Consider the following 57,671-nt stretch of genomic DNA (forward strand, 5'->3'; position numbering starts at 1 on the left):
AGTGATAGGGTCGATGGTGATCTCGGCTTCGGGAGGTGTTGTGTCTACATCGTAAGGACGGTCAGTCGTAACTGTAGTGCTGTTGCCAGCCTCGTCCGTCGTCGTGACTTTAGCGTCAACCTTGTCGTTGTTGACCAGTTCGGAACCAGGAACGTCCACGTTCCAGGTCTTGCCGTCTGGGTTAACGGTGGTTTCGTACTCTTTGCCGCCAACCGTAACCGTGACTTTGTCGCCAGGTTTGACGTCTTTACCAACGGTACCCGTGATGGTCACGTCGCCGTCAGACTCACCCTTGTTGATCACATCGTCGCCCGTGATGGGGTTGATGGTGATTTCAGCTTCGGGAGGTGTCGTGTCTACGTCGTAAGGCTTCTCGGCTGTAGCGGTCGTGCTGTTGCCAGCCTCATCCGTCGTGGTGACTTTCGCGTCAACCTTGTCGTTATTCACCAGTTCGGAGCCTGGGACGTTCACGCTCCAGGTCTTGCCGTCTGGGTTAACGGTGGTTTCATATTCTTTACCGCCGACGGTAACCGTGACCTTGTCACCAGGTTTGACGTCTTTACCCACCGTACCGGTGATCGTGACGTCGCCTTCGGACTCTTCCTTATTGATGACACCGTCTTCGGTAATGGTGTCGATGGTGATTTCGGCCTCTGGAGGCAGAGTGTCAACCGTCGTCGTGTCTTCGCCACCGGTACCGGGTGTGCCAACTTCGTTGGTGTAGGTGCCGTCAGGTACGGTGACAGTGATGTCGCCTTCGTAGTTCGGTGGGGGAACCAGCGTACCCGTCCAGGTCTTGGGATCTTTATTGTCGGGCGTCAGGCCCTCGATACGACCACCGCCGCTAATCACGATGTCTTCGATGTCGAAGCCAAAGGGCACTTCAGTGAAGGTGAAGGTAACGGTGCCGTCGTCGTTGATTTTGACGGTAACGGATGGAGGAACCAGAGGACCGGCCTCTTCTTCGCCTGTACCGCTGTAGCCACCCAAACGCACGTTTTCAACGTTAGGTACGCCAGGACGCGGGTATTCCAGCGCCAATGGGCGAGTGGTTTCCACAATGCTGACCAGACGGGTGAAGCTACTGCCACCGCCTTCGCCACCGCCGGTCAATACGGCAGCGGTTGGGTCCAGTTGGGAGAATGGGTCATTGCCGGCTTCCAAAGCGGCCAACACAGCAGTAATAGCTGGGTCATTGGGATTGGCCAGGGCGGCTGCCACTGGATCCACATCCGTTTCTGCGATATCGCCGCTAACCAGGAAGGTCCGGTTATCGGAAATCGTCATGGATGGGCTGCCTGGGATTTCGAGTTCGACGCTGGCGCCGGTCTCGGTGATGATCTCGGCATTAACAGGGACGCGCATCCCTTCTTGTACAGCTACTTTTGAACCATCGCTGGTACGAATCCATGCCGTACCTTCAACTCGGGTCACTAAAACAGTATCCAGTGCCATGACTGTCTGATTCCTAAAAAAAGACTGCTGCCGCGCAGCAGTCAGAAATTGGCTTTCTTTGATCAGAGAATAGCGAGTTGCCCCGCCAATCGATATTGGCGTCGCCGCCAGTTCGCTGTTTTATTTATTATTATTGACCTAACTTAACAATACGAACGAGACGGCGAACACGGCCTTAAGCTATGCCGTGTACTTTTAGCGCCAACATCAAACGATCTGTTACATCCAGCTTCTCAAAAACAGCTTGAAGATGGGCGCGGACCGTTCTTTCGGTAATTCCAAGGTCAGTTGCAATCAGCTGATTGGAGTGACCCAGCGAGGCGCGTTGCGCAACCTCGGCTTCACGGCTGGTCAAGGTGCTTTCCCAACCGGCTTTAGGTTCCAGGCGACGGGTAACATCGCTAAGCAGTCGGCTCAGCAAAGATTCTCCGACCCAAACCTGGCCGCTGGCCACATGATCCAGCGCCTGAACCAACAAGGCCGAGGAGCTATAGGCGTGAATATAGCCACGGGCTCCCAAAGCCAGCACCGCTTGACCCTCAGTGTCCAAAGGACGTGGGCTGGCAATAATGACTTTCATACCCTGTACCGCCTGGGCCCACTGAGGGTGGGTCCACAAAGCCAGGGCACTATCAATGACCACCAGTTCGCGCTGCTGTTGTTTCCAACGCAATAAATCGTCCATGCCCTGTCCTCTGGCAGGCAGCCAGGTCACGGAATCCAGATGACGCCAATGCTGCCACAACGCCTCATCGGCAGTCAGAAATAAAACCGAATTTACTTGTCGCATACCGCTTTTCCCTTACTGGTAACACGAGCTATAAGCCATCAGCTCTTGGTCTGACTCGGGTGTTACACCTCTATCGTCAGCGCTACTCCCCCAACGGACCGATCGACCTTAACGCTCCCTGAAGGCGTTGGATCTGGCCCTGAGAATAGGTTTTAGCAAGTACTGCATCACCGTTCTCTTACCCGTCATGATGTGCACGTCGGCCACCATACCGGGCAAGATAGGACGATTGTCGTCACCGACATACACCGTATCAGTACGTACTTTAGCTATATAGAATGAATTGCCTTTTTCATCGGTAATGGTGTCGGCACTGGTCTGTTCCAACACGCCGGGCAAGCCGCCATAGACCGCAAAGTCGTAGGCTGTGAACTTGACCTCAGCAGCCTGTCCCGAGTGCAGAAAGCCAATATCGCGTGGGTTGATGCGCACTTCCAGCAACAAGGTGTCGTCGGTAGGCACAATTTCCAAAATATCTTTGCCGGGCTGCAGCACACCCCCCACCGTATTGGCGGCCAGAGTTTTGATGGTGCCGCGCACGGGCGAGCGTACTTCTGCCAGTCGTACTCGATCGGCCAGGGCGCGTTGGCCCTGTTCCAGAGAGGCCAACTTGGCACTTGTTTCAGCCAACTCAGTACGGGCCTGGTTGCGGAAGATAATTTCCACTTCACCAATACGGTTCTGGGCTTCCTGGATGGAGGCCTGAATACGGCTGATCTGCGCGGTGGCGGCTTTTTGCTCACCACAATAACGCGCGACATCGCGTTGCAAACGCAACAGATCCACTTCCGACACCGCTCCGCTCTTGAGCAAAGGACGAGTCATCTGCAATTCTTGCGAGGTCAGCCCGCAACTGGAGGCTGCCTGATCCCGATTAGCCTGCGTTTCACGCAGTTCCTGCTGACGCTGATTCAACTGCTCTTGAGCCACCGAGATATTGGTGCGCAGCTCTTCAGTCCGAGCCAACCAGACACGACGCTCCATTTCAGCCAGATCAGGGGCTTTTTCCAAAACCTCATTGGGCATATCAAAAGGCTGATTCGCTGCAATAGCTTCCAGACGGGCAGCCTTGGCCTTCAAGGACAAGGACTCCGCTTCGTTTTCGCCCAGAGAGGACGAAGCACGCGTGGGATCAATCCGCAGCAGCACTTCACCCACCTCGACAGACTGGCCTGGTCGCACAAGAATCTCTTCGACAGCCCCACCATCCAGACTTTGCACAATCTGCACCTGGCGCGAAGGCACCACTTTGCCCTCTCCCCGCACAACTTCATCAATGCTGGCCAAGCTGGCCCAGACAATCAGCAAGCTAATTGCCAACAGGGTTAACCAGATCAATAAAGTGGAACCACGCACTTCCTGGTAACGCGCCGTCCAGGAGGCATTTTTGACCATATTGCTGCCAGGAGGCGGCGCACTGGAATCGTCGAGCTGAGCACGTACCCAAGCGATCAGGTTTTTTATCTTCATGCTGCACTCCGGGCTTTACCAATCTGCCCACTACGCAAGGCGGTAATAACTTGGTCTTTAGGACCATCGGCCACAATGCGGCCCATATCCATCACGATCAAGCGATCCACCAGTTCCAGCAAGGCTGTGCGGTGTGTCACCAGCACGACTGTTTTGCCCTCACACTCTTTTTGCAGACTGCGACGCAATGCGGATTCGCTTTGGTTATCCATATTGCTGCTGGGTTCATCCAACAATAAGATAGATGGGTTCCCGATCAAGGCCCGAGCAACAGCAATGGCCTGGCGCTGGCCGCCCGACAGGGACTCGCCGCGCTCACCGATCATCATGTCGTAGCCATCAGGATGGCGCCGTGCGAAATCGTCCACACCCGCCTGGCGGGCTGCTGCCAACATTTGCTCATCGGTGGCATAGGGTGTACCCATGAGCAAATTGTGTTTCAACGTGCCGTAAAACAGCATGGGATCTTGCGAGACATAGCCCATGGAACGGCGCACGTCCGCCGGGTCAATCTGCAAGCTATCGATACCGTCGAGCACCACTGTGCCGCCAGTCGGTTTGTACAGGCCCAGGATCAACTTGGACAGGGTAGTTTTACCGGAACCGATGCGGCCAATAATGCCGATCTTCTCGCCCGCCTTTAAGGAAAAACTGACCTTGTCGAGCACGTTCTGAGTAGCACCAGGATAGGTAAAGCTGACGCTGCGAAACTCGATGGAGCCTTCCAGATAAGGGCGCGGCACAAAGTGACGCTCTTCGGGATGCTCAACGGGCATCTGCATATAGCTATCGACCGAACCCAACGATGTACGTGCATTCTGGTATTGCATCATCAGGCCTGCCACTTGCCCCAAAGGAGCCAGACAACGGCCAGCAATCATGGAGGAAGCAATAATCCCACCCATGGACAGCTTGGTTTCCTGAACCAGATACACCCCGATAATGACCACGCTGATGGTGACCATCTGCTGGAGCATTTGCACCGTGTTGACGGTAAGCGTTGAGGTCATCTTGATCTTGGCACCCTGACGAGCCAGATACTCCGTGGACTGCTCCCAATCCCGCTGAGCATTGCTTTGAGCATTCAAGACTTTCAGTGTTTCCAGACCCGCCAGAGACTCGACCAAACCTGCATTACGCTGGGCAGCCGCCTGGAAAGTTTGTTTGGTCAAACGTTCCATACGTGCCTGGGCAAACCAGGAAATACCCAAAATAATGAAAATAGCCACGACTGGCGGGATCAGCATCCAAGGCGAGATCCACGCCAAAACGGCCAGAAACAGAAGCACAAATGGCAAATCGACCAGCGTAGTCAAACTGGCCGAAGCGATGAAATCACGCACGGATTCAAACGAGCGCAAATTGGCAGCAAAAGAGCCCACCGACGGCGGTCGGTTCTCCATGCGCAAGTCCAGTACTCGCTCCATAATTCGGGCTGATAACTGGATATCCACGCGTTTGCTGGCGGCATCGACCACATAGGCTCGAACGCTGCTCAGCACCATATTCATGATTAAAACCAGCCCAATCCCAATTGAGAGCACCCACAGGGTTTCAATTGCTTTATTGGGCACCACCCGGTCATACACGTTCATGGTGTAGAGCGGAATGGCCAAGGCAAACACGTTGATCAGGAAGGCAGCGCCAATGGCATCGCGGTACAAACGCCAGTTTTGCACCACAGCGGCCCAAAACCAGTGCTTACCTTTAATAGGCGCCACACCATCTTTAGCACGCGCTTCCACACGAAAATCGGGCTGTATAACGGCCAACAAGCCTGAATATTGAGCTTGCAGCGCATCCAGGCTGATTTCACTAGGACTGCCACTTTCCGGAAAATGTACTCGCGCCTGCTGATCCTCCAGACCCAACAAGACACATGCCCGATTATTGTTCAGCAACAAAATAACCGGGAACAGATTGGTATCCAGTTCGGTGAAGGCACGACGCCAGACCCGCGCCGTGCAGTGGCCACGCGCTGCCGCCCGGCTCAGTAGAGCAGGTGTCAGGCGTCCCCGCTGCAGGGGAAGACCGGCAGACAAGTGCTGCGGCGTGCAGGGATTACCGTGAATACGGGTAATCTCTGCCAGGCAGGTCAGAAGCGGATCATCATGAGTCAGATGAGGCGGGATACTGAATTCCCCGCTTGTTGGTGTCGTGTTATCAGATGAGTGGTTCATCGTCATTAATCAAATCCAGCGAATCTCGCAGGCGCTGGCGAGTCAGCTTACGCTCGTTTAACTTAGCCAAAGCCTGGGGAGGCAGATCAGTCATGCGAAGAACACCGTTTGCAACCAGTGCATCAATCAAATCCTCCAGCACACGGATAAAACTAGCATCCGAGACGGAAAGCTCTTGTTTGTAGCTATCTTCGTTCTGACTCATGCTTGCCTCCCTTCACAATCAAATACGCCAAGAAGCAGGTGCTTAAAGCCCAGCTGCTTTTTCGCGCAGAACTGGCGGAGCCATACCGTCACGGTAATCAACCGCAACAGGCGTCAAGTTCGACGTATCTGGAACAGGCATCATGCATGCCTTGAAAGCTTCTTCGGGGAAATCCAGCTTAGAAGCTTCTTCGGGCTGTTCCGAGTACGGCTGGGACAGGCCAACCGCCGACACCAGACGGTGCGACAGAGTCAACCAACGGTATTCCGCTTGCTGCAAATCGTAGGTGGCGTTAGCCAGTGAACGACGGGCATCAAACAATTCGTTTTCAGTATCCAACAAGTCCAGCAAGGAGCGCTGACCAATCTGGAACTGCTGCATGTAAGCAACGCGAACCTTGGAGGTAGCCAGTTCGTGCTGTTTCAGGAACGGCAGCTGAGCACGCAGGCGCTCGATGTTGTTCCAGGCGACAGCCAGATCCTGCTGCACATTACGGCAGGTGTAATCGCGGACATCACGAGCAGCATATTGCTGAGCGGTGGTCTGACGGATACGGGCAGCATCAGCACCACCACGGAACAGGTTGTACGACAGCATCAGCTGTACGTTGCTGCTTTGCGAATCGCGGTAAGCGGAACCGGGAGGATCGGTCTTGTCTTTGCCCGTAGCAGCACGAAATTCCAGCGTAGGCGACATGCGGCCTTGGGCCACGTGTTTGCCGGACTCAGCAGCTTGGTACAAGGCTTGCTTGGCCAGAATCATTGGGCTGGTGCGCAAGGATGGCAAGAAATCCGTGGTGCTGGCGGGAATGGACTCGCTCAGGCTAGGAGCGACTTGCATCACTTCAGGAGCGGCCACGCCAACAATGCGGCGGTAGCGCTGCAGCACGTCGTTCAGGTTGCCGGACTCGGTCATCATGTTGCTTTGAGCCAGAGACTGGCGACCATACGCCTGTTCCAGATCCACGCCACGACCCACGCCTGATGCAGAACGCTCCTGAATTTGGCCCAGGATGTTCATGTGCATGCCGTAGTTTTCACGTGCCAGCTTTTCCATTTCGCGGTAACGCAGCACATCGATGTGCGCATTGGCCGCTTCCAGCGCCAAGGAGTCTACCGAAGCCAGCAACTCGTAGTAGGTAGCCAGTTTTTCGTAACCCAGCTGACGAACCTGGTTGATCGAGGAGAAACCATCAAAAATCAACTGACGCAATTGCAGGCTGTAGCCATTGCGCGACCAGTTTGTGGACGGCGCACCCGAGGTGCTGCCACGCCATTCTTTACCCACCCAACCTTGGGCATTAATTTCTGGCATCAAAGCGCCACGGCCAACATTTTGGCCTTCAAGCGCAGATTGGAAGTCCTGGAAGCGAGCGCCAAGTTCAGGATTGGACATGATTGCCCGCTCAATACTGTCCTTGAAGCTCAAGCTATTTTCCTGGGCAAGCGCTGGTTGCGCCAGTAGTAACGCTGTCAGCAGCGAACTTACCGTTAAAGTTTTCTTACCACGCACGTCGGCCTCCGTAAGATCCTTGCAACGTTCCACGACAGACGTCATTACGCCATCGTTGCAACGCATTGCCAGATCAAATTTAAGTACAAAAATGAAAAAAGAATGGGTTCGGTGTGCCGCTTAAACCAAGCAAAAAGAACACCTCCCGAGGGCCCAACACCTAGGTATTGCACATAGGCTTTACATCTAAGGTTGGCAAGCACATCGCCAACCGCAGCAGTATGTTCATAATGGACCGGGGCAAGACAAGGCGGAGCTACAGGCTTCTGGCCTGTATTCTTGGAGCATAACCTTGTGTCTGATTGTGACCTTTGACGTGGTGTAGAGTGCAACTCTTCACGTGGATCACGGAACAAATTGTATCTTAGATCACAAGGGTTCTCGTCGATCACAATGTTAAAAATGATAAATAGCCTGTGACAAAAACAGCAACAATGCTCTGAAATTAAACGGTTTTGGGAAGTTAGCCCCTTAACTACAGATTATTGTGTCACACCTCCATTTTAAAACCGTTGGTAATAATCTACAAAAAAGTTTCACCTTAACAAGCATTTAGGTTACATCCGTTAAAAATCAAGTTACCACCAAGTGATAAAAACAATCTCTTTGCTATGAACATAACAATCGTTCGCATCAAGAATGATGCACTTGTAACGTTTCCTTATTGTTCCTTGATGTCTCTTTCCGTTTCTTTGTGATGTTTTCAAAAAGAGATTTGAAATCAAAAACTTATAACGATCGAGCAAATTTCTGTTTTCCTGATACTGGTTTATTACTTCTCTGAACAATCCGTTGCTGCAATAACAGCCACCCACACTTGTCCCGCTTTCGCTCGCCCGATACCATCGAGAGGGTACGTATTTAGCAACACAGACAACTTGGAGGCCGCACATGTATCAACACTTGGCCCTGTATATCAATGGTCAATTTCTGGATGGGCAAAGTCGCCAGACCCAGCCAGTCATTAACCCTGCCAACGGCAGCACCATAGGCCAGTTGCCCCTGGCATCGCAGGCAGACCTGGACGCCGCCTTGCAGGCCGCCCACACCGCCTTCCAAAGCTGGCGTCACAGCTCGCCCATGGACCGCAGCGCCATCTTGCGCAAGGTCGCAGAACTGTCCCGCGAGCGCGCCCAGGAAATTGGCCGCAATCTGACGCTTGACCAAGGCAAACCGCTGGCTGAGGCAGTAGGCGAAATTTTGTCCTGCGCCGACCATGCGGATTGGCATGCCGAGGAATGCCGCCGTATTTATGGGCGCGTTATCCCCGCCCGTAATCCCAAGGTGCAGCAGTTGGTATTGCGCGAGCCCATTGGGGTCTGCGCCGCCTTTACGCCCTGGAACTTCCCGTATAACCAGGCCATTCGTAAGATCTGTGCGGCTATCGGAGCAGGCTGCACGATTATTCTGAAAGGCCCTGAGGACTCCCCCAGCGCCGTAATGGCGATCGCACAAGCATTCCATGACGCAGGTCTGCCTCCCGGCGTACTGAATATTGTTTGGGGTGTACCGCAAGAGGTCTCCGACTACCTGATTCGCTCGCCTATCGTTCGTAAAGTTTCCTTTACTGGATCTGTCCCGGTGGGCAAACAGTTGGCGGCTCTGGCCGGTGCGCATATGAAACGCATCACCATGGAGTTGGGGGGACACTCTCCCGTCTTGGTACTGCCAGATGCGGATGTCGCACGTGCTGCCCGTCAACTAGCCCGATTCAAGATTCGTAATGCCGGACAGGTTTGCATCTCGCCCACCCGCTTTTATATCCACGATGATATTTACACCGCCTTTGTGGATCGCTTCACCGAAGAGCTGGCCAATGTGAAGGTAGGTGACGGTCTGGACCCCGATACCCAAATGGGGCCATTGGCGCACGAACGCCGTATCCCCATGATGCAAAAGTTCGTGGATAACGCCCGCTCACTGGGTGGCAAAGTCGTGCTGGGCGGTGAGCAGATCAAGCGCGACGGTTTCTTTTTCTCGCCCACGGTGCTGACAGATATCCCTGACGATGCCCTGGTCATGACCGAAGAGCCTTTCGGCCCCATCGCTCCCTTGACCCGTTACAACAATCTGGACGATGCCATCGCCCGGGCCAACAGCCTGCCTTTTGGCTTGTCAGCCTATGCCTTCACGCAATCCTTACAAGATGCGCATCGACTGGGCACAGAGCTGGAATCAGGTATGGTCAATATCAACCACTTTGGCAGCTCCCTGCCTGAGACCCCATTTGGCGGTGTCAAAGACAGCGGCATTGGCAGCGAAGGCGGTGCAGAAACCTTTGATGGATACTTAGTCACCAAATTTGTGACGCAGATCTAAGACTGGCTCCTAGCCCCGCTTTGCGGGGCTAGGGTGAACCCCTACTGTACTAACTACGCATTACCGTTACATTATTCAAACACTCGTTTGAAATTAGGAATTAACGGTGAAACGCTCTGATCGGACACAGTCCTCTATCCTCGATGCAGCCGAACATTTATTCGCGCTGTACGGTCACGAAAACACCTCCATGCGCCAGATTACGGCGCAAGCCAAGGTAAACCTGTCAGCTGTCAATTATCACTTTGGCAGTAAAGACGGACTGACGCAGGCCGTGTTCCAGCGCCGCCTGAACAGCATCAATCAAGAGCGTCTGGAAAAGCTGGCCTGTTATCGTCAACAAGCCGGTGATGGTGCCCTGAAAGCCTCCCAAGTGGTGGACGCTTTTTTTGGACCACTGATCCGCCTGGCGGGTTCGGGAAACGGCGCGCCCCGCTCCTTTATTCCTTTGCCTGGGCAAGACCGCCCAGCGCCACAAGACTTCATCCAGTCCATCTGTTGGGATGAGCAAGTCGCCATCTTCCTGCCCTTCAAGCAGGCTTTGCACGAAGCCCTGCCCACGGTGCCCGAAGAAGAAATCATCTGGCGATTCCATTTCATGCTGGGTGCCACGTCCTACGCATTAATGGGCACCCAATCACTGCGTCGGGCCTTGCAATTACCCCTTAGCGACAGCCCTGAAAGTGAACAACAACTGCAACACCGTTTGATGAGTTTCTTGTTGGGTGGATTACGAGCCCCTTTACCAGCGAGCGCCTGAGCTGAGTGGTCCCAACCGCCGAGCCGCACCAAGGTGAACCGTGCCCCCGGCAAGCCAAAAGTCAGCGTGGGGATATTTTCACCGCCGGGCCGCTCCCAAGGTAAAAAGCGCCCCCTTTAGGGGCAGCAAGCCGAAGGCGCAGCGTGGGGGTATTTTTTACCGCCGGGCCGCCCCAAGGTAAAAAGCGCCCCCTCGGGGGGCAGCAAGCCGAAGGCGCAGCGTGGGGGTATTTTTTACCGCCGGGCCGCCCCAAGGTAAAAAGCGCCCCCTCGGGGGGCAGCAAGCCGAAGGCGCAGCGTGGGGGCCTTCTTTTCTTTTTCTTGAGCTAGTCCGGAGTTTCTATGTTTGTGACCTTGCTATTAATAGTGCTGGTGCTTGGCTGCGTCTACGTTCTCAAAAACCGGAGTCTGCGCAGCAAGTGGCTAAGCCGCCCAATTTACCGTGCCTTTTCGCGCGTTTTACCCGCCATGTCCCAAACTGAGCGCGATGCGCTGGAAGCGGGCACAGTTTGGTGGGAAAGCGAACTGTTTCGCGGCAAACCCAACTGGAACACCCTGGCCTCGTACCCCGCTTACCGACTGAGCGATGAAGAGCGTCAGTTTATGGACAATGAAGTCAACGTGGCCTGCGCCATGATTGACGACTGGCAAGTCAGCCAGGAGGACTTCGACATGCCTGTCGAGGTCTGGAATTACCTGAAAGAAAACCGCTTCTTTAGCCTGATCATTCCCAAGGAATACGGAGGTCGTGGTTTCTCTGCACAAGCTCACTCGGCAGTGGTCGCTAAACTGTCTACCCGCAACTCGGCATTGTCCGTGTCTGTCATGGTGCCCAACTCTTTGGGTCCGGCGGAATTGCTGCTGCACTACGGCACCGACGAACAAAAGCAACATTACCTGCCCCGTCTGGCCGATGGACGTGACATCCCCGCTTTCGCCCTGACCAGCCCGTGGGCCGGTTCCGACGCCGCCTCTATCCCAGACATCGGTATTGTGTGCAAAGGCGAATGGGAAGGCCAGGAAGTACTGGGCATGCGCGTCACCTGGGACAAGCGTTACATCACACTGGCTCCGGTTTGCACCTTGCTGGGCTTGGCCTTCCGCCTGTATGACCCGGACGGTTTACTGGGCGGTGAAAAAGACATTGGCATTACCTGCGCCCTGGTCCCTAGCGATCACCCCGGCGTGGACACTGGCCGCCGCCACTTCCCCTTGAACGCCATGTTCATGAACGGCCCCACCCGCGGCAACGATGTGTTTATGCCGCTGGAATTCATTATTGGTGGCCCGGACATGGCCGGCCAAGGTTGGCGCATGTTGATGGAATGTCTGGCTGCCGGCCGCTCCATCTCCTTGCCCTCCTCGTTTACCGGTATGGCCAAGCTGACCAGCCGCGCTGTCGGGGGTTACTCCGCTGTTCGTACACAGTTCCGCAGTGCTATCAGCAAGTTTGAAGGTGTGGAAGAAGCTCTGGCTCGTATCGCTGGTCACACCTACGCCATGGATGCCGCCCGCACCATGACGGCAGCAGCAGTTGATCTGGGCGAAAAGCCTTCCGTGGTGTCGGCCATCGTTAAGTATCACGTAACCGAGCGTGGCCGTATTGTGGTCAATGACGGCATGGACGTGATTGGCGGTAAAGGTATTTGCCTTGGCCCGTCAAACTTCCTGGGCCGTGCTTATCAGCAAATTCCCGTCGGTATCACAGTAGAAGGCGCCAACATTCTGACGCGCAGCCTGATCATCTTTGGGCAAGGTGCCATCCGTTGCCATCCCTTCATTCTGGAAGAGATGACCGCCGCCCTGAATCCCGACCGCGAAGCTGGTCTGCGTAAATTCGATGAGTCCTTCTGGGCGCACATTCGTTATACCCTGGCCAATACCGGCCGATCTTTCTGGCTGGGTCTGGGTGGCTGGCGCTTGCTTAGTGGCCCCACCGGCACCTCCAAGGCCATGCACACCTACTACAGTCAGGCCAGCCGTTACAGCGCCGCTTTCTCGCTATTGGCCGATGCCTCCATGCTGGTCTTGGGCGGTTCCCTGAAAATGCGTGAACGCCTGTCCTCGCGCCTGGGTGATGTGCTGTCTGAGCTCTATATGCTTAGTGCCGTCATGAAGCGCTATCAAGATGAAGGTCGCCAGCAAGAAGACGCTCCTTTGGCTCATTGGGCTGCTCAAGATGCCTTGATGCGTGCTCAACACGCCCTGGACAAGGTACTGGAAAACTTCCCCAATCGTCCTTTGGCTGCTGTGCTGCGTTTCCTGGTCTTCCCAATCGGGCAACGTCGTCTGGGCCCCAATGACCAACTGGACCACACCGTCGCGAAACTGCTGACCAAGCCCGGCCCCACTCGTGATCGCCTGACTTATGACACTTACCTGCCTGAAGACGATCAAGAGCCCGTCGGTGCAATTGAAGCCGCTTTACTGGCTTCGCTGAGCACCCGCGACATTGACGCCAAAATCCGTCAGTTCGAGAAAAGCGGTCAGTTGCAGGACAACCCCAAAGCCAACGTGCGCGATCTGGCCGAAGCCGTCTTCCAGGCTGGCGGCATCACCGCTCAGGAATACGAGCAAATCCAGGCACGCGACATTGTGCGCGACCGGGTTATTGCGGTGGATGATTTCCCCTTCGATCTGCGTCGGGAAAAGCCTGCCGCTGAAACCGCCAGCGGGAGCCAAGCATGAGTTTTCAACCGGTCTATATTATTGACGGCGCGCGCAGCCCGTTTCTGAAAGCGCGTAATGCGCCCGGCCCTTTCTCGGCCGGAGATCTGGCCGTGCAAACGGGCCGCGAGCTGCTGCTGCGTCAACCCTTTGACGCCCCGCAGCTTAGCGAGGTGATTCTGGGTTGCGCCGCCCCCTCGCCCGATGAAACCAATATCGGCCGGGTTTTGGGTCTGCGTCTGGGCACAGGCCACAAAGTGCCCGGCTGGACGGTGATGCGCAACTGCGCCTCGGGCATGCAAGCCCTGGACTCCGGCATTCAGGCCATTCAAACCGGACGCTCGGATTTAGTGCTGGCCGGTGGCGTCGATGCCCTGTCCCACGCCCCCATTTTATTTAGCGATGAGATGGTGCGCTGGCTGGCAGTGTGGGGCAAAGCCCGCAGCGTGGGAGCACGTATCAAAGCCCTGCGTGGCCTGCGCCTGTCCTATCTAAAACCTGTCATTGGCCTGCTCAAAGGGCTGACTGATCCGGTAGTGGGTTTGTCCATGGGACAGACCGCTGAAAACCTGGCGCATGAGTTCGGTATTACTCGCCAGGATATGGACGAGTTCGCAGCCCGCAGCCACCGTCTGACTCTGCGTGCTCAACAAGAAAATGCTTTTGAGGAAATTGTGCCGCTTAGCGATCAGCGCGGTAACAGCTACCCCCAAGATGACGGCGTACGCGAGGACTCAACCCCTGACAAACTCGCCAAGCTACGCCCGGTCTTTGACCCTCCGTGGGGCAACGTCACGGCCGGCAATAGCTCCCAGGTCACCGATGGCGCTGCCTTACTGATTCTGGCCAGTGAAGCAGCTGTCCAAGAACACAAACTTACCCCTATTGGCCGCATTGTGGATGCGCAATGGGCAGGCTTGGACCCGGCCACCATGGGCCTAGGCCCCGTGTTTGCCGCCACCCCTATTTTGGAACGCAACCGACTGAGCCTAAATGGCCTGGACTTGTGGGAAATCAACGAAGCCTTTGCAGCGCAAGTGCTGGCATGTCGCGCTGCATGGGACGATCAGGAGTGGTGCCAGAAGCATCTGGGTCGTGATGCCTTGGGACTGCTGGAGATGGACAAGCTCAATGTGGACGGCGGTGCCATTGCAATCGGCCATCCGGTGGGTGCTTCCGGTGCCCGGATTGTGCTGCATTGCCTGAACGCCCTGCGTCGTCGCAATTTACGCCTGGGTATGGCCGCCATTTGTATTGGCGGCGGTCAAGGTGGCGCCATGCTGATCGAATCGCTGCAAGGAACAGAATCATGATGCCCGTCACTACCTTGAATTTGCAAAATTTCACGCTCTATACGGACGATCAGCAGATTAACTGGCTGAAAATCGATTGTGTCGGCAGTTCGGTCAACCGCTTATCGGCTGCCGTTCTGCAAGAGCTGAACCAAGCTTTGGATTATCTGAGCAGCCATCAACCTAAGGCGCTGATTATTTACTCCGGCAAGACCGCCGGTTTTATCGCTGGCGCTGATATTGACGAATTTTCCGAGCACAACAACAACCCTGAAAAAGGGCTGGCACTGGTGACTCGAGGCTGGACGGTTTTCAACAAGCTGGCTAAACAAAGCTACCCCACTCTGGCGCTGGTACAAGGCCATTGCCTAGGCGGTGGTTTGGAACTGGCCCTGGCGTGCCGATACTGCCTGGCCGTGGATCAAACCGATACGCGTCTGGCACTGCCTGAAGTCATGTTGGGTATTTTCCCCGGCTGGGGTGGCATGTTGCGCCTGCCGGAATATATCGGTCCCGCCGCTGCCATGGACTTGATGCTCAGTGGCAAAAGTGTAGATGCCCGTAAAGCCGCCCGCCTGGGTATGGTCGATGCTTGCGTTCCCGTCCGGCTGGCCAAGCAGGCTGCCGTCAAGCAGGTGCTCAGTGGCAAGAAACCACGCCGCGTCAGTGGCCTGCCACGTCTTATGAATACCAAACTGCTGCGCCCCCTGGTGGCTGGCCAAGTACGCAAGCAGCTAGAGAAGCGCGATCCGTATCAGCACTACCAGGCACCCCGAGCGATTCTGGAGATCTGGGAGAAGCACAACGGCAATGCCTTGAAGGCCCCCGAGCTGATTGAGCAGATCACCCGTTCTGACACTGCCGTCAATCTACTGCGTGTATTTCATCTGCAGGAACGACTGAAAAGCGTAGGCAAGCATTCGAGCACTCAGGAAGTGGGGCATGTCCACGTGGTGGGTGCGGGCGTTATGGGGGGTGATATTGCTGCCGTATGCGCCCTGAAAGGCCTGCGTGTGACACTGCAGGACCAGGATAGAAAGCGCATCGCTCAGGCCCAAGGCCGCGCTGCCAAGCTGTTCCAGCGCCGTCTGAAAGACCGCAGGCTCGTGCAGGCCGCCCTGGACCGCCTGATACCAGACCCGGACGGCCACGGCATCCCTTCTGCGGATCTGGTTCTGGAAGCCATCTTCGAGAACGTTGAGGCCAAACGCAGCCTGTACGCCAGCATCGAACCTAAGTTGAAACCCACTGCGGTCCTAGCGACCAATACCTCCAGCTTGCCCTTATCCGAACTCAGCCTGAATCTGGCCAAACCGGAGCGCTTGGTGGGTATTCACTTCTTCAACCCGGTATCTCGCATGCCGCTGATTGAAGTTGTGGAAAGCGAACTCCTGGCCCCCGAGGTACGCAGTGCCGCCTACGCCTTCGTGAACCAGATTGGCAAGCTGCCCCTACCTGTCAAAGACAGCCCCGGTTTTCTGGTCAATGCGGTGCTAGCGCCCTATATGTTGGAGGCCATGCGCTGCGTCGACGAAGGGCTGGACCCCGCTACCGTGGACAAAGCCATGCTGCAATTCGGTATGCCGATGGGGCCACTAGAGCTGGCCGACACCGTGGGCCTGGATATTGCCCGTGACGCCGGTGCCCAGTTAAGTCAGCAAGCCGTCATGCCTGCCTGCCTGAAAACCCATTTGGATCGCCAGGAACTAGGCCGTAAAACAGGCCAGGGTTTCTACACCTGGAAAGACGGTAAAGCCCAGAAACCCCCAGCGGGAACAGTTTCAAGCGGTCTGGCAGATCGACTGATTAAACCCCTTATCGAACAGACCGAACACCAAGTCCGTATCGGCGTGGTGGAGGACGAAGACCTGGCCGATGCGGGTGTGATTTTCGGTACAGGCTTTGCCCCATTCCACGGTGGCCCCCTACATTACAAAGCAACACAAAAACAACGCAATTAGCCCAGATTGGCACAAATACCTATACGCCGATTGGCCTAGGTCATGCACCATAGAAAACAAACAGGTGTTTTAAAACCTGTCCCAAGCCTCTGTCAGACGTCACCTATACCTTGGAGAAGAGACATGAAAAAGACGGTTGTAGCTTTGCGTACCATTCCCGCCTTGCTGATCCCGCTGGGAATGAGCATGGGTATGGGCCAGGCCCACGCGGCTGGTTTTAACTTGCTTGAACAAAATGCGAGCGGCCTGGGCAATGCCTACGCAGGTTCGGCCGCCATTGGTGAAAATGCCAGCACCATCTACTTCAATCCGGCTGGCATGACTCTGCTGCCCGAGAGCAACTTCTCGGCTGGCTTTAACGTCATTAAACCTACCTTCAAATTTTCCGATAAAGGCAGTACTGACCCTCTCGCGCTGACCGGTGGAGCCAGCCGTCCAGCCACCGGTGGTTCGGGTGGAGATGCCGGTAAAGTGGCGGCTGTTCCCAATATTTATTTGTCCCACCAGCTCTCTCCCAAATGGTGGGTGGGCCTGGGTATTGGTGTGCCTTTTGGTCTGACAACGGAATATGACGAAGGCTGGGTTGGCCGTTACCACTCCGAAAAATTTGCGATTGAAACCGTCAACGTCAACCCGTCGGTGGCCTATAAGGTCAACGATCAGTTGTCCTTCGGTGTCGGTGTGAACTGGCTGCACATTGATGCAGACTACCGCCTGGCTACCCCCGCTGGCTATCACCCGGTACTGGGCCCACTGGACCTGGACACCCGCGTCAAGATGAAAGGCGACGCCTGGGGCTGGAACGCCGGTTTGCTGTATCAAATTACCCCCAGCACACGTCTGGGCGTCTCCTACCGCTCGCAAATCAAAGTCACGGCTGACGGCGACACCAAGCTGCGCAACCGCAACGTACCAACTGGCGCTCCCAACATCAACTGGGATGCTGAAGCCACCATCAAACTGCCTGACACCGCCATTGTCAGCTTGGTGCACGACCTGAATTCGCGCTGGCAATTGCTGGCCGACGTGTCCTGGACAGGCTGGAGCAGCATTCCACGTCTGACCATTGAAAACAGCGGCCCCGGTGCCAAGGATTCTGGTCTGGAACTGAAATTCAAGGACGCATGGCGCGTGGCCCTGGGTGCCAACTACCACTACAACGAACAGTGGACCTTCAAGGGTGGTGTGGCTTGGGACCAATCGCCTGTACGCGACAAAAACTACCGCCCAACCGCCCTGCCTGATAGCGACCGCTACTGGCTGTCCCTGGGTGCCCAATACCGTGCCAGCAAGAACGCCACCTGGGATATCGGCTACACCCACTTGTTCCTGAAAAACACGGACATGAACAACAACACCGACCTGAACGGTCGTGGCCTGACTCGCGGTACCTACAAGAACAGCGGTGACATTCTGGGCGTGCAGTTCAGCTATCGCTTCTAAGGATGCACTATGGCCCGCAGTCGCCGCATGGAGCTGCTCGCACGCCTACCCCCTACATGGCGTGCGCGCTTTTTGCAGCTGGGCTTTAACTGGCACCCCGCCTTCCGGGCAACCGGGGGGCGGGTTCATAAAGTTTCAGCCAACTTGCAACACATCGTCGTACGTCTGCCATTGCGTCGTCGCACCCGCAACATCAATGGCTCTTTATTTGGCGGGTCCCTATTTGCAATTACAGACGGCGTTCACGCCACCATGCTGTTGGCCGGTCTGCAACGCGCTGTGATTGTCTGGGACAAGAATGCAGAAATCCAGTATCGCCGCCCTGGCTATCAGACCCTGTACGCCAGCTTTGACATTCATCCCGAAGAACTGGACGCAATACGAGGACAGCTAGACCAAAACCACGAGGCCGAGGCCACTTTTACAGTGCAGATCCAGGACCCTGAAGGCCAGATCTACACCACGGTAGAACGCACCATATATATCGCCGACGCCCACTTTTATCAGCAGAAATCACAATCACGCTAATTTGCAGGAGGACCGCTTCATGTTTACTCCCCGCTGTGCCGCCCTGATTTTAAGTCTGTCCCTAGGGCTACCCGCCGCCCAGGCTGCTACTGTTGCCAATGTCACCGTGCCAGACACGGTCATGGTGGAGCAGCAGAGCCTGAAACTGAATGGGGCAGGCCTGCGCAAGAAAGTTGTTTTTGATGTGTACGTTGCCGCGCTCTATACCGCGTCCCCCTCCCAGGATGCGACAGCCATCATCCAGTCCTCGGGTCCGCATCAAGTCCGCCTGGTGCTCAAGCGTGACCTGGACGCGCAAACCCTGATCGATGCCTTGAAAGACGGCATCCACAGCAATCTGACTGATCCTGAAAAGCAAGAGCTGGATCCCACCTTGAAGCAGTTTGAAGACCTGATGCGTCAAGTGGGCGAGGCTAAGGAAGGCGATACCGTTGTGCTGAATATGGACGCCCAAAAGGTGACCATTCTGTTCAACGACAAAGTCTTGGGCGAGCTCTCGCACCCTGATCTGACCCCCGCTTTGCTGAAAATCTGGTTAGGTCAAAAGCCTGCCCAAGAGTCGCTCAAAAAGGCCCTGCTGGGACTGTCTTAACCTACACGCCTCGGAGCGCTTTATGGATAAAGTCTGGCTGCAGCACTACCCCACCGGTATTCCTGCCACTATCGAAGATCAGGCCCAGCAGTACTCGTCCTTGCTGGATGTATTTGAACAAAGTTGTACCGAATTCGCGCAGCGCACTGCCTATATCAGCATGGGCAAACGTATGAGCTACCGCGAGCTGTCAACGAATGCCATGGCCTTGGCCAGTTGGCTGCAAAGTGCCGGAATCAAGAAAGGGGACCGTGTCGCCCTGATGATGCCCAATATGCTGCAATACCCCATCAGTCTGTATGGGGTATTGCGCAGTGGGGCTACCATTATTAATACCAACCCGCTGTACACGGCACGCGAGCTGCGTCACCAACTGCAAGACAGCGGCGCGGAAACCATCATCATTGCGGAAAACTTTGCCCATGTGCTGCAGGAAATCCTGCACGAGACGCCGATCAAGCGCGTCATCGTGACCAGCGTGGGCGATTGCCTGGGTAGCTTTAAAGGATGGCTGGTCAACCAAGTCGTGCGCCATATTAAAAAGGGTGTGCCTGCCTGGTCTTTGCCCGGTGCCATTTCCTTTAAAACTGTCTTGGCCAAAGGGCGCACCCGCCCCCCCAGCCCCGTTACACTCACCCATGATGACATTGCCTGCCTGCAGTACACCGGCGGTACCACCGGGGTGGCCAAAGGCGCCATTTTGACTCACGGCAATCTGGTCTCTAACCTGAGCCAGGCCCTATCCTGGATTCGCCCTTATCTGAAAGAAGGCCAGATCGACTGCGTGGTCACGGCCTTGCCGCTCTACCATATCTTCGCCTTCACCGCGAACCTGCTAGTCTTCCTGCGCCTGGGCGCAGAAAACTTGCTAATCATTAATGCGCGCGACATTCCGGCCATGATCAAGGACATGTCCAAGCTGCGTTTTACCGCCATTACCGGGGTGAACACGCTGTTCAATGCCATGCTCAATAATGCAGAGTTTCGCAAACTGGATTTCTCCTCGCTGCGCTTTACGCTGGGCGGTGGCATGGCGGTTCAAGAAGTCGTGGCCAAACGCTGGCTGGAAGCGACAGGCAAACCCTTGGCCCAGGCTTACGGCCTGACCGAAACCTCGCCCGCTGCCACCATCAACCCGCTGGATAAGCTCGAGTTCACCGGCTCAATTGGCCTACCCGTTCCGTCTACCGACATACGCATACGCGACGAAGACCAGAACGACCTGCCCTTGGGTGAAACCGGCGAGCTCTGCATTCGTGGGCCACAAGTGACTCCCGGCTATTGGCAACGCCCCGATGAAACCGCTAAGGCCTTTGACCGAGACGGTTTTTTACGCACGGGCGATATCGGCTATATGGACGAGCAAGGGTATGTATTCCTGCTGGACCGCAAAAAAGACATGATTCTGGTCTCGGGCTTTAACGTCTACCCCAATGAAGTAGAAGCCGTGGCCGCACAGCACCCGGATATTATCGAGGCCGCTGCCGTCGGTGTTCCCGATGAAAAAGCGGGTGAAGTCGTCAAACTTTATGTCATCAGCCGTAATCCTGAGCTGACTGAAAAAGACGTCATTGCCTTCTGCCGCAAGAATCTGACAGGCTACAAGACCCCCCGCATGGTGGAGTTCCGCGAGGACTTGCCACGCACTAACGTCGGTAAAATTCTGCGCCGCGAGCTACGTCCCTAACACGTATTCAAAGCGCGCTTAGACCAAGAAGAAAGGGGCTTATGCCCCTTTTTCATTAACCGGAGTATTCATAAACAAATAAGAATCGGATCGTTCGTAGCCCTGATACCGCTCTTTAGAATGGAACGAACTATTTATATAAGCGAGTGTCAGAATGCACGCCCTGTCCCGCCTCTCGGAAGCCAATCGCACCGCGATTGCCCAAATCACCGACGAGCTCGATCCGCTGTCCCTGAACTGGCTGTCCGGCTATCTCGCGGGTGTTGCTCAAGTACGCCATACCGGCCTTCCTGCCCAAGCGCCCGCCTCCCCCGAATTGTCTTTGGTACCCGCCGCCAACGCTCCTGCACAACGGCCGGCCACGATTCTCTTTGGCAGTCAGACAGGCAATGCCCAACGCGTTGCCGAAGCCTTTGCCCAACGCTGCGATGCCGCCGGTATTCCTGTGCGTTTGCTGCGCGCCGACCGTTACCCTACGCGCGAACTGAAAGACGAGCGCTTGCTGTACGTCGTTATTAGTACTCAGGGCGAAGGCGATCCACCGGATGACTCCATTGCCTTTTTCGAGTTCCTGTCCGGTGCCCGCGCCCCTAAACTGCCCGAACTGAAATTCGGCGTATTGGGTCTGGGTGATTCCAGCTATCCCCTGTTCTGTGGCATTGCGGAAAAAATCGATCAACGCCTTCTGGCCTTGGGTGCAGAACGCATCGTAGACGCTGGCTTGGCCGATCTGGATATCGACACCGTCGCCGCCCCCTGGCAGGAAAAAGCGTTTGGTTTGCTCCAAGCCGATCATCAAGCCCATGCTGTCGCAGTTCCTGCTGCCCAAGCCAGCAATATCACCGTCCTGGAGACACAAGCACGCAGCAGCTATACGCGCGACAACCCTTTCCAGGCCACCGTTCTGCAAAATCAGAGCATTACGGGCCGCGAAAGCACTCGCAATATCTACCACTATGAATTGTCCCTGGAAGGCAGCGGCCTGACGTATCAGCCCGGCGACGCCTTGGGTGTATGGCCCACACAAAACGAGAAACTGGTTGAAGCCCTTATCCAGGCCCTGAAGCTGGACCCACAAGAAGTGGTCACCCTTCAGGACAAGACTCACAGTGTGCAAGAGTGGCTGCGCCACTACCGCGAACTGACTCAGCTGACCAAGCCCTTCCTGGTCGAGTTGTCCAAACGTAATTCAGACACGATTCTGCAAACAGCGGTCGGTCCAAACGGCTTGAGCACCTTGCAGGAACTATTGCAGACCCATCAGGTTCTGGACGTCGTGCAACGCTTCCCTGCCACCTGGAGCGCGGCCGAACTGGTGCAGGCTCTGCGACCCTTAACACCGCGTATGTACTCAATTGCATCCAGCCAATCCGAGGTGGATGAAGAAGTCCACCTGACCGTGGCCAATGTGCAGTATCAATTCAATGAACAGGATCGTTGGGGCGTTACCTCCGACTACCTGGCCCGCCTGAACGAAGGCGATACCGTACCGGTATTCATTGACCCCAATACGCGTTTCCGCCTGCCTGAAGACAGCAGCCGTGACGTGATCATGATTGGACCTGGCACAGGTGTTGCCCCGTTCCGGGCCTTTGTGCAAGAACGCGGCATCAAGGGTGGGGAAGGCCGCAACTGGCTGTTCTTTGGCAACCCGCATTTTCACTCCGATTTCCTCTACCAGACCGAATGGCAACGCGCCTTGCAGGACGGTCAGTTGCAGCACCTGGATCTGGCCTTCTCACGCGACCAGGAAAACAAAGTCTACGTTCAACACCGCTTGCTGGAAAAAGCCGCTGAGGTCTACGCCTGGATTCAGGGTGGCGCTCACATTTATGTGTGTGGCGATGCGACCCACATGGCCAAGGACGTACACCAGGCTCTGCAAGAAATTGCCCGTAAAGAAGGCGGACTGGATGCCGATCAGGCACGCAGCTGGTTGGAAGAACTTTCGGCGCAGGGCCGCTACGCCCGCGACGTTTATTAAGAAGCAAAGACATGACAACAAAGAAAATCGCCGCTATCGAGCAAGTCAAAATTGATAGCCGCTATTTGCGCGGCGGCATCACCGAGGGTCTTGCCGACCCGATCACTGGCGCGATCAGCGAAGACGACAACAAGCTGCTGAAGTTTCACGGCAGCTATCAGCAAGACGACCGCGATCAACGCGAGGACCGCCGCAAGCAAAAACTGGAGCCCGCATTCAGTTTCATGATTCGTGCCCGCTTGCCCGGTGGCGTAGTCACACCCGCCCAATGGCTGGCCTTTGACCAGATCGCCTGTGACTGGGCCCAATTTGGCCTGCGCATTACCACCCGCCAGACCTTTCAATGGCACGGCGTTCGTAAACCGTTTTTGAAACCCACACTGCAAGCCATTAATGACGCCATGTCCACGACACTGGCCACTTGCGGCGACGTGAACCGTCAGGTGGTCAGCGCGACCAACCCGTTGCTGTCCGAACAGCATGGTCTGGTCCAGGAGTGGGCGGACAAGATTTCCGAGACCTTCCTGCCCAAGACCCGCGCCTATGCCGAGATTTGGCTGGACGGCAAAAAAGTCGAAGACGCTATCGATGGCGAGGACTTTGAGCCGCTGTACGGCAAAACTTATCTGCCCCGCAAATTCAAGATTGGCATTGCCGTGCCTCCTTTGAATGATGTGGATGTGTTTGCCCAGGATATCGGCCTGATTGCCATTATTGAAAACAATCAGCTGCTGGGCTTTAACGTCGCCATTGGCGGCGGTATGGGTGCCACCCACGGTGATGACACCACCTACCCGCGTCTGGGCAGCGTGATCGGTTTTGTACGCCCCGAACAATTACTGGCGGTTTGCGAAGCAGTAATCACCACTCAACGTGACCACGGCAACCGCGACGAGCGCCGCCATGCCCGTTTGAAGTACACCGTGGATAAGCTGGGTGCCGACTGGTTCCTGGAAGAAGTACAAAACCGCAGTGGCCAAACCCTGGAGCCGTCCCGTCCCTACCACTTTGACCACAACGGCGACCGCTTCGGCTGGACCCAAGGCACGAATGGCCGTTGGCACTTGAGCCTACGCGTGGACTCGGGGCGCATCATGGATACCGAGGTTGGCCCCTGGCTGACAGGTATGCGCGAGATTGCCAAGATTCACCAAGGGCAGTTTCGCCTGACCTGCAACCAGAACCTGATCATTGCCGATGTTCCCGAGGCCGATAAGGCTGCTATCGACAAGCTGGTTGCGGATCACAAGCTGGACGTATACCAGACGCAAAGCGGCATACGCAGCAGCACGATTGCCTGTGTGTCTCTGCCTACTTGCGGTTTGGCCATGGCGGAAAGCGAACGTTACGCCCCCATCCTGCTGCCCAAGCTGGAAACCTTGTTGGACAAGTATCAGCTGCGCGACGAGCGCATTGTGCTGCGCATCTCCGGCTGCCCCAATGGCTGCGCCCGTCCTTATCTGGGGGAAATTGCCCTAGTAGGCCGTGCCCTGGGTCGTTATGACCTGCGCTTGGGCGCCAATTTCAGCGGCGAACGCCTGAACGTCATCTATCGCCAGAACATTGCCGAGCCTGAAATCTTGAGCATTCTGGACGAGCTCTTTGGCCGCTTTGCTGCCGAGCGTCTGGAAAGCGAACACTTTGGGGATTTCCTGGTTCGTACAGGCGTTGTTGCCGAGCCTTCAAGCCGCTTGATTCCCTTGGTTTTACAACCGGCCTGACTATGAACCTCTTTCCTTTATTCGCCAATTTGAAACAGCGCGCGGTGCTGGTGATCGGCGGTGGAGAAATCGCCGAGCGCAAGGTCCGTCTGGTACTGGCTGCCGGAGCTCAGGTAACGCTGGTCGCCCCCTACGTGGTGGACAGCCTGGAAGAGTTGGCCCGGCAAGGACGCATCACCCTGATCCGGGAGCGCTACCAAACGCAGCACCTACAAGGTGCTTGGCTGATTATTGCCGCGACCGACAAGCGGGACGTGAACCAGGTCATTGCCCAGGATGCCCAAGAGGCGCGCATTCTGGTCAATGTGGTGGACGATCCCGAATTGTCCAGTTTTCAGGTACCGGCTATTGTGGATCGCTCTCCGCTGATTATTGCCATTTCGTCAGCAGGTTCGGCCCCCATGTTGGCACGGCGAGTCAGGGAGCAACTGGAAACCATGTTGGACCATAGCTTGGGGGCAATCAGCCGTCTGGCTCAGGAATACCGCAGTGCCATCCGTCGCGCTCGCCCTGAATTGGGTGCCCGTCGCCGGTTTTATGACTGGCTGCTGGATGGCCCGGTCGGTGCTGCCCTGCGCAGTCATCAAACCGAGCAGGCTCGTCTAAGCCTGGAAAACGAACTGCAACAGCCTGAATCTTCCAAAGCTACGCAAGGACGCGTGATTCTGGTGGGTGCCGGTCCGGGCGATCCTGGCCTGCTAACACTGCACGCCTTGCGCGCCCTGAACCGTGCCGATGTAATCCTGTACGATCGTCTGGTTTCCGATCAGGTAATGGAACTGGCACGTCGCGATGCTCACCGTATTTTTGTCGGCAAGCAATTGGGCGAGGATCACCATCAAACCCAAAACCGCATTCATCAGCTGATGATTGAACATGCACGAGCCGGCCAAACCGTCGTGCGCCTGAAGGGCGGTGACGGCTTTATTTTTGGCCGCGGCGGTGAGGAGTTGGAGTATCTGGCTGAGCACGGCATCGCGTTTGAGGTAGTGCCCGGCATTACTGCTGCCATCGCGTGCGCCGCTTACAGCGGTATTCCGCTGACCCATCGCGATCATGCTCAATCCGTGCAATTTGTGACGGCACACCGCAAGAGCGGTCATGGCATTGAAGATTGGAATCCCTTGCTGGATACCAGCCAAACCGTAGCCGTATACATGGGCCTGCAGCAAATCCTGGGCTTTAGCCATGAGCTGATGCAGCGTGGTCGTAGTGCCAGCACGCCCTGCGCCTTGATTGAAAATGGTTCACGCCCTGAACAACGCACCTTGCTGTCGACACTGGAAAATATTGCCCAGGATGCGCAGCAACATCAATTTGCCAGCCCCTGCATTTTGGTGATTGGTCAGGTGGCCACCTTGGGTAGCACTTTGTCCTGGTATGGCGAGTTGATTGATCAACTCAGTCCACGGGCAGCGCTTGAACAAGAGGTGGACAGTACGCTGGTCGCGGCCTGAACGCGATTTCCCAAAGGCATGGACTAGTACCGCAGCAAAGTGACGGTTCTACGCATACAACACAGGCTCCAATCCATAACCTCAATGCATGTAGTAGCAGCAATTTTAAAGCCCCTGCATTTGGGTGATGAGAAAGACGGCCGCTTTAAGCTGCACTTTCCTCCCTCATTGGTTTCTTTATTAGCTACGTCAAAGTGAACAAAAAAGGCCCTCAACAACACATGTTGAGGGCCTTTTTGTTAGATATTCTGATGCTTCTGCATCAGTAGCCAAACACGCACACCGCCGTCAGCGGCCTCTACAGAAAAAGTGTGAAACAGAAAGTGGCATGGTCATTTTCTATAAATTGAAAGTGCTGAGCAGCCGGCAGCCTCCTCCTCCCTGAGCCCGGACGGCCGGCGGATCTCTTTAACGCTGCCCCAAAGCCGCAAACAAGGCCCGCAAAGCACTATCCAGCAGGTAACCAATCAGACCAATCAAGACAATCACCGCCATCAGCTCGGAATACGCCATGCGATCACGCGTATCCAAAATCAGGTAGCCCAAACCAGCGGACACACCCAGCATTTCGCAGGGCACCAACACAATCCACAACACACCAATCGCCAAGCGACTGCCCGTCAGCACCGAGCCAACAATGCCCGGCAGAATCAAATACAAAAGCGTTTCCAGCTTGGTCGCTGCCAGACTACGGCCCAGCATCAGCCAACGCGGATTCAAATGGCGTACGCCCGAAGCAGTATTGAGCAAGACGGGCCAGACACCGGCCACACCCAAAAGAAAATAGATAGGCGCGTCTCCAATCCCAAACGCCATGACAGCAATCGGCATCCAGGATAGGGGCGAGATCATGCGCAGAAACTGAAACAAGGGTGTCAAAGCGGCATGCGCTCTGGCAGACAAGCCCAGCAGCAAGCCTGCCGGCACACCCACACCCAAAGAAATCGCCAGCCCAACAAAAATGCGCTGTAGGCTGGCGCCCACATGCATCCAGGTCTCTGACCAGCCCAATATTTCCAGCAGGCTAGGGAAAGCAGCGCTTGGGCCAAACTGATGCATCAAGGGACTGCTGGACCAGGCTGTTGCCAGCCACCACAGCAGCACCCCGGCCAGCAAACCGCCCAGCCCCCACAGCGTGCTCGAGACCCAGGCGTTCAACTTGGGCCGCTGCACTGACACCGGCCTATCAGACTGCACCACCTGTGGCACGCTGGAGGACGAAGCGGAAGCACTTAGACTCATACAACAATGCTCTCGTTACGGGTGTACTGCTCAGGCAAGCCAAACTGCGCCAGACCACCCTGCTTTTCCAGAGCCGCACGTACAAAACGGTCATCCACCAAGTCGCTGGCGACATGTTGCGGAGACAAGCCCTCCAGAAAACCACGCTCGCCCTGAATTAAGGTGCCTTGCAGCATTTGCACCAAAGACTCTGTGTAGCTGGGGAAAGGATAGGGTTGAAAATCGATACGCTGGTCATCCCAATCCGGGTGACGAATCACGCCCGACTCCAGGTATTCAGCGCGGTCTGCTGGATCTGGGGACAGGACTTTCAACAGGTTTTCCTGAGTGTGCGGGGTGTAGCGATTGCCACCTTCACGCGACAAGATTTGGGCCGCTTCGGCGCGGTTGCTCCGTATCCAGATCTGCGCCTTGACCAGACCGTCCACCACACCTTGTGACCACTGAGGCCGCGTCTGCAAGTCCTGCTCATGCATAAAGGCCACGCAACAGGCATGATCGCGCCAGACATCGCCAGTGAAACGCAAAATGCGACCCATACCCTGCGTTTCAGCCAAGGCATTGAAAGGCTCGGCCACGGTAAAACCGGCAATTCTTCCCGAAGCCAGCGCAGGCGGCATATCGGCAGGTGCCATCACCACCAGATTGACCTCATTGGCGGCTGGCTTACCAGAGCTTTTCACCACGGGGGTCAAGCCATGTGCTTTCAGCACATGCTGCAAGACCACGTTATGAACGGAATACCAGAAAGGAATAGCCACTGTCTGCCCACCTAACTGCTCGGCAGAACTGATGTTCTGTGCCACCGTAATGGCCGAACCACTCATATGATTCCAGGCGACGACTTTCGCAGGTACTTTGCTGCCGTAACGCGCCCAGACCGTCATGGGCGAGAGCAGATGCACCAGGTTAACCTGTCCGGAGATAAAGGCCTCGATCAGTTGGGCCCAGCTGCGCACCATCACCGGCTTTTCAACCGCAATGCCCGCCTCTTCAAAGTAACCATTGTGATGTGCTACCAACATGGCGGTGGCATCAGTAATAGGTAAATAGCCAATGCGCAAAGGTGCATCCGACTCGCTTTGCGCACGGGCATTACGCTGTGCCAGCAAGGGAGCAGCACCGGCCACCGTCAACAGAGACGCCAGCTTCAGCAGGTCACGACGGGTTCGGGACGTAGGAGATTCAATCATGAAAGGCACCTTACAAAACAGTAGCGTGAACCGTCTGATACAGGCTTTGCTCAAGACAGGCCACAATTTCCAGGCGTATGGCCTGAAGCCAGTTATCCAGATGAGAGCGGGGGTGAGCCGGACAGGTCCATTCGCGTTGTAAGCCTGCAGGACGGCCCCCTAATAGAAGCACCCGGTCGGCCAACAAGAGGGCTTCGTCAATATCGTGCGTAACCAGCACAATGGCGCAGCCCGTCTGGTCACGAATCGACAAAATCAGCTCCTGCATCTGGCGACGGGTCACTTCGTCCAATGCGCCAAAGGGCTCATCCATCAACAAGACCTGGGGGCGTCTGGCCAGACAGCGAGCAATGGCAACGCGTTGCGCCATCCCACCCGACAAAGCACCGGGGCGTTGATAGCGGCTTTCATACAAACCCACTTGGCGCAAAGCCTGCTCTACACGCAGACGGCGCTCTGCCGCAGGCAAAGAGGGTTGGCGGGCGAAGCCCAGACCAAAGCCCGTATTGGCCTGCACGTTCAACCACGGCAACAAGATAGCTTCCTGGAAAGCCATGGCCAGGGCAGGATGAACCCCGCGCACGGCTTGTCCTAGAAACGAAACTTCGCCCTGGGTGGGCACCTGCAAACCAGCCAGTACCCGCAACAAGGAGGACTTGCCCACTCCGCTAGGGCCTAAGAGTGCGACGATCTCGCCAGCCTGCACATCCAGGTCCAGATTCTGCAAGATAGTCTGGCCACCGTAGGCCAGACTGATACCACGCGCGGATAAAAGCCCGGCCTCTTCAAAATTGCGATGAGAGGGGGCGGTGAAACTCATGGAGCATCCTGCCCAAGCTCAGCTTTCAGCTGAGCTACTGTGGGGGAAATCAAAGGCACCAGCATGGCTTCGCGATAGCGGCGCAACAGTTGGGGATGCTTGCCTTGCATATAGGTCGCACCACCAATGGCAGAGCTTTCCAAAGCAACAGCCTGAGAAGCCAGACTGCTCAGTTCAATACGAACTTTGAACAGATCAGGCGGTGTGGCCGAGCCAGGTTTACGAACGGCATCAACCAGCACATCAGACAGTTTCTGGACACGATCCAGCAAGCGACGAGCAGGCTCTTCCTGCACCCACTGGCAGCGCGGCGCAGCTAATACTTGCTTCAGGGACCGGCGTGCCAGACCCATCGTCATGCCACATTGCAGCGCCATGAATCGTGGCCGTACCGAGCGTACAAACTGGCCTGCATCGGGATGCATCAAACGCTCCGCGCCTAGACGCACCGCATCGAACTGCAAGGCGGCCGTATTACTGCCACGCAAGCCAACCAGATCCAGATCAGCAGAGCGCTCCAAACCGGAGTCACCCAATTCCGCAACCCAAATGCCCGCTTGATCCTCTGGCATGGCGGCCACGACCGCAACCAGACATTTTCCGGGGCGCAGATTAGTAATCCAGGGCAAACGGCCTTCAAACTGCCACTGACCCTGCTCGGGTTGAGCGCGTACTTGCAGCTCTTCGATGCCACCCAAAAATTTGATGGCATTGGACAGGCCAGTTGCACCGGCAATCGTGCCGTCCAGCAAACCGGGCAGGTAACGCTCGCGCATGGCCGGGTCCTGAACATCCCGCAGATATTCAATAAACGTGCGCTGGCTCCAGAGAACAAAGCCTGCCGTCAACGAATGTTCGGCTACGGCCACAATGGACTGAACAGCATCGCCAAAGTCAGAAAAGTCCGCTTCCAGGCCCAGGCTTAACAAGCCGTCCTGCGCCAGCCGTGGCAGCAAGGCCTGTGCCTGGGAGGCATCGTTATCCAGAGACAAGGCATGCTCTTCCAGCCACTGGGCCAAGTGGGGCGATAGAACAGGCTGCTCTGAGGCCAGCACAGCCTGCTCAGCGCGCTTTAAGGCGTTTCCCATGCGTAGGCCTCCAGCTGGCTATTGAGGGGCGTCTGGGCCAGATTATTGGCAAAGTTGCAGATCGTCGCCAGACCAATGCCGGTGATCACTTCCAGCGCCTGCTGATCGCCATAACCCGCAGCACGGAAATCAGCCAATGCCTGATCGGAGACCTGGCCACGGGTATCAATTACCGCACGGCTGAACAGCGCCAAGGCTTGCAAGCGTTCATCATTGATCTGGTCAAAGCCACGGGCACGCAAGGCGGCCAGGATTTCTGGGTCCAGCTTGGCTTTGTTGGTAGCGATTGCAGTGTGACCCGCCACGCAGAAGCGACAGCCATGGGTGGTACCGGCGACCAGTTGCACGACCTCGCGCTCGATCAGGGACAGGCTGGCTGTAGCGTTCAAGGCGGACATATCCTGGTAGGCTTGCAGCGCAACGGGGGCATTAGCCAAAACCGCCAACAGATTGGATAAAAAGCCGCTACCGCGAACCGCTTTTTCAAGGGCAGGTTTGACCGCGTCAGGAGCGGAGTCCACAGTATGTAAAGTTAAGCGGGTCATGATCGCGTCCATTCCTTAATTAATCTGGAAAGGTTTTATTGTCGATCGTATGAGCCCTTATCTCCATGTGCGAACATAGCGGTATTCATATTAAAAATATCCACGAAAAGAAATAAGCATATTTTCTGCATGAGCGATTCTGCCCTCCCTGACAGCCATTGCGCTGTCGACTCTAAAGACACAGGACACCGCCCTGTGGAGGAGCTGCTGTTATCCGGGCTGGAGATCTCGGCCAGCCTGTTTCACTTGGGCCAGTACTGCAACCAATGGGAAAGCAGCCTGCACGGGCATCAACGGGCGGGTTTCCATGTGGTTCTGCATGGGCCCTGCTGGCTGCATATCCAATACCAGGAAGCCTTGGTCTTACAAGCGGGCGATGCAGTCTTCTTCCTGCGAGATGTGCCCCACCGCTTAAGTTCGTCCCCGAATCCACCCGACTGGAATGCAGCTATGCAGCGGCAAACCATGCAGAGCCTGGAACATCAGGTGCCACAGAGCACCGGATTGCTCTGTGGTTTTCTGGATCTGGGTCGTGGCTTGAGCGAGTTGCTGTTGGCAACCGTGCCCGATGTTTTACTGATTGATAGCTCCCAAGCGGATGCAGACACCGGCCGTCCTTTACTGGACTTGATCCAGGCTGAAATGCGACGTCAGCCACAGGCTAATTCCACCCTGCTGGAGAAGCTGGTGGAGCTTTTATTGTTCTATACCTTGCGCCAGAAAATCGGGCAGACACCCGCCGAAGGTGCACTGCCTGCTGGCCTGATTCATCTGGCCAGCGATACTGCTTTTGGCGGTTTGATCGAGCAACTGCTACGCGAACCGGCCAAGGCCTGGTCAGTGGACGAGATGGCGGCCTATCTGAATATGTCCCGCGCAGCCTTTCATCGACGCTTTACGCTGCTGTGCGGCATGGCCCCTGCCCAGGTTCTGCTGCAACTGCGTATGCAACTAGCCAAGCGCCAGCTAGAGCAAGGTCTGACCATGGAGCAGATCGCAGAGCGTATCGGCTACAGCTCGGCAGCCGCCTTTAGCGCCGCGTTCCGGCGCAGTGTCGGTGTCAGCCCGGCGCAGTGGCGCAAGCAAGAGCCGCGCCGTTAAATCCATAGTAGTGGCTATGCCCTCGTAATGATGTCGCACAGCCCATTCAAATGCGCAGAAAAAAAAACCGCTTGTCATACCTACACAGCGTTTGGACATAAAAAAACCCCCGACCTGTAAACAGATCGGGGGTTTTTTTGACCTACCAGGGCCAAGCCTAAGCCTGGCACCTGAGCAAGCGTTTAGATCACGCGGGCTGCTTCGATCAGACGCACAACAGTCCAGGACTTGCTGCGGCTGATAGGACGGCCTTCAATAATCTCAACGGTATCGCCTTCGTTGAACTGGTTGGTCTCGTCGTGCGCTTTGTATTTATTGGAGCGGACGATGATCTTGCCATACAAAGGATGTTTAACGCGGCGTTCAACCAGAACGACGACAGTTTTGTCCATCTTGTTGCTGACAACTTGACCAATCAAGCTACGTTGACGTTTTGCTGGAGTTTGAGTTTCGCTCATCTTACTTTCCTGCGGTCTCAGCCATGACGGTACGGACGCGAGCGATGTCGCGACGTACTTTACCGATTTGGCTGGTGTTGGAAAGCTGTTGAGTAGCACGCTGCATACGCAGGTTAAATTGTGCTTTCAACAGGCTCTCGAGCTCAGTTTGGAGCTCGGCGGCATCTTTAGTACGGAGTTCGCTGGCTTTCATGACGTCTCCTTAAGCACCGATCTGACGCGTTACGAACGTCGTCGAGATAGGCAGCTTGGCGGCGGCCAGACGGAATGCTTCGCGTGCCAGCTCTTCGCTAACACCTTCCATTTCGTACAAGACCTTACCTGGTTGAATCTCAGCGACCCAGAACTCTGGATTCCCTTTACCTTTACCCATACGAACTTCAGCAGGTTTCTGCGAAATCGGCTTATCGGGGAAGATACGGATCCAAATTCGGCCACCACGTTTGATGTGACGGTTAATTGCACGACGAGCTGCTTCGATTTGACGAGCAGTCAGACGGCCACGGTCAGTGGCCTTAAGACCAAATTCGCCAAACGAAACTTGCGCACCACGCGTAGCCAGACCGGTATTACGGCCTTTATGCTCTTTGCGAAACTTTCTGCGAGCTGGTTGCAGCATGTTTATTCTCCTTCGGACGTAGCAGGAGCTGCGTCTTTACGAGGCGCGCGACCACGACCACCAGGGCGACGATTTTCAGGACGATCGCCACGTGGACGACGTGGGCGGCGCTCATCAGGGGCCACGGTATCTACAGGCATTTCGCCGTTAGGCAACATGTCGCCCTTGTAGACCCAGACCTTGATACCGATAATTCCGTACGTCGTATGTGCTTCAGACGTGCCGTAATCGATGTTAGCGCGCAGAGTGTGAAGAGGCACACGACCTTCGCGATACCATTCGGTACGAGCGATTTCGATGCCGTTCAAACGACCCGCGCTCATGATCTTGATGCCTTGGGCACCCAGACGCATGGCGTTCTGCATGGAACGCTTCATCGCACGACGGAACATGATGCGCTTTTCCAATTGCTGAGCAATGGAGTCGGCGATCAGTTGAGCGTCGGTTTCAGGCTTGCGGATTTCTTCGATGTTAACGTGCACTGGCACGCCCAACAGACGCTGCAGGTCAGCCTTCAGGCTTTCGATGTCCTCGCCGCGCTTGCCGATCACTACACCAGGACGAGCCGAGTAAATAGTGATGCGAGCATTCTTGGCAGGACGCTCGATGACCACACGGCCAACGGACGCGCTTTTCAGCTTGCGTTTCAGGTATTCGCGCACACGGATGTCGTCAGCCAACATCGCACCGAACGCAGCACCGTCGGCGTACCAACGCGAGCTCCAGTTACGGTTAACAGCCAGGCGGAACCCAATTGGGTGGATTTTCTGTCCCATTGTGACTCCTTAAGCGCCGACTTTGACCACAATGTGGCAAGTCTGCTTCTCAATACGGTTACCGCGGCCTTTGGCTCGTGCAGAAAAACGCTTCAACGATTGGCCCTTGTCCACAAAAATGGAGGTGACTTTCAATTCGTCGATATCGGCGCCGTCATTGTGCTCAGCGTTGGCAATTGCCGACTCCAGAGCTTTCTTGATGATGCCAGCGGCTTTCTTAGGAGTGAAAGTCAGCGTATTCAGAGCGTGAGCGACGGACTTGCCGCGGATCAGGTCCGCGACCAGACGTGCTTTCTGCGCCGAAATATGGACTCCACGAATAATTGCTGTAGTTTCCATCACTTATCTCCGCGCCTTTTTATCCGCAGCGTGACCCTTGAACGTACGGGTCATGGCGAACTCACCGAGCTTGTGGCCAACCATGTTCTCGTTAATGTAAACGGGAATGTGTTGACGGCCATTGTGAACGGCAATGGTCAGCCCAATGAACTCAGGCAGGATGGTAGAACGGCGTGACCAGGTTTTGATCGGCCGTTTATCGTTACCCACGACGGCTGCATCCACCTTTTTGATCAGGTGAGCATCAACGAATGGGCCTTTTTTGATCGAACGTGACATAGTGTTCGCCCCTTACTTGCGCTTACGGCGCGAAACAATCATGTTGTCTGTGCGCTTGTTACGACGGGTGCGGTAGCCCTTGGCAGGAGTACCCCATGGGCTGACTGGCTCACGGCCTTCACCCGTACGACCTTCACCACCACCGTGCGGGTGATCGACTGGGTTCATTGCCACACCGCGAACGGTAGGACGAACACCACGCCAACGCACAGCACCAGCTTTACCGATCTGACGCAGGCTGTGATCGTGGTTGCTTACTTCGCCAATCGTAGCGCGGCAGTCGATGTGAATGCGGCGAACTTCACCGGAACGCAGACGTACTTGAGCGTACGTGCCTTCACGAGCCAACAACACAGCGGAACCACCTGCCGAACGAGCGATTTGAGCACCTTTACCAGGCAGCATCTCGATGCAGTGAATGGTTTGACCCACAGGAATGTTGCGGATAGGCAAGGTGTTGCCGGAACGGATAGGAGCATCCGCGCCAGAGAACAACGTTGTACCCACTTCCAAACCACGGGGAGCGATAATGTAACGACGTTCGCCGTCTGCGTAGCACACCAATGCGATGTGAGCGCTGCGGTTAGGATCGTATTCCAGACGTTCTACTTTCGCAGGAATACCGTCCTTGTTGCGACGGAAGTCGACAATACGGTAGTGCTGCTTGTGACCGCCGCCACGGTGACGAACCGTGATGTGACCGTTGTTGTTACGGCCACCGCTGCTGGATTTTTTCTCGAGCAGCGCCGCGTGAGGAGCGCCTTTGTGCAGTTCAGGGTGAACTACTTTGATCATGCCACGGCGACCTGGCGACGTTGGTTTAACTTTTACCAATGCCATGTTAGTTCACCTCAGAAAAGTCGAGTTCCTGACCGGGCTTGAGCGAGACATATGCCTTGCGCACACTGCGGCGGCGACCCATGAAACGGCCAAAGCGCTTTTCTTTGCCTTTCTGATTGAGCACCTGCACCGATTCCACTTCTACTTTGAACAACAGTTCAATAGCAGCTTTGATTTCAGGCTTGGTAGCATCAGGAGCGACGCGGAAAGCGATTTGCTGATTTTTTTCGGCAACGAACGTGGCTTTTTCAGTCACGACAGGAGCCAGAATTACTTGCAATAGACGTTCGGCGTTCATCCCAACATCTCCTCAAACTGAGCGACAGCCGCTTTGGTGACCAACACTTTTTTGTAGTGGATCAGGGACAGCGGGTCTGCGTAGCGTGGTTCAACCACAGCAACGTGAGGCAGGTTACGCGTAGCCAAGTACACGTTCTCGTCCAGCGCGTCGGTGATGATCAGCACGGATTCCAGGCCCAGGTCTTTCAGCTTGTTGGCTGCCAGACGGGTCTTGGGTGCTTCCAGAGTGAAGGAATCAACAACCAACAGACGCTCGTCACGGACCAACTGAGACAGAATCGCGCTGATACCGGCGCGGTACATCTTCTTGTTGACCTTGTGCGTGTAGTTTTCTTCACCAGTGTTCGGGAATGCACGACCGCCTCCACGCCACACGGGCGAGGATGTCATACCAGCACGAGCGCGGCCGGTGCCTTTTTGGCGCCATGGCTTCTTGGTGCTGTGGTTGACTTCGGCACGAGTCAATTGCTTGCTATTACCGCTGCGAGCATTGGACTGGTATGCAACAACGATCTGGTGAACCAGGGCTTCGTTGAATTCACGACCGAAAACGGTTTCGTTGGCCTGCAATGTGGATGCAGCTTGGCCTTGTTCGTTCAGGAGCTTCAGTTCCATGGATTAGGCTCCTTTCACAGCAGGGCGCACAACGATATTGGCATTCTTGTGACCTGGGACAGCGCCCCGGACCAACAACAAGCCACGCTCGGCGTCGACGCGGATCACGTCAAGATTCTGAACCGTACGGGTAACGTCACCCATATGGCCCGACATTTTTTTACCTTTGAACACACGGCCTGGATCCTGGGCTTGCCCAATGGAACCGGGTACGCGGTGCGAGCGCGAGTTACCGTGGCTGTTACGCTGGCCGCCAAAATTATGGCGTTTGATGGTACCGGCAAAGCCTTTACCAATCGTGGTGCCTGTAACGTCAACCTTCTGACCCGCTTCGAAAATGCTTTCCACAGCGACTACAGAACCGGCAGCAAGCTCGGCTATAGCAGCGGGATCGAGGCGGAATTCTTTCAGGATGCTGCCAGCTTCAACGCCAGCTTTTGCATAATGCCCTGCCTGGGGCTTGGTAACACGCGTTGCACGACGGGTGCCAAAGGCAACCTGTACAGCGGCGTAACCGTCAACAGCGGGCGTCTTGACCTGGGTGATGCGGTTGTTGGACACGTCCAGTACGGTCACAGGGATGGACTCGCCTTCCTCTGTAAACACACGGGTCATGCCAACTTTACGCCCAACAAGGCCCAGCCGCCATGCGGCAGGCGTAGGTGTCGAGTTCGACATCGTTTTCTCCATTCCCGACTACGATTGGTCGGGGCTAACTGAGAGTACACGCAATAATTTGCGCGACGACCATAACCAAAACTTTTTGGCTAAGCTAGTAAATATAGCACGGCGCTGTAAAGCCAAGCAAGATTTACTGCAAAAATCTGCCCTAAACTGCTTGATTGACAACAGTTTTTTTGAATTCAGGGGGATTGACCTGCCAAGCCACATCAAGAAAACTGATACTAAAATCGGGTTTTAATTATGCGGACTTATTTACAAAACGCGCGACATACTCGTTCACGGGCTCGTCCCGAATTTGTGTTGGCGTGCCACTTTGCTCTACCCGTCCTTCGCGCAAAACCACAATATGCTGCCCCAAACGCAAAGCTTCATCGATATCGTGAGTAATGAAGACGATGGTTTTCTTCAGGCTCTGCTGCAAGCGCAATAACTCGTCCTGCATCTCGTAGCGAATCAAAGGATCCAGCGCCGAGAAAGCCTCATCCATCAACAAGATATCGGCATCCACGGCTAGCGCTCGAGCCAATCCTACCCGCTGCTGCATTCCGCCCGACAGCTCGTCAGGGTAATTATCGGCATAGTCTTGCAAGCCCACTCGCTCCAGCCACTGCTGGGCCTGTACACGCGTTTGCTGGGGTTTGTCGCCACGGACCTCAAGCCCAAACCCCACATTCTCGGCTACCGTCAGGTGAGGCAACAAACCAAAGGCCTGGAATACCATGCTGATTCCATAACGCCGGAACTGCCGCAGGCTGGCCATATCCAGTTGCAGGATGTCCTGCCCGTCCACCCATACTTGCCCGGCACTAGGGTCGATCAAACGATTGATATGTCGTACCAAGGTCGATTTGCCAGAACCCGACAAACCCATGACGCAGGAGATCTGCTGCGCGGGAAAACAAGCATTCACTCCGGCCAAACCCACAATGCAATCGGTCTGCTTTTGTACGGCCTGTTTATCAAGTCCCTGTTTCAGGAGCTCCACCGCCTCGGTAGCGCGATTACCAAAAACTTTATAGACGTCTCGCAGTTCGATCTTGCAGGCGGTCTGCTCGCTACTCGTGCTCGATACCGTACTCATGCTTGCCTCCTGACCCGACGACGATGACGCTGGGAGCGCCCAAACGATTGGGAAATGCGGTCAATGACAATGGCCAGAATCACAATCGCCACCCCGGCTTGTAAACCACGGCCTATATCCAGTGTCTGAATCCCGGCCAGCACATCCTCACCCAAACCTTGGGCGCCGATCATGGAAGCGACTACCACCATGGACAGCGCCATCATGGTTGTTTGATTGATCCCAGCCATGATGCTGGGTCGCGCCAAGGGCAAGGTAACTTTAGTCAGCATTTGCCAGCGCGTGACGCCATATGCCTGCGCGGCTTCCATCACGTGTTTGTCTACCTGCCGCAACCCCAGACTGGTCAGGCGGATCAGTGGCGGGACTGCATAAACAACCGTCGCCAGGACAGCGGGCACTTTACCCAATCCGAATAACATCAGCACCGGAATCAAGTACACAAAGCTGGGCATGGTTTGCATTACGTCCAGCACGGGCGTTAATACCTTTCGCAGCAGACGGCTGCGGGCACTGAGAATCCCAAGTGGAACGCCAATCAAGACGGAAAACACCGTAGCGACCAAGACCAGTGTGAAGGTCTGCATCAGCTTGTCCCATAAGCCCATCGCACCAATCAGATACAAGCCGGCAACATAAAGCAGCACAGGTACAAAGCGGCGTTGCCCCCACCAGGCCAACAAACCCGTCAAGGCCAGAATCGCCCAGGCAGGCACCTGCTGTAACACTCGCTCTACCGGCAAAATCGCATGCGTCAGGATCCAGGCACTGATCTGACGGAACCCCGTGCCCCAGTCTTGTACTGCGGCCAACAACTGGCGATTCACCCAATCTGCTGCCGACCACTGTGGGAAAAAGCCGGACTGTACCGCGCGCACCGTTTTTGTTTCTTGAGGTGCTAGGGTCGCCTGCAGACGATCGGCCTGAGCCACCGGCATCCAACTACGCCACTGCTCAGGATTCTCCTTCAAGAACTTCTGTACCTGCGTGCTTGCGTTCTGCCCGCCTTCCGTCATACCCAGAATGATGGTGTTCATCTGTTCGGGTTCCAACCGGATCTTCTCAAACAGAGTCACCAGATCGGGATGAGACTGAACAAAGGGAGTCGAGGCGGCTACGCCAATCTGCGCCAGGATGAAGTCTGTCGGACAGATCTTGCCTTTACCCGAGACGGCGGCCTCCCAGCAGCCCTCATTGAAAGGAGCGCTGACCAGTTTCTTGAAAGAATACTTGGCCATCAAGCCCGCGGGCTGCCAATAGTAGAAGAGGATAGGCTCACGCCTGTCATAGGCAGCGCTAATTGCCGCGTCCAGAGCCGCGCCGGTGCCGGGCCGGAAATTTTGATAATGCTCGCCCAGGCCATAGAGATCGAACAGACGGCTATTAAAGGTTTCACATACCCAGCCAGAGGGGCAATTATAAAAGCGGCCCTTGCCAGGCTGCTCCGGATCACTAAAGACCGTGGCATAGCGTCCCAGATCCTCGACTGTCCGCAGATCGGGGGCTACTGGCTTGATACCTTTTGCCGGGTCGCCATCGACCACATAGTCCGGGACATACCAGCCCTGCTCGGCCCCACCCATCAAGGTATTGCCAATCACCTGCACCTGACCGGCTTTAATTGCCTTTTCGATAATCTCGGTTCGCCCGGACCAGATCTCGCCAATTACTTGAATATCATTTTGCGCCAGTGCACTTTCCAGAGCTGCCGAGGAACCTGGCACCCGTTCGGTCTTGCAACCGTAGGCCTTCTCCAGGATCTGTTGATACAGCTCAGTGCTAAATGCCGCACTTTCCCAGCTCAAGTCGGCCAGCCGTATGGGTTGATCATCCACACACGCTTGCGCTGATGCACTGCTCCCCCACAGACATAGCCAGAGTGCCAGGAAATACCATAGGGCCAGGAAAGGCTTTCGTCTCCGATTTATCATTTTTGTCCTCCTTCAACCCTGCCCATCGTCGCATTTGTTCCCGGGTCAAAGTGTGTCCGGTCGTAAAAAACAAACCAAAACCCGCTTTATCCAAAATCAACGCCGTGATGAACCAGCCGTGAAGGGCCAGAAAGCCAACCTCTTGCTCTGTTCAGGGAAAACGAGCAATCGCCGTATCATCATCAACATCAAAAGCAAATTTACGGACAAAAAAAAACGCCATGCTATTGCATGGCGTTTTCTTCAATGTATCTCGAACAGCTAAGCAGAAATTACTGCAGAGCGATTTCGACGTCTACACCTGCTGGCAAATCCAGACGCATCAGAGCGTCGACGGTCTTATCGGTAGGATCGACAATGTCCATCAAGCGCTGGTGGGTACGCATTTCAAACTGATCGCGCGATGTCTTGTTGACGTGCGGCGAACGCAGAATGTCGTAGCGACGGATACGTGTTGGCAGTGGTACTGGACCACGAACAACAGCGCCGGTGCGCTTAGCGGTTTCTACGATCTCAGCAGCAGACTGATCGATCAACTTGTAATCGTAAGCCTTCAGACGGATGCGGATTTTCTGGTTTTTCATGGGTAATCCTAAAGAACGATATAAGTGGGGCTTTTTAGCAATGACATCCAGAATTCCGGATTAACTCACTGTAAAAAATCCCCTTTTTGGGGGTAGTGAAGCAAAGTTGCAGCGGTAAGGCTTACACCTTCCCGCTGCAATCTAGGCCTATTACTTCAGGATCTTAGCCACAACACCAGCGCCAACGGTACGGCCGCCTTCGCGAATAGCGAAGCGCAGACCTTCTTCCATGGCGATAGGAGCGATCAGGGACACTTTCATCGAGATGTTGTCGCCTGGCAGAACCATTTCTTTGTCTTCTGGCAATTCGATCGTACCGGTCACGTCAGTCGTACGGAAGTAGAACTGAGGACGGTAGCCCTTGAAGAAAGGAGTGTGACGACCACCTTCTTCTTTGGACAGAATGTACACTTCGGCGTCGAAGTCTGTGTGTGGCTTGATCGAGCCGGGCTTGGCCAAAACTTGACCACGCTCAACGTCTTCACGCTTGGTACCACGCAGCAACAGACCGACGTTATCGCCAGCTTCGCCTTGGTCCAGCAATTTGCGGAACATTTCAACGCCGGTACAAATAGTCTTGACCGTGTCTTTGATACCCACGATTTCGATTTCTTCGCCGACTTTAACGATACCGCGCTCAATACGACCGGTCACAACCGTACCACGACCGGAGATCGAGAACACGTCTTCCACAGGCATCAAGAATGCACCGTCAACGGCACGCTCTGGCGTAGGAATGTAGTTGTCCAGCGCTTCGGCCAAAGCCAAAACAGCTTGGCTGCCCAATGGGCCTTCGTCGCCTTCCAGAGCCAGCTTGGCCGAACCCTTGATGATCGGGGTGTCGTCGCCGGGGAAGTCGTACTTGGACAAGAGCTCGCGCACTTCCATTTCGACCAGTTCGATCAGCTCTTCGTCATCCACCATGTCGGCCTTGTTCAGGAACACGATGATGTAAGGAACGCCAACCTGACGGCTCAGCAAGATGTGCTCACGAGTCTGGGGCATAGGACCGTCAGCGGCCGAACACACCAAGATCGCGCCGTCCATCTGGGCAGCACCGGTAATCATGTTTTTGACGTAGTCAGCGTGACCGGGGCAGTCAACGTGTGCGTAGTGGCGAGCAGGCGTCTCGTACTCAACGTGCGAGGTGCTGATAGTGATACCACGTGCTTTTTCTTCAGGGGCGTTGTCGATCTGCGAGTAATCGCGCGCTTCACCGCCGAATGCCTTAGCCAAAACCGTGCAGATTGCAGCGGTCAGAGTGGTTTTACCGTGATCAACGTGACCGATTGTGCCGACGTTAACGTGCGGTTTGGTCCGTTCGAATTTACCTTTTGCCATAGCAGACTCCTGAAGGGAGAAGCGATATAGAGATGAGGGGTGTGGTGCCCATGACGCGGATCGAACGCGTGACCTCTCCCTTACCAAGGGAGTGCTCTACCACTGAGCCACATGGGCATTCAACTTCGACTAAGAAAAGCCAAAGATTTTAAAACCTGGAGCGGGTGAAGGGGATCGAACCCTCGTCTTAAGCTTGGAAGGCTTCTGCTCTACCATTGAGCTACACCCGCAGACTTTTCTTCACCCTCTCCTAAAGTTGCCTTGCTGGCGAACTTTAGAAAAATGCTGGTGGTGGGAGTTGGATTCGAACCAACGTAGACGCAGGGTCAACAGATTTACAGTCTGCCTCCTTTAACCACTCGGACATCCCACCCTGAGCGAAAATCGAATTATGGACATGTTTCCGTAACTCGTCAAGCCTTTTGGGTCAAAAACTTAATAATTCGATGATTTTTTTTGAAAACCCAGTATTTGAGTGATTTTATCCCTGTTTTATGAGGAATTTCCACTCAGTTTTGAACACTTCAAAAACAGGTAAATTCGAACGAAATCCGGGTAAACACATAGTTTTTTCTGTATTTTTATGCCTTATTTTTGTAAGCAAACGATACCAATAAGAATTTCGCCTGATTTTCTGCTCGTCCGAGCATCCTGCCCCTCCCCTTTTAGGACTTGGCTCTGCAATCCATTTTTCTAGCTGGTAGGGATTTACTCGCAAAAAAACCGACTCAAGGTCGGCTTTTTTGTCTTCTTGCGCTTACGTTGGTACAGCTTAATCGTCGGTTTGTTCCAGCAAAGACGACAAGCCCTGCTTTTCCAACAAAGCATTGAGATGTTCCCAACCATGAAAAGCGATCTGCAGCTGCCCTTTATCCTTGGCACCGACCTTTAAAGTCACTTTAGTACCCAGGTGGTCAGACAAAACCTTTTCAAAGCGCTGTACATCACCATTCCGGCCAGCTTTGTTTTGCGCTTGTTTGCTGGCAGGCTCATCATCCTCGTGCAAGGCACGGGCGACCAGCTTCTCAGTTTCACGTACCGACAAACGACGAGCAATCACCTCGTTAGCCAACATGATCTGACGCGCCGCATCCATGGCCAGCAAAGCACGGGCATGGCCCATATCAATATCACCGGCCAGCAGCATGATCTGCACAGGCTCAGCCAGGTTGATCAAACGCAGCAGGTTGCTGGTGGTGGACCGTGAGCGGCCAATCGCCTGGGCGGCTTGCTCGTGCGTCAGACCGAATTCGTCCAGTAAACGCTTGACCCCTTGCGCCTCTTCCAGCGGATTCAAATCTTCACGCTGGATATTCTCGATCAGGGCCATGATGGCGGCGTTCTCGTCGCCTACCTCGCGCACCAGGACTGGCACTTCTTCCAGACCTGCAATCTGCGATGCGCGAAAGCGACGTTCACCGGCGATGATTTCGTACTTGCCTTTATCCTTGCCCGACAAAGGGCGCACCAGGATAGGCTGCATCACACCTTGTGCGCGGATGGACTCGGCCAGCTCGTTCAAGGCGCCCTCGTCCATGCGAGTACGCGGCTGATACACCCCGGCTTTAAGCAGTTTGACGGGCAAACTGGAAGGCGGGCCATCATCAGCCCGAACTTCGCCCTTTTTCCCTATGGTTGCGATAGCGCCTGCGTCCGCGCCGAGCAAGGCATCCAAGCCTCGACCTAGACCTTTGGGTTTTCGTGTAGCCATGCTTACATTCCTATTGATTCTTGTGTGCCTTACGCCTTATCGCTGCGGGAGTCTTTCTTCAAGCGCTTGATCAGCTCTTTGCCAAAGTCCATGTAAGCCTTGGCGCCCCGGGAGTTTTTGTCATACACAATACCTGGCATACCGTGGCTTGGCGCTTCAGCCAAACGCACATTACGTGGCACAACTGTCTTGAACACCTTATCGCCAAAGTGCGTCTCGATCTGATTGGAGACTTGCTGCTGCAAGGTAACACGACCATCAAACATCACTCGCAGCAAACCAATCAACTGCAAATCCGGGTTGATATTGCGATAGACCCGCTTAACCGTATTAACCAAGTCCGACAGCCCTTCCAGCGCAAAGTATTCGCACTGCATAGGGATGATGACCCCATGCGCACTGGCCAGGCCATTAAGCGTCAGCAGTGACAAGGTAGGTGGGCAATCAATCAGGACAAAGTCGTAATCGTCCAATACTTGAGCAAGCGCCTGTTTGAGTTGTTGCTCGCGCTCCTGCATCTGGATCAGATCGATTTCGGCGCCTGACAGCTCCCTATTGGAAGGCAATACGTCATAACCACCTGTTTCAGAACGTATCTTAACGTTAGAAATACTTTCATCACCAATCAGAACTTGGTACAGATTGCCGGACAGGTTGTTTTTATCAATACCACTACCCATAGTGGCATTACCCTGGGGATCCAGGTCAATCAATAAAACTTTCTTCTTCAGTATCGCAAGTGCAGCTGCCAAATTGATAGCTGTGGTTGTTTTTCCGACCCCGCCTTTCTGGTTAGCAATACAAAACACATAGGCACGGGGAGATTTTTCGTCGTTTTTACTCATGATTATCCTTGCTGCACCAACCACACTAGACAACGCTGTGCTTCTAGCTCCGGTACAGTTAATGATTCTATTCGCTCGACCTGCCAATTACTTTCAGATTGCAATGCGGCTATTTCCATATCGGGCACTTTACCCTTCATAGCTGCAATGCGCCCACCTGGGCGCACATGCCTACCTGCCAAATTTACAAAATCAAGCAGCGAAGAAAAAGCTCGGGAAACCACAATATCAGCCTGCATGGGTTCCTGCTGCTCTACACGAACGTGCATTGCCGACAAATTGGGCAGGCTCAATACCCCAACCATTTGCCGAACAAATGCCATTTTTTTCTCGACAGCATCAATGCAGGTAATGTTCCACGTGGAACATGAAGCTGCCAAAACAACTCCCGGCAACCCAGCTCCTGAACCCACATCCACAATCCGCACAGATTTTTGAGCTGTTTGAGGGGCGCTATCCAGGTACTGCTGGAAAGGTCGAACAATCGACAGACTATCAAAAATATGTTGCACCAGCATTTGATCTGGGTCACGCAGAGCGGTCAGATTATAAGTGCGGTTCCAACGCTGCAACTGATTTATATAATCCAGCAGCTTGCGAACCAAGTCTGGGTTCTGACTCAGACCCAAATCCAGCAAGGCCTGATTCAGGCGTTTAGAAAAAATATCGCTCATGCCGTATGTTTATTTTTTTGCCTGCGTTTCAGATGTACCAACAATAAGGAAACCGCAGCTGGTGTTACACCCTGAACACGCCCAGCCTGGCCAACAGTCAAAGGCTTGGCCGCCTTTAAACGCTGGCGCACTTCAATCGACAATCCTTTGATGTCGTCGTAGTCCATATCTTCAGGGATAGCCTGCTCTTCCAGAGCCGCTTGGCGAGTAACCTCATCCTGCTGACGCGCCACATAGCCCGCATACTTGACCTGAATTTCCACTTGCTCAACGTGCACTGGATCATCTAGCCCAGGGCCAGCAACAGAATGGCCTTGATCGTTCAGTACCGCCATCAGTTTCGAGTAGTCCACCTCAGGGCGCTTCAACAAATCAAAAAAGGAGTACTCGCGTTCAATATTTTTACCTAACAATGCTTGTGCCTGTTCAGCAGGCAGGCTACGAGGATTAACCCAAGTGCCTTTCAAGCGTTCTATTTCACGTGCGACAGCATCACGCTTACGGTTGAAATGATCCCAACGGGCGTCATCCACCAGGCCCAGTTCACGCCCCATTTCGGTCAGACGTTGATCTGCATTATCTTCGCGCAAGCTCAGACGGTACTCAGCACGAGAGGTAAACATACGGTAAGGCTCGGTCACCCCACGGGTGATCAAATCATCCACCAAGACACCCAGATAGGCTTCGTTACGACGGGGATACCATTGCTCTTTTTCTCGTGCCAAACGCGCTGCATTCACCCCGGCCAGCAAACCTTGAGCAGCCGCCTCTTCGTAACCAGTTGTACCGTTGATTTGACCAGCAAAGAACAAACCACGAATCTGTTTGGTTTCCAGAGTTGGGTACAAGGATCGAGGATCAAAGTAATCGTATTCAATCGCGTAGCCCGGGCGCATAATGCGCGCATTTTCTAAACCAGGCAGACTGCGCACCATCGCTAATTGAATATCAAAAGGCAGGCTGGTGGAGACGCCGTTTGGATAAATCTCAGTGCTACTTAAGCCCTCGGGCTCCAGAAAAACCTGATGGCTATTCTTATCCGCGAAACGATGAATCTTGTCTTCAATAGACGGGCAGTAGCGCGGGCCTATACCTTCAATCGTCCCCTGGTCGCTATACATAGGCGAACGGTCTAAACCGGAACGAATGATTTCGTGAGTACGCTCATTGGTATGGGTTACCCAGCACGGCATTTGTCGGGGATGCATGGATACATCCCCCATATACGAAAAGACCGGAATAGGATCGCTATCCCCAGGCTGCACTTCCAGCTGGGAAAAATCAATCGTATTGGCGTCGATACGTGGAGGCGTCCCCGTCTTTAATCGTCCTTGCGGTAACTTCAATTCACGCAGACGATGTGCCAGGCTAATGGACGGTGGATCCCCTGCCCGGCCGGCAGAGTAATTATTCAAGCCCACATGGACCAGACCGTTCAAAAAAGTACCCGCAGTTAAAACTACAGACTTGGCTTTGAACTCCAATCCAATTTTAGTTACCGCACCAACAACACGATCGCCTTCCACAATCAAGTCTTCAACCGACTGCTGGAACACCATTAAATTAGCTTGGTTTTGCAGAACCTGCCGGATCGCCTTGCGATACAAGGAACGATCAGCCTGGGCACGCGTAGCCCGAACAGCAGGGCCTTTAGAACCATTCAAGGTGCGAAATTGTATGCCTGCGTAGTCAGTGGCCAGCGCCATTGCCCCGCCCAGAGCATCGACCTCTTTAACCAGATGCCCCTTGCCAATGCCCCCAATAGAAGGGTTGCAAGACATCTGCCCAAGGGTATCCATATTATGGGTTAGCAGTAAGGTAGACACGCCGGTTCGAGCTGCCGCTAAAGCCGCTTCGGTACCAGCATGTCCGCCGCCTATGACAATAACGTCAAACTCTTCGGGATAAATCATGTCAGAACAGCTTAAAAGTAAAAACCAATTATACGATTACCAGCGGCGTATGTTCCACGTGAAACATATGGAACCACTATCTGTTCCACGTGGAACACAGTTTTTTGCGTAAATACCACTGTGGATAACTTTGTGGAGAAATAGACCATTTTTTATCCCCAGGTCTTCCCATAAAACCCAACAAGCGCTTCTACCACAAAACTCCGGCCTACCACCGTATCTGATGGAAGCCATAAAAGGCGCGCTTATAGCCCTTAAATACCGTAAAAGCGACTATCTAGGCACGGTCTCCAGACATAGGGCTATAGAAGCTGTTTAACAGGAGGCAAAATTGTGGATAACAGAGCAATAAAAAGAAATACTGCCTGATGGACAGGAATATTGCCTAACAATCTGGCGATAAGAAAATTTCTAGGAAATTCACAGTGAAAAATGCCTTCGCTTCTTTACTCAAGGCAGACACTTAGCTACTCACGCCCTTCACGTAGACACAAAAATGGGCACAATCATGCGCCCAAAATTCCCTGCAGTCTGCTACTTAAAAAGAGAGACCACTTCGCTGATCGGAGCAATCACAGCGAGACAACTGCCCTTCCCTTCAATGGGTGGACAAGAAGGCCAAAGCACAGGTCCTAAGCTATAGGGAAATCAGCATTCTTTTTACGGGGTTAATCAAGACCACCTTGGCTCTAAATAGGAAATAGCTATATCGATGTAAAAAAGCATCCTATTGCTGTGGTTCCATGACCAACAGGCAAGAGAGCAATCTATGGTATTTTCGACAGGAATTCGTCTGTTACTTCGCCACCCAACTTTCGCTTAAATCTGAATAGTGGGTGCATTTTTATTATTCATGCCAGTAGACCCATGCAGATCAAATCCAAGCTCCCCTCTGTGGGCACCACTATTTTTACAACCATGAGCCAATTAGCTTTGGAGCACAAAGCTATTAATCTGGGCCAAGGCTTTCCAGATTTCAATCCCGACCCTGCTTTGATCCAGGCGGTACACCAGGCAATGCTGGACGGCATAAACCAGTATCCAGCAATGGCCGGCTACCCGGCCCTGCGAGCAGCCATTGCCGACAAGACTCAGCGGCGCTATGGGCGTCTCTACGATATAGACTCAGAAATTACAGTGACCAGCGGCGCCACTGAAGCCTTGATGGCGAGCTTTCAAGCCTTTGTTCATCCTGGCGATGAGGTGATCGTCATTGAGCCCTTCTATGACCTATACATCCCTGCTATCCAGTTAGCCGGCGGTATCCCGGTTGCCGTACCCATGACTGCGCCTGACGCGGCGGTGCCTTACTATCGGGTCGACTGGGATCGTGTTGAAAAAGCGATCAGCAGCAAAACACGTATGCTGGTCATTAACTTCCCTCACAATCCAACCTGCACCATCTTGTGTCCCCAGGACCTGGATGCCTTGGAACAGATCGTTGATAGACATCCCTTGATGATTTTGTCTGACGAGGTCTATGAACATCTAACCTTCGACCAAAAAGAGCATCTAAGCCTTGCTAGCCGCCCTAAACTGGCAGAGCGGGCCATCATCGTATCGTCCTTTGGCAAGACCTTTCATGCTACAGGCTGGAAGGTAGGTTATTGCTGCGCACCCGCCTACTTGAGCACCGAAATCCGCAAAGTGCATCAATATACTGTTTTTACCGTTCCTAGCCCCCTACAGGCGGGTTTAGCAAGCTATATGCAAGATCCCGCTACCTGGGAGAGCCTGCCTGCGTTCTACCAGGAAAAACGCGACTATTTGCACCAAGGGCTGCAACAAACCCGTTTTAAGCCTATGCCCAGCGAGGGAACGTTTTTTCTGCTGGCTAGCTATGAAAATATTTCTGACTTGCCCGAGCTGGACTTTGCCAAGCACTTGAATCAGGCCTACGGTGTAGGCGCAATCCCGGTCTCTGCCTTCTACCTGAATCCCAATTCTGAACAAGCCAATCATCGGTTGCTGCGCTTTTGTTTTGCTAAGCAGCCTAGCACCCTGGACCAAGCCATAGAACGCCTACAAAAGGTCTAAAACCTGGTTTCAGAGCTCTAATCCAACCGCCGACAGGCGGTTTTTTTTCGCCCCAATTTTTGTGGACAAGTCACACCTCTGTCTTGCCTGCCGTACTTGCCGCCTTGGCTGTATTCTTGCGCTGCAGCACAAAACAAAACAAGTGGATCGCAATACATCGAACACAAACCACGAAACCCTTGTTTTGTGCACCGCGAGACGTCGGATGTAAAACAGCCACACCAGCCTCTAAAAGCCATCCTGTTGATAACTTTGGGGGCAACCCTGATTTTTTGCCCAGTTATCGCTTCTTTTTCCTTAAGAAAACGGAAAGAAAACTAAATGACCTGATCTCCTCGGTGTGCCTGCCCAGCAAGCAGACAGCTCGGTTTAAATGTTAAAACCACAAAAAATATATATATAAAACAAGTACTTATTTAAACATTACCTACTTTAGCTATCTACCTGAACTGTGAAAAAACACAGCCCATAACGCACAGCAAAGCTAGACAAGCGAATCACCGCAGTAAGCATGCGCTTTACCCACAAAATGTGGATAAGTCAAAAATTCAAATGAGATTGACCTAGTACAAGTTCCTACCTCAGTGCCCTCTGGGGTAATCACCTGCTTCAGCCAGTCAAGCCGTTCAACAAGAACCCATATCTTTTGCCTGCCGTCCCCTTGTTTGAGTTTTTCTCATACTGAAAGAAAAGCCCGGGAGAGCGTAGCAAACTCGATCTTGCCTGGTTCTGAAAATAAATTTTCAGTTTCTGCGGCGTGGATTTCCGTATGCAAAAGATGCATAAGCCAGCTTTGAGCGAGATCGTGATTTTTGTTCATGGACTGCATCTTAGTCGAGAACATTTGGCTTGCAAAGGGTTGAGCCCTGCCAGGTAGGAGCTTGAACTTATCTTATATAACAAGCACTTAAATATTTTATTAGAATTACTGGATGGAAGGCTGTTGATAAGTCGAACAAGTACCTTTAACCATGTAAAAACAAGAGCTTAGTCGTATTTTTTACGGGGATAGATCTACTGCTTACCGGTGGATGGTTTAGGTACAACTTTCAAGCTAAACAAAGAAGTACCTACTTATGCCTTATGTATCCACACCCTGTTCACAATGGGCTTCCTAGAGCTTATCCACAGGAAAGAAAATTGTAACAGTGAAGAAAAAAGAGGGATTAACGTACAGCCTGGGTAAAACCGGTGTCCGTCATGATGATTTTCTCTGGCCAACGTAATGCAGCCAGGTGAAAAGCCGAGTCTTCAGGGGCTTGTTCTTTGCGGCGATCACGCCAGCGAGCTCCAACGGAGAAGTCCACGCAAAAGGTATTTTTCTTTAGACCATGCCAGGAAAATGGATCTATATCCTTGAATAATAAGGAATATTTAGACATTTTTGCTACTGGTTGAGGGAATAGCTGACGCCAGTAATGGCCAAAAACTACTGGAATATCGTCTTGATAGCTGTTCCACCAGGGGGTGCGATCCGAAAAACGCCAACGGTTGCCGGCAAAAAATGGCTGACTGGCAGCCCCTTCAGTTCCTGAGGTCAACAAACGGATCGGGTTGAAGTCATTTTTGACTAGATCGTAGTCAATGTAGGCCTGCAATAGAGGCATCGTAGTTTTTGGATCTTCAATTTTTTCTTTCCATTCTTCTTTAGCTCTCAGATATTTAGTCAAAATTCCTTTTTTTTCTGCATAACTATCTGCTTTACGCTCACATTCAAAGAAAAATTCAAAAAAATCTTCAGTTTTTACAGATCGAATAGCATCAATTGATGAATTATTCCAAGCTGCATGCACGATTCTAAGGTCGCTTCTTTCTAATGCAATGGGTAGTGAGCTTAAAAATTCTTGTAGTTTGTCTCTATTTTGAGGTTTTACACGCTTAAATGGTGCGTAATTCTTTAAATCAGACTGATAACGCTGTTCAAAGTACCAACCTGAACCATCTTTTGCATCGTCTATTAGAAGATTTATTTCATGATTACCTAAAATTCCTTTAGCTTTATTATTATTTATCAAGGACTTAAGGTATTCAATAACACCAGGGCTGTTTGGACCTCGATCACAATAATCTCCAACGAATATCAAGCTTCGTTGATCTGGGTGTGAGCCATCTTCCTGGTATCCCAGATTTTGGATCAGTCGTTGTAGGGCTTCAAGCTCTCCGTGTACATCACCGATGATGTCTAAAGAACCAGTAGGTAAAGCTTGTACAAGAAAGTTGGGCATGGGTGACTAGATCTTTATTTAGTAATAACTATATATATAACTAATAATGGATAATGGATGTCTGTGGATAAGTCGAATAGGTTGAAATTTAGCTTTGATTTCAACTATTTACAGGACATTTTTGCCTGTGCAGCATCCCTCTGGAGCCGGTGGACCAAAACTGGACAAAATTTGAGGTCCCGAAAGACAGGCGACTTATCCCCTTTTCATCCACAGCACGTCCACAACAGGCCTACTTGGAGCTTATCCACAGGCCCCAAGAGCCAGAAGCAGCCCTAAATATAGCTTTTTTGTCCAGACCTTGAGCTGTTTTCTGGGCTAACTTGGCCTGCTTGCAGCGTCTGCCTAGGGGAAGACGCATGGGCTCATCGGATCCACGTTTTAAGCCGGATTAAGCCTTTATAATATCCACAACTTATTCACTTTCTTATCAACCGCCAATTCTTCCTGAAATCATATTTCCATTTTTGGTTTAATCGGTTCTGTTAGTAAGTTTGTGGATTTCTTTCTTATTCTTTTCTGTGGATAAGTCGTCTTATCACGACCGTAATTTGTTTTCTGGAAAAAACAAACTCCTTGTTTTGTTTTTCAGTCATGGCGTTTTGTCTTTGATTTTCATTAAATATCTTATTTTTAAATTAATCTTTGAAGAAAACTTAATACAAACGTCAATTTGATATAAATTATTTTTATCTTTTTATTCTGATATTTCATAAAAATTAATTTCATTAATTGTTTTTATTTTTTATTGAAATGAAACTAAAAATAGATAGAGATAGACCGTTTTATTAAATAGTTTGTGGATCTATCTAGAGATCGGAAAAATCGTTACCAGAAAAAAATTACCGATAGCAGCATTGATACGATCAATGATTTTGATTGGGACAGTAGTGCTGACGTGAGCTATATCCACTTGTCTGTGGATTCATCCGGCTATCGTCTTGGTGGGCTCATGGACCAGCCACTCAAGCTAATCAGAGCCTTGCTCTGTCCTTGGGTAGCTTCTGCCCGACCCCTAATCGTGGCTTTTTGGCCATAGCCCCCGATTCACTTTGTCAGCCACTCGCTTTGATAGGAGAATCAGCAAGTGCAGGAACTTTAACGGTGTTTCAGCCGACAAAACCCTGTGCTTGGATTGCAGATGCGTGTCTGGTTGCGTCGATGTCAGATGTTGGCTTGGATGCAGGAACTGCGCTTGTCGCTGTGAGCCGGTGCAATCATCCACTTATCTTTAAGGGGTATGTTTTTACCCCGTGGACGACAGGGGTATTCTCCTGCTTGCCAGTGGCCTGGATCGCTATAAGAAATAGCGCGAAATCTCCCCCCATGTAACAATTGCCGCCAAGGCTGTTTAACCCTTAAGTATCGTCTCGCTACCCTCCCCGTACTTCATGCCTCAACCGAATATCGAAGAAGCCGCTCAGGACTGGCATGGCTTGCTTCAGAAAGTGCCACCGGCGGTCCGTGCTCATGTACTGACTATCACTCAAGATAACCAGGACGAGCTTGCGACTCACTTTTATACGCATATGCTCAAGCACCCTGCCGCGCAGGTGTATCTGTCGCATGATCAGGTGCACAAGCGTTTGCATCGTTCCTTGCGAAGTTGGCTGATACAGCTGTTTTCGGTGGATGAGCATAGCGATATGCAGGATCAGGTGAAGCTGCAGAACCAGGTAGGCGAAGTCCATGCCCGAGTGGGGGTGCCGGTTCATTTGGTCTTGCGTGGGGCGCGTTTGCTAAAGGGACGCTACGCGCGTTTCTTTTTTGAGTCCCCTGACATCACCCCCGAGCAGGCCTGGGAGTGCTTTCACTATGTACAGAATTTTATTGATTTGGCGATGGAGCTGATGAGTCATGCCTATGCCAATTCACGTGAACGAAAATCCCGTGCCGAGGAGTCGTATCGTCTGTTTGCCATTGTGCAGAACGTAGCGGCCGAACGGGGCCGGCAGCGCGCAGCCCTGCTGGATTGGGAAAATTTGTTTATGTTTGCGATGGCTGTTAATAATGAAGCAACGCCCGCTCCCCGTATCGGGGATTCGGATTTTGGGATCTGGTTCAAACATAAGGGGGCACATGCCTTCCAGGGAACCGTCGAGAGCCGGGAAATCCTGGATTTGATGGGTCTGATCGACACTGAATTGTTGCCAGCCTTTGAGCAAGATGGGCCTAAAGGGCAGATCCAGCGTCTGCATGAGCTGCGTGATCGAACCCGGGCGATTGGTTTGCACCTGGATCGCCTGTTTGAGCAACAAAACGAGCTTGAATCCGGCCGTGACGTGCTGACCCGCCTGTTAAGCCGTAAATACCTTCCTGTGGTGCTTAGCCGGGAAGTGGGCTACGCCCAGCAGCGGGGTTCGCGTTTTGCCTTGCTGGCGGTGGATATCGACTTCTTTAAGCGTGTTAACGATACCCATGGACATGATGCGGGTGATCGGGTCTTGCGACAGTTTGCCGAGCTGCTTAGTAATAGTGCCCGCGCAGGGGATTATGTGTTCCGTCTTGGGGGCGAAGAGTTCTTGCTGGTGCTGGTGGATGTCGATGCGGAAGGTGCCATGCGCGCCGCGCGTAATTTGCGTCTGCGCATTCATGCGGAAACCTTCCGAGTTGCTGATAGTGAAAGTTTGAATATTACGGCCAGTATTGGTGTGGCTTTGTACGATGCTCACCCGGACTATGAACGCACACTGCGCCGGGTAGACCGAGCCTTGTATCAAGCCAAGGAAGAAGGACGCGATCGGGTCGTGTTTGTCTGACAGGACAAGCCCGTCAGCGCTTTTATGTCGTATGGCGGCAACCTGTGCTACAAGTGCGTATTGTTTTGTTCATGCCAGTGCTTTGCGCCCGATTCCTGGCGCCCTTGAGACCGGAAGTACTGGGTACTCAGGCATGATGTGGTGCGAGAGGCACATCTAATTTGAATGGCATAGACGCTTTAGCCTGTGGCTGAAGCGGGTTTTGTTTGCGAGCTGATTTTATGCATCCCCGTTTTGCTGTTCTTCCCCAGTATCTGTTACCTAAACAGGCGCTGACCGCATTTTCTGGCCGCGTGGCCTCCAAACCCCTGGGTGGGCGTACGACCTGGCTCATCAAGCGCTTTATTGATCGCTACCAGGTCGATATGAGCGAGGCTGAAAACGCTGATCCAGGCAGCTACGCGACTTTCAACGAGTTCTTTGGCCGCGCGTTGCTTCCGGGTGCCCGCCCTATTGCTGATACGGCGCTGGTTAGCCCTGTCGATGGTGCAATTAGCCAGCTTGGGCCTATTGAAGGCGCTGAAGTCTTCCAGGCCAAGGGCCACAGCTACTCCACCACGGCTTTATTGGGAGGCGATGCCCAGGAGGCTGCCCGCTACGAGAATGGCCTGTTTGCGACCCTGTATTTGAGTCCTAAGGACTATCACCGGGTACACATGCCTTGTGCGGGCGTATTAAAGCGCATGATTCATGTGCCGGGTGATCTTTTCTCAGTTAATCCCACGACGGCGCGTGGTGTGCCGGGCCTGTTTGCCCGTAACGAACGCGTGGTTTGCCTGTTTGATTCCGAGCAAGGGCCATTTGTCCTGGTGCTGGTGGGGGCGACGGTGGTGGGCAGCATGGTGACTGTCTGGCATGGTGTTGTGAATGCGTCCCGTGATGGCAAGATCCGTGAGTGGAACTACGAGAACCAGCATATCGCCTTGGATAAAGGCCAGGAAATGGGGCGTTTCTTGTTGGGTTCTACGGTGGTGATGCTATTTCCCAAGGAAAGTGGCTACCGTTTTGACTCTAGCTGGCAGCCGCAAGGCCTTATTCGCCAAGGGCAGGCGATGGGCTATCAGGGCTAAACCCTGTTTTCTAATGAATAAAACCTGTGTTCAAGTGGACACAGGTTTTTTTTTGATTGTTCATACGGTCAAATGCAATTTGTCCTTAGGATGTGTGTGGAGTGTGTATGAAAAGGTGGTGGACAATGGTGATCAAGATTTTGCTCTTGTTGCTGGTCTTGGTGGTTGCGGCCTGGGGGACGCTGGCCATAGAGTTTCAGCTGCAGGCAGGCCTGGGACGTTGGGTCGCACTGGCCGGATGGCTAGCTGTGGCCGTGCTAAGTCTGTATGCGCTGAGCAAGGGTAAAAACTGGCTGTTAGTACCGCAGGCTTTGAGTTTTCTTGTGTTGGTGGGATGGTGGAGCAGCATTGCACCGAGCAATGATAGGGAATGGGCTGCTGATGTCGCAAGAATGAGCCATGGCGAGATCCAAGGCTCGGTAGTGACGCTGCACAATGTGCGGGATTTTACCTGGCGTAGCGAAACTGACTTTGATGAGCACTGGGTAAGCCAGGATTACGATTTACAGACCCTGAAATCAGTGGATATGTTCTTGTCTTATTGGATGGGGCCGGTCATTGCTCATACTTTGGTGTCTTTTGGTTTTGATGATGGGCGTCATGTGGTGTTTTCCGTAGAAATACGTAAGGAAAAGCAGGAGTCCTTTTCGGCGATAGGCGGGTTTTTCAAGGAATTTGAGCTAAGCCTGATTGCTGCGACAGAACAGGATATTGTGCGCACCCGTAGTAATGCTCGTGGCGAAGATGTGTATATGTACAGCGTGGAGTTACCAAAGCCCGCCATGCAGGCGCTGTTTTTATCGTATGTTGAGCAAGGGCAGCGTTTGCAGACCAGCCCCCGTTTTTACAACACCTTGACGGCTAACTGCACCACCATTGTTTATGACATGGTGTCCAAGATTGTAGATGGGGTGCCATGGGACTGGCGGGTACTGGCTTCGGGTTACTTGGCCGAGTATGTGTATGGCCTGAACGCTTTGGCGCCGGGCTACAGCTTTAAGGAACTGCAACAGCTGGGCTATATCAACCCGCGTGCGATAACGCAGCATCCAGGGCAAGATTTTTCTAGCGTGATTCGTCAAGGCTTGCCTTTGGTAAAACCACTTTAAGCCTTGTTTTTAGCGGTTTTGAACGTGTTTTGTTCCACGTGAAACATATGTTTTAATTATATCGATCTTAAATTTATAACGAATATAAGGCCAATAAAATAAACAGAAACCCCATCATATTAAAATAATATGATGGGGTTTTTTTATAATTATGGTTTTTTTCGGTGCTGGGGATTGCTATAGAGGATCTGCTTTTTTGGAAATGCTAGGGCGCTTGTTAAGGTGTCGCCCGCCACTGCACCAACTGCTCCAGCGTCATGGTGTTGCCACCACAGACAATAACTAGAATGTTTTGGTAGGGAGCTAATGCTTCGTGATCCAGGTAAAGGGTCGATAAGGCAGCGCCACAAGCGGGCTCCACCAGCACGCGATGGTCAGTCAAAAAACGCAGACAAGCGCTGACCGCCTGGGCGTCGCTTACCTGCACGCAAGTGGTGGGGTGAGACTGGCTGATCGTATACGCTTGATCGCAGACTCGTGGCGCGGCTAAAGAGGTCGCCACGCCACTGACCTCGTCCAGGGTAATGTGCTGACGTTGTCGTACCGATTCGCCTAAGGAGGCCGTCCCTTGGGTCTCGACCGCAATAATATGGGTCTGGTTCCAGGCGTGTTGTTGTAGACCCTGCGCCACACCGCTTAACAGTCCCCCGCCACCGACGGCCAACAACACTGCGTCCGGCTGTATGCCCAACTGAGCGACCTCGCTAATCATGCTGGCGTGGCCTTCCCACAGCAACGGGTCGTCAAAGGGATGGATTAAAGCATCATCTTCTTGCACCAGGGTGAGGGCGTATTCGTGGGCTTCCTGCCAGTTGTTGCCAATGACATGCAACTCGGCTTTTTCTCGTTGAATCAAGCGTCTGGCATGTTCGCTGGTGCTCTCGGGTACGACAACCAAAGTGGGAATATTTAAGCGACGACCAGCATAGGCCACAGCAATGCCGGCGTTACCGCCCGAAGAAATGATGAAGCGTTTTTTGCCCTGATGGGCGTGGTGCTGGCATAAGTGACCAATCCCTCGAATTTTGAATGATCCGCTCGGTTGCAGCGCATCCATTTTCAACCATATTTTCTTACCCAGTTGATCGCTTAAGGCGTGTGAGTAAATAAGTGGTGTCTCAAGATGAAGAATCATTTCTTATTGTTCCAGATTTTAGAGTGATCTGAGGGGGCGCATTGGGCGATCCAGGCCCGGTTCATTCCATTTTATAGGTCTGAAACACAAGTGGCTAAAGATCAGGGCTAGTGTTTTTGGCTGCCAGAGCAAGTGGACGGTAAAACGGTTGGAAAAGGATGCTTATATCGCCATGGCCTGCATTTTGTAACGAACCTTGCGCCTGCCGTTAAGTCCTCTAATCAGCGTTTAATGTGAGGCAACTTACTACTTATCTTCCTGTCTGCACCTTCTTACAATTTCGCTTCGCCAGAGCCACAGTGTTCAAGCTAAATCAAGGGCTTATCTGCTAAAAT

The 57,671-nt window shown here is 53.6% G+C and carries 49 protein-coding genes and 3 tRNA genes; 18 read left to right on the top strand and 34 right to left on the bottom strand.

Translation table 11 applies throughout. The features are described from left to right. The 6 genes from IE156_RS15435 to IE156_RS15460 all read right to left on the bottom strand — a co-directional run. Positions 1-1,455, bottom strand: a 1,455-nt coding sequence (locus tag IE156_RS15435; protein ID WP_189393548.1) for a retention module-containing protein, incomplete at its 3' end; no start/stop codon positions are given. Positions 1,456-1,630: 175 nt separating this feature from the next. Next, complete coding sequence (locus IE156_RS15440; RefSeq protein WP_189393549.1) at positions 1,631-2,245, bottom strand: response regulator transcription factor; 615 nt, start codon at positions 2,243-2,245, stop codon at positions 1,631-1,633. Positions 2,246-2,353: 108 nt separating this feature from the next. After that, entirely contained in the window at positions 2,354-3,640 is a 1,287-nt protein-coding gene (locus IE156_RS15445; protein ID WP_229841445.1) for an HlyD family type I secretion periplasmic adaptor subunit, read from the bottom strand. Between the two features lie 71 nt (positions 3,641-3,711). Continuing rightward, complete coding sequence (locus IE156_RS15450) at positions 3,712-5,895, bottom strand: type I secretion system permease/ATPase (protein WP_229841410.1); 2,184 nt, start codon at positions 5,893-5,895, stop codon at positions 3,712-3,714. Next, positions 5,879-6,100, bottom strand: a complete 222-nt coding sequence (locus IE156_RS15455; RefSeq protein ID WP_189393551.1) for a hypothetical protein — start codon at positions 6,098-6,100, stop codon at positions 5,879-5,881. The genes IE156_RS15450 and IE156_RS15455 overlap by 17 nt, the downstream gene beginning before the upstream one ends. Positions 6,101-6,142: 42 nt before the next feature. Next, positions 6,143-7,528 carry a TolC family outer membrane protein gene (locus tag IE156_RS15460; protein WP_229841411.1) on the bottom strand — a complete coding sequence of 462 codons (1,386 nt, stop codon included), beginning with the start codon at positions 7,526-7,528 and terminating at the stop codon, positions 6,143-6,145. A gap of 975 nt (positions 7,529-8,503) precedes the next feature. Here IE156_RS15460 and IE156_RS15465 point away from each other — a divergent pair. The 12 genes from IE156_RS15465 to cysG all read left to right on the top strand — a co-directional run bounded on the left by IE156_RS15465 (position 8,504) and on the right by cysG (position 26,022). Then, positions 8,504-9,931: an NAD-dependent succinate-semialdehyde dehydrogenase gene (locus tag IE156_RS15465; RefSeq protein ID WP_189393553.1), complete on the top strand. Its 1,428-nt coding sequence runs from the start codon at positions 8,504-8,506 to the stop codon at positions 9,929-9,931. Between the two features lie 106 nt (positions 9,932-10,037). Beyond that, a complete protein-coding gene (locus IE156_RS15470; protein WP_189393554.1) occupies positions 10,038-10,691 on the top strand; it encodes a TetR/AcrR family transcriptional regulator in 654 nt (217 codons plus the stop codon). Between the two features lie 341 nt (positions 10,692-11,032). Then, positions 11,033-13,378 (top strand): acyl-CoA dehydrogenase, encoded by a 2,346-nt coding sequence (locus IE156_RS15475; protein ID WP_189393555.1) that lies wholly within the window; start codon positions 11,033-11,035, stop codon positions 13,376-13,378. After that, positions 13,375-14,670, top strand: coding sequence for an acetyl-CoA C-acetyltransferase (locus IE156_RS15480; RefSeq protein WP_189393556.1), 1,296 nt, complete (start codon positions 13,375-13,377; stop codon positions 14,668-14,670). The genes IE156_RS15475 and IE156_RS15480 overlap by 4 nt, the downstream gene beginning before the upstream one ends. Continuing rightward, positions 14,667-16,610 carry a 3-hydroxyacyl-CoA dehydrogenase NAD-binding domain-containing protein gene (locus IE156_RS15485; protein WP_189393557.1) on the top strand — a complete coding sequence of 648 codons (1,944 nt, stop codon included), beginning with the start codon at positions 14,667-14,669 and terminating at the stop codon, positions 16,608-16,610. The genes IE156_RS15480 and IE156_RS15485 overlap by 4 nt, the downstream gene beginning before the upstream one ends. A gap of 123 nt (positions 16,611-16,733) precedes the next feature. Beyond that, entirely contained in the window at positions 16,734-18,053 is a 1,320-nt protein-coding gene (locus tag IE156_RS15490) for an OmpP1/FadL family transporter (protein ID WP_189393558.1), read from the top strand. A 9-nt stretch (positions 18,054-18,062) separates the two neighbouring features. Beyond that, the gene (locus IE156_RS15495; protein WP_189393559.1) at positions 18,063-18,581 is read left to right on the top strand and encodes a DUF4442 domain-containing protein; all 519 of its coding nucleotides are present in this window, start codon (positions 18,063-18,065) and stop codon (positions 18,579-18,581) included. A gap of 19 nt (positions 18,582-18,600) precedes the next feature. After that, positions 18,601-19,173, top strand: a complete 573-nt coding sequence (locus IE156_RS15500; RefSeq protein WP_189393560.1) for a chalcone isomerase family protein — start codon at positions 18,601-18,603, stop codon at positions 19,171-19,173. A gap of 22 nt (positions 19,174-19,195) precedes the next feature. Further along, entirely contained in the window at positions 19,196-20,860 is a 1,665-nt protein-coding gene (locus IE156_RS15505) for an AMP-binding protein (RefSeq protein WP_189393561.1), read from the top strand. Between the two features lie 154 nt (positions 20,861-21,014). After that, the gene (locus IE156_RS15510) at positions 21,015-22,844 is read left to right on the top strand and encodes an assimilatory sulfite reductase (NADPH) flavoprotein subunit (protein ID WP_189393562.1); all 1,830 of its coding nucleotides are present in this window, start codon (positions 21,015-21,017) and stop codon (positions 22,842-22,844) included. A gap of 11 nt (positions 22,845-22,855) precedes the next feature. After that, positions 22,856-24,565 carry an assimilatory sulfite reductase (NADPH) hemoprotein subunit gene (gene cysI, locus IE156_RS15515; RefSeq protein ID WP_189393563.1) on the top strand — a complete coding sequence of 570 codons (1,710 nt, stop codon included), beginning with the start codon at positions 22,856-22,858 and terminating at the stop codon, positions 24,563-24,565. A gap of 2 nt (positions 24,566-24,567) precedes the next feature. Further along, positions 24,568-26,022 carry a siroheme synthase CysG gene (cysG, locus tag IE156_RS15520; RefSeq protein ID WP_189393564.1) on the top strand — a complete coding sequence of 485 codons (1,455 nt, stop codon included), beginning with the start codon at positions 24,568-24,570 and terminating at the stop codon, positions 26,020-26,022. Between the two features lie 408 nt (positions 26,023-26,430). Here the strand turns inward: cysG and IE156_RS15525 are convergent, their stop codons facing one another. The 5 genes from IE156_RS15525 to IE156_RS15545 all read right to left on the bottom strand — a co-directional run bounded on the left by IE156_RS15525 (position 26,431) and on the right by IE156_RS15545 (position 30,910). Next, positions 26,431-27,180 (bottom strand): ABC transporter permease, encoded by a 750-nt coding sequence (locus IE156_RS15525; RefSeq protein ID WP_189393874.1) that lies wholly within the window; start codon positions 27,178-27,180, stop codon positions 26,431-26,433. Positions 27,181-27,260: 80 nt separating this feature from the next. Next, positions 27,261-28,457, bottom strand: a complete 1,197-nt coding sequence (locus tag IE156_RS15530) for an ABC transporter substrate-binding protein (protein ID WP_189393565.1) — start codon at positions 28,455-28,457, stop codon at positions 27,261-27,263. Between the two features lie 10 nt (positions 28,458-28,467). Then, positions 28,468-29,277, bottom strand: coding sequence for an ABC transporter ATP-binding protein (locus IE156_RS15535; protein ID WP_189393566.1), 810 nt, complete (start codon positions 29,275-29,277; stop codon positions 28,468-28,470). Further along, positions 29,274-30,365: an acyl-CoA dehydrogenase family protein gene (locus tag IE156_RS15540; RefSeq protein ID WP_189393567.1), complete on the bottom strand. Its 1,092-nt coding sequence runs from the start codon at positions 30,363-30,365 to the stop codon at positions 29,274-29,276. The genes IE156_RS15535 and IE156_RS15540 overlap by 4 nt, the downstream gene beginning before the upstream one ends. Further along, positions 30,350-30,910, bottom strand: a complete 561-nt coding sequence (locus IE156_RS15545) for a carboxymuconolactone decarboxylase family protein (protein WP_189393568.1) — start codon at positions 30,908-30,910, stop codon at positions 30,350-30,352. The genes IE156_RS15540 and IE156_RS15545 overlap by 16 nt, the downstream gene beginning before the upstream one ends. Positions 30,911-31,039: 129 nt before the next feature. Between IE156_RS15545 and IE156_RS15550 the strand changes: the two genes are divergently transcribed. After that, the gene (locus tag IE156_RS15550) at positions 31,040-32,011 is read left to right on the top strand and encodes an AraC family transcriptional regulator (RefSeq protein WP_189393569.1); all 972 of its coding nucleotides are present in this window, start codon (positions 31,040-31,042) and stop codon (positions 32,009-32,011) included. Positions 32,012-32,193: 182 nt separating this feature from the next. Here the strand turns inward: IE156_RS15550 and rpsQ are convergent, their stop codons facing one another. From rpsQ to IE156_RS15610, 12 genes are all read right to left on the bottom strand, one after another. Further along, positions 32,194-32,469 (bottom strand): 30S ribosomal protein S17, encoded by a 276-nt coding sequence (gene rpsQ, locus IE156_RS15555; protein ID WP_189393570.1) that lies wholly within the window; start codon positions 32,467-32,469, stop codon positions 32,194-32,196. A 1-nt stretch (position 32,470) separates the two neighbouring features. Continuing rightward, complete coding sequence (gene rpmC, locus IE156_RS15560) at positions 32,471-32,662, bottom strand: 50S ribosomal protein L29 (protein ID WP_189393571.1); 192 nt, start codon at positions 32,660-32,662, stop codon at positions 32,471-32,473. Between the two features lie 9 nt (positions 32,663-32,671). Beyond that, complete coding sequence (gene rplP, locus IE156_RS15565) at positions 32,672-33,088, bottom strand: 50S ribosomal protein L16 (protein WP_189393572.1); 417 nt, start codon at positions 33,086-33,088, stop codon at positions 32,672-32,674. A gap of 2 nt (positions 33,089-33,090) precedes the next feature. After that, positions 33,091-33,864 (bottom strand): 30S ribosomal protein S3, encoded by a 774-nt coding sequence (gene rpsC / locus IE156_RS15570; protein WP_189393573.1) that lies wholly within the window; start codon positions 33,862-33,864, stop codon positions 33,091-33,093. A gap of 9 nt (positions 33,865-33,873) precedes the next feature. Next, the gene (gene rplV / locus IE156_RS15575) at positions 33,874-34,203 is read right to left on the bottom strand and encodes a 50S ribosomal protein L22 (RefSeq protein ID WP_189393574.1); all 330 of its coding nucleotides are present in this window, start codon (positions 34,201-34,203) and stop codon (positions 33,874-33,876) included. A gap of 3 nt (positions 34,204-34,206) precedes the next feature. After that, positions 34,207-34,482 carry a 30S ribosomal protein S19 gene (gene rpsS, locus IE156_RS15580; RefSeq protein WP_189393575.1) on the bottom strand — a complete coding sequence of 92 codons (276 nt, stop codon included), beginning with the start codon at positions 34,480-34,482 and terminating at the stop codon, positions 34,207-34,209. A gap of 12 nt (positions 34,483-34,494) precedes the next feature. Next, positions 34,495-35,322, bottom strand: coding sequence for a 50S ribosomal protein L2 (gene rplB / locus IE156_RS15585; RefSeq protein ID WP_189393576.1), 828 nt, complete (start codon positions 35,320-35,322; stop codon positions 34,495-34,497). 1 nt (position 35,323) lies between these two features. Further along, positions 35,324-35,620, bottom strand: a complete 297-nt coding sequence (gene rplW, locus IE156_RS15590; protein ID WP_189393577.1) for a 50S ribosomal protein L23 — start codon at positions 35,618-35,620, stop codon at positions 35,324-35,326. Further along, entirely contained in the window at positions 35,617-36,237 is a 621-nt protein-coding gene (rplD, locus tag IE156_RS15595; protein ID WP_094198176.1) for a 50S ribosomal protein L4, read from the bottom strand. Before rplD ends, rplW begins: the two co-directional genes overlap by 4 nt. A gap of 3 nt (positions 36,238-36,240) precedes the next feature. After that, entirely contained in the window at positions 36,241-36,915 is a 675-nt protein-coding gene (gene rplC, locus IE156_RS15600; RefSeq protein ID WP_189393578.1) for a 50S ribosomal protein L3, read from the bottom strand. 244 nt (positions 36,916-37,159) lie between these two features. Next, the gene (locus IE156_RS15605) at positions 37,160-38,002 is read right to left on the bottom strand and encodes an ATP-binding cassette domain-containing protein (protein WP_189393579.1); all 843 of its coding nucleotides are present in this window, start codon (positions 38,000-38,002) and stop codon (positions 37,160-37,162) included. Continuing rightward, the gene (locus IE156_RS15610) at positions 37,999-39,837 is read right to left on the bottom strand and encodes a glycine betaine ABC transporter substrate-binding protein (RefSeq protein ID WP_229841413.1); all 1,839 of its coding nucleotides are present in this window, start codon (positions 39,835-39,837) and stop codon (positions 37,999-38,001) included. Before IE156_RS15610 ends, IE156_RS15605 begins: the two co-directional genes overlap by 4 nt. 148 nt (positions 39,838-39,985) lie before the next feature. On the opposite strand from IE156_RS15610, the gene IE156_RS18455 reads away from it, so the two are divergent. After that, entirely contained in the window at positions 39,986-40,198 is a 213-nt protein-coding gene (locus tag IE156_RS18455; protein WP_229841415.1) for a hypothetical protein, read from the top strand. 7 nt (positions 40,199-40,205) lie between these two features. On the opposite strand, the gene rpsJ is transcribed toward IE156_RS18455, so the two are convergent. From rpsJ to mnmG, 9 genes are all read right to left on the bottom strand, one after another. Next, complete coding sequence (gene rpsJ / locus IE156_RS15615) at positions 40,206-40,517, bottom strand: 30S ribosomal protein S10 (protein WP_003803053.1); 312 nt, start codon at positions 40,515-40,517, stop codon at positions 40,206-40,208. Between the two features lie 150 nt (positions 40,518-40,667). Continuing rightward, positions 40,668-41,858: an elongation factor Tu gene (gene tuf / locus IE156_RS15620; RefSeq protein ID WP_189393581.1), complete on the bottom strand. Its 1,191-nt coding sequence runs from the start codon at positions 41,856-41,858 to the stop codon at positions 40,668-40,670. Positions 41,859-41,900: 42 nt separating this feature from the next. Then, a tRNA-Thr gene (locus IE156_RS15625) sits at positions 41,901-41,975 on the bottom strand. Between the two features lie 39 nt (positions 41,976-42,014). Further along, positions 42,015-42,088: transfer RNA gene (locus IE156_RS15630), tRNA-Gly, on the bottom strand. 56 nt (positions 42,089-42,144) lie between these two features. After that, a tRNA-Tyr gene (locus tag IE156_RS15635) sits at positions 42,145-42,231 on the bottom strand. Positions 42,232-42,630: 399 nt separating this feature from the next. Next, positions 42,631-43,569 (bottom strand): ParB/RepB/Spo0J family partition protein, encoded by a 939-nt coding sequence (locus tag IE156_RS15640; RefSeq protein ID WP_189393582.1) that lies wholly within the window; start codon positions 43,567-43,569, stop codon positions 42,631-42,633. A gap of 29 nt (positions 43,570-43,598) precedes the next feature. After that, positions 43,599-44,414, bottom strand: coding sequence for a ParA family protein (locus IE156_RS15645; protein WP_189393583.1), 816 nt, complete (start codon positions 44,412-44,414; stop codon positions 43,599-43,601). A gap of 2 nt (positions 44,415-44,416) precedes the next feature. Further along, positions 44,417-45,088, bottom strand: a complete 672-nt coding sequence (rsmG, locus tag IE156_RS15650) for a 16S rRNA (guanine(527)-N(7))-methyltransferase RsmG (protein WP_189393584.1) — start codon at positions 45,086-45,088, stop codon at positions 44,417-44,419. Then, positions 45,085-47,001, bottom strand: a complete 1,917-nt coding sequence (gene mnmG, locus IE156_RS15655) for a tRNA uridine-5-carboxymethylaminomethyl(34) synthesis enzyme MnmG (RefSeq protein WP_189393585.1) — start codon at positions 46,999-47,001, stop codon at positions 45,085-45,087. The genes rsmG and mnmG overlap by 4 nt, the downstream gene beginning before the upstream one ends. 867 nt (positions 47,002-47,868) lie before the next feature. Here mnmG and IE156_RS15660 point away from each other — a divergent pair. Continuing rightward, a complete protein-coding gene (locus IE156_RS15660) occupies positions 47,869-49,038 on the top strand; it encodes a methionine aminotransferase (RefSeq protein ID WP_189393586.1) in 1,170 nt (389 codons plus the stop codon). A 1,166-nt stretch (positions 49,039-50,204) separates the two neighbouring features. Here IE156_RS15660 and IE156_RS15665 read toward each other — a convergent pair. Further along, positions 50,205-51,263 carry a metallophosphoesterase gene (locus IE156_RS15665; protein WP_189393587.1) on the bottom strand — a complete coding sequence of 353 codons (1,059 nt, stop codon included), beginning with the start codon at positions 51,261-51,263 and terminating at the stop codon, positions 50,205-50,207. Between the two features lie 1,391 nt (positions 51,264-52,654). Here IE156_RS15665 and IE156_RS15670 point away from each other — a divergent pair. The 3 genes from IE156_RS15670 (at position 52,655) to IE156_RS15680 (ending at position 56,201) form a co-directional block, all read left to right on the top strand. Further along, entirely contained in the window at positions 52,655-54,022 is a 1,368-nt protein-coding gene (locus tag IE156_RS15670) for a diguanylate cyclase (RefSeq protein WP_189393588.1), read from the top strand. Positions 54,023-54,243: 221 nt separating this feature from the next. Then, positions 54,244-55,092, top strand: a complete 849-nt coding sequence (gene asd, locus IE156_RS15675; protein ID WP_189393589.1) for an archaetidylserine decarboxylase — start codon at positions 54,244-54,246, stop codon at positions 55,090-55,092. Positions 55,093-55,199: 107 nt separating this feature from the next. After that, entirely contained in the window at positions 55,200-56,201 is a 1,002-nt protein-coding gene (locus IE156_RS15680; RefSeq protein WP_189393590.1) for an Lnb N-terminal periplasmic domain-containing protein, read from the top strand. 217 nt (positions 56,202-56,418) lie between these two features. Here IE156_RS15680 and IE156_RS15685 read toward each other — a convergent pair whose 3' ends face one another. Further along, positions 56,419-57,336, bottom strand: a complete 918-nt coding sequence (locus IE156_RS15685) for a pyridoxal-phosphate dependent enzyme (RefSeq protein ID WP_189393591.1) — start codon at positions 57,334-57,336, stop codon at positions 56,419-56,421. Between the last annotated feature and the right edge of the window lie 335 nt (positions 57,337-57,671).

It is taken from the genome of Alcaligenes pakistanensis (genome assembly GCF_014652815.1).
In the GTDB taxonomy this organism is placed as follows: domain Bacteria; phylum Pseudomonadota; class Gammaproteobacteria; order Burkholderiales; family Burkholderiaceae_B; genus Alcaligenes; species Alcaligenes pakistanensis.

What these genes read in the sequence shown, in the direction of transcription:
- asd (WP_189393589.1), top strand. Translation starts at nt 54,244, where the DNA reads ATGCATCCCCGTTTTGCTGTTCTTCCCCAGTATCTGTTACCTAAACAG.
- IE156_RS15530 (WP_189393565.1), bottom strand. Translation starts at nt 28,457, where the DNA reads ATGATTGAATCTCCTACGTCCCGAACCCGTCGTGACCTGCTGAAGCTG.
- IE156_RS15465 (WP_189393553.1), top strand. Translation starts at nt 8,504, where the DNA reads ATGTATCAACACTTGGCCCTGTATATCAATGGTCAATTTCTGGATGGG.
- IE156_RS15510 (WP_189393562.1), top strand. Translation starts at nt 21,015, where the DNA reads ATGCACGCCCTGTCCCGCCTCTCGGAAGCCAATCGCACCGCGATTGCC.
- rplP (WP_189393572.1), bottom strand. Translation starts at nt 33,088, where the DNA reads ATGCTGCAACCAGCTCGCAGAAAGTTTCGCAAAGAGCATAAAGGCCGT.
- rplB (WP_189393576.1), bottom strand. Translation starts at nt 35,322, where the DNA reads ATGGCATTGGTAAAAGTTAAACCAACGTCGCCAGGTCGCCGTGGCATG.
- IE156_RS15540 (WP_189393567.1), bottom strand. Translation starts at nt 30,365, where the DNA reads ATGGGAAACGCCTTAAAGCGCGCTGAGCAGGCTGTGCTGGCCTCAGAG.
- IE156_RS15455 (WP_189393551.1), bottom strand. Translation starts at nt 6,100, where the DNA reads ATGAGTCAGAACGAAGATAGCTACAAACAAGAGCTTTCCGTCTCGGAT.
- IE156_RS15450 (WP_229841410.1), bottom strand. Translation starts at nt 5,895, where the DNA reads ATGAACCACTCATCTGATAACACGACACCAACAAGCGGGGAATTCAGT.
- rpsQ (WP_189393570.1), bottom strand. Translation starts at nt 32,469, where the DNA reads ATGAGCGAAACTCAAACTCCAGCAAAACGTCAACGTAGCTTGATTGGT.
- IE156_RS15670 (WP_189393588.1), top strand. Translation starts at nt 52,655, where the DNA reads ATGCCTCAACCGAATATCGAAGAAGCCGCTCAGGACTGGCATGGCTTG.
- IE156_RS15495 (WP_189393559.1), top strand. Translation starts at nt 18,063, where the DNA reads ATGGCCCGCAGTCGCCGCATGGAGCTGCTCGCACGCCTACCCCCTACA.
- rpsS (WP_189393575.1), bottom strand. Translation starts at nt 34,482, where the DNA reads ATGTCACGTTCGATCAAAAAAGGCCCATTCGTTGATGCTCACCTGATC.
- IE156_RS15480 (WP_189393556.1), top strand. Translation starts at nt 13,375, where the DNA reads ATGAGTTTTCAACCGGTCTATATTATTGACGGCGCGCGCAGCCCGTTT.
- IE156_RS15640 (WP_189393582.1), bottom strand. Translation starts at nt 43,569, where the DNA reads ATGGCTACACGAAAACCCAAAGGTCTAGGTCGAGGCTTGGATGCCTTG.
- IE156_RS15550 (WP_189393569.1), top strand. Translation starts at nt 31,040, where the DNA reads ATGAGCGATTCTGCCCTCCCTGACAGCCATTGCGCTGTCGACTCTAAA.
- IE156_RS15660 (WP_189393586.1), top strand. Translation starts at nt 47,869, where the DNA reads ATGCAGATCAAATCCAAGCTCCCCTCTGTGGGCACCACTATTTTTACA.
- IE156_RS15445 (WP_229841445.1), bottom strand. Translation starts at nt 3,640, where the DNA reads ATGGTCAAAAATGCCTCCTGGACGGCGCGTTACCAGGAAGTGCGTGGT.
- rplD (WP_094198176.1), bottom strand. Translation starts at nt 36,237, where the DNA reads ATGGAACTGAAGCTCCTGAACGAACAAGGCCAAGCTGCATCCACATTG.
- IE156_RS15605 (WP_189393579.1), bottom strand. Translation starts at nt 38,002, where the DNA reads ATGAGTACGGTATCGAGCACGAGTAGCGAGCAGACCGCCTGCAAGATC.
- cysI (WP_189393563.1), top strand. Translation starts at nt 22,856, where the DNA reads ATGACAACAAAGAAAATCGCCGCTATCGAGCAAGTCAAAATTGATAGC.
- rplC (WP_189393578.1), bottom strand. Translation starts at nt 36,915, where the DNA reads ATGTCGAACTCGACACCTACGCCTGCCGCATGGCGGCTGGGCCTTGTT.
- rpsJ (WP_003803053.1), bottom strand. Translation starts at nt 40,517, where the DNA reads ATGAAAAACCAGAAAATCCGCATCCGTCTGAAGGCTTACGATTACAAG.
- IE156_RS15645 (WP_189393583.1), bottom strand. Translation starts at nt 44,414, where the DNA reads ATGAGTAAAAACGACGAAAAATCTCCCCGTGCCTATGTGTTTTGTATT.
- IE156_RS15500 (WP_189393560.1), top strand. Translation starts at nt 18,601, where the DNA reads ATGTTTACTCCCCGCTGTGCCGCCCTGATTTTAAGTCTGTCCCTAGGG.
- IE156_RS15485 (WP_189393557.1), top strand. Translation starts at nt 14,667, where the DNA reads ATGATGCCCGTCACTACCTTGAATTTGCAAAATTTCACGCTCTATACG.
- tuf (WP_189393581.1), bottom strand. Translation starts at nt 41,858, where the DNA reads ATGGCAAAAGGTAAATTCGAACGGACCAAACCGCACGTTAACGTCGGC.
- IE156_RS15665 (WP_189393587.1), bottom strand. Translation starts at nt 51,263, where the DNA reads ATGCCCAACTTTCTTGTACAAGCTTTACCTACTGGTTCTTTAGACATC.
- IE156_RS15475 (WP_189393555.1), top strand. Translation starts at nt 11,033, where the DNA reads ATGTTTGTGACCTTGCTATTAATAGTGCTGGTGCTTGGCTGCGTCTAC.
- rplV (WP_189393574.1), bottom strand. Translation starts at nt 34,203, where the DNA reads ATGGAAACTACAGCAATTATTCGTGGAGTCCATATTTCGGCGCAGAAA.
- IE156_RS15490 (WP_189393558.1), top strand. Translation starts at nt 16,734, where the DNA reads ATGAAAAAGACGGTTGTAGCTTTGCGTACCATTCCCGCCTTGCTGATC.
- IE156_RS15680 (WP_189393590.1), top strand. Translation starts at nt 55,200, where the DNA reads ATGAAAAGGTGGTGGACAATGGTGATCAAGATTTTGCTCTTGTTGCTG.
- rsmG (WP_189393584.1), bottom strand. Translation starts at nt 45,088, where the DNA reads ATGAGCGATATTTTTTCTAAACGCCTGAATCAGGCCTTGCTGGATTTG.
- cysG (WP_189393564.1), top strand. Translation starts at nt 24,568, where the DNA reads ATGAACCTCTTTCCTTTATTCGCCAATTTGAAACAGCGCGCGGTGCTG.
- IE156_RS15685 (WP_189393591.1), bottom strand. Translation starts at nt 57,336, where the DNA reads ATGATTCTTCATCTTGAGACACCACTTATTTACTCACACGCCTTAAGC.
- IE156_RS15535 (WP_189393566.1), bottom strand. Translation starts at nt 29,277, where the DNA reads ATGAGTTTCACCGCCCCCTCTCATCGCAATTTTGAAGAGGCCGGGCTT.
- IE156_RS15545 (WP_189393568.1), bottom strand. Translation starts at nt 30,910, where the DNA reads ATGACCCGCTTAACTTTACATACTGTGGACTCCGCTCCTGACGCGGTC.
- rpmC (WP_189393571.1), bottom strand. Translation starts at nt 32,662, where the DNA reads ATGAAAGCCAGCGAACTCCGTACTAAAGATGCCGCCGAGCTCCAAACT.
- IE156_RS15440 (WP_189393549.1), bottom strand. Translation starts at nt 2,245, where the DNA reads ATGCGACAAGTAAATTCGGTTTTATTTCTGACTGCCGATGAGGCGTTG.
- mnmG (WP_189393585.1), bottom strand. Translation starts at nt 47,001, where the DNA reads ATGATTTATCCCGAAGAGTTTGACGTTATTGTCATAGGCGGCGGACAT.
- rpsC (WP_189393573.1), bottom strand. Translation starts at nt 33,864, where the DNA reads ATGGGACAGAAAATCCACCCAATTGGGTTCCGCCTGGCTGTTAACCGT.
- IE156_RS15505 (WP_189393561.1), top strand. Translation starts at nt 19,196, where the DNA reads ATGGATAAAGTCTGGCTGCAGCACTACCCCACCGGTATTCCTGCCACT.
- rplW (WP_189393577.1), bottom strand. Translation starts at nt 35,620, where the DNA reads ATGAACGCCGAACGTCTATTGCAAGTAATTCTGGCTCCTGTCGTGACT.